Origin of the sequence: Exiguobacterium sp. s168, assembly GCF_018619035.1 — a bacterium.
Lineage (GTDB): Bacteria > Bacillota > Bacilli > Exiguobacteriales > Exiguobacteriaceae > Exiguobacterium_A > Exiguobacterium_A acetylicum.
The window spans coordinates 1-57,220 of the sequence record NZ_JACSNE010000004.1 but is presented as its reverse complement, the minus strand read 5'-3'; the positions used below and the strand labels follow the sequence as shown (position 1 = coordinate 57,220).

Here is a 57,220-nt window from a genome sequence, read left to right as displayed (position 1 = left end):
GCGCACCGTAAAAATCAAAGACATGTCGTAACTCTTTCGCGACGTATCCTGTTTCTTCCTTTAATTCTCGTCCGGCACAATCGAGTGGATCTTCACCCTTTTCGAGTTTTCCTGCTGGGATCTCGATCGATAGACTTTCAAATGCTTTTCGGTACTGTTCCACGACGATTAGATCACCTTGTTCATCAAAAGCAATGATCGCGACGGCACCATTATGATAGACCAGTTCACGGACGGACGTATTGCCGTTCGGTAACGTGACGACGTGTTTCTCGACATCAAAGACTTTTCCTTCATAAATCACTTCACGTTCAATCGTTTTTTCTTCCATCATGTATGCCCCATTTCTATTCTAGTTTCGTTCACTGTCATGATTAGTATGCCGTTTCCGACGTATTGCCGCAAGACTTCGAAACCGTCTTTTTCATCAGATATGATACACTAGAATGCAGAAGTTCCAAACTTACAGTTCATATAAGAAAAGAGGGAATTGAACATGTCATTAGGATTAGGTACGATGACGATCTTAAAGCGCGGCCAGGAAGAAGCAACGGCAATCCTGCGGACGGCACTTGATGCTGGAATCACGCACTTCGATACAGCGGACGTCTATGCGAACGGAGCGGTCGAATCCATCATCGGTCAAACCTTCTCACAAGAGGATCGAAGTCGTTTATTCCTTGCCTCAAAAGGTGGGAATCGGATGAACGCGACCGGAACCGGTTGGACATGGGATCCGAGTTATGACTATTTGAAACAAGCCTGTCTTGAAAGTTTGAATCGTCTTGAAACCCCTTATCTCGACCTGTATTACGTCCACGGCGGCACGATTGATGATGATATCGATGCATCAATCCGCGCAATGGAAGATTTAAAAGCAGAGGGGAAAATCAAGGAATATGGTCTGTCGTCACTGCGGCCGAATGTCATCGAATATTGGCTCGAGCATAGTAATTTCTCTTACTTGATGACGCCTTATTCGTTGCTCGATCGTCGCATCGAAGAGTTGTTACCACGCTTAAAAGAGAAAAACATCCAAGTCGTCGCTCGTGGTCCACTAGCAAAAGGTCTCTTGACACATGAGAGTGCTTCACGCCTGCAGTCGGTTGATCGGTTCGAACAATTCGATAAGGAAACGCTTGAGGCAAGTCTACAAAAACTTCAAGATTTCCCGCTTCCGGCGCTTGCATTGCAAGCCATCGATCAACAGGTCGACATCGTCCTTCCTGGTGCATCGAGCGTGTCACAACTTCAGTCAAACGTCCAAGCGATGAAAGAGTCGATCTCGCAAGCTCAAATCGACCAGGCACTTGCTTCACTACCGATTCATCACTATACCGAACACCGGTGAGGTTTAACTCTTCATTTCTCCGGGAAACTCCTTCTTTGTAACGTTCATACAGAGGAGGAGTTTTATTATGGCTCGTATTTTAATCGTATCAACAAGCGCAGATGACATGAATGGTCACAAAACAGGATTATGGTTCGAGGAGTTCGCAGCACCATACAACCTGTTCAAGGATGCAGGACATGACGTGACAGTCACGTCGATCAAAGGTGGCGACGTCCCGATCGATAAAGCATCGATCGTTAAAGAAATCTTGCCGAAATTCCAAGATGCACGCCGTGCGTTGCACGACACGAAAGCACTCTCGGAAGTCGATCCAGCATCGTTTGATGCCGTTTACTTCCCAGGGGGTCACGGTGCGGTCGTTGATTTCCCGAATAACCCACAAGTGGCGGGTGCCATTGAAGCCGTCATCAAAAAAGATGGCGTCGTCGCTTCAGTTTGTCATGGTCCTGCTGCCTTTGCGCACGTCATGATCGATGGCAAACCATTCGTATCAGGTCGTCAAATCAACGGCTTTACGGATGAAGAGGAAAAATCAACAGGTCTCGAAGATAAAGTACCATTCTTGCTCGAGACGACACTTCGCGGTGAAGGAGCTACTTTCCTGACATCGGATGCAGGTAAAGAATTCGCCGTCATCGACGGCAATGTCGTCACAGGACAAAACCCGGCTTCAAGTGAAGCAGTCGCAAAACTAGTCCTCGCGAAACTCGCGACACAAGCTTAATAGATAGTATTCATACAAAATGGAGCACGCGACATCATGTCGCATGCTCCATTTTTTCATACGTTATAGACGGTGAAGTGAATCCAATCGTTCGAGATCAGCTTCTGTCTCACGTGTTTTTTGTTCGAGTCGCTTTAACTCGTCCTCGAGTTGTTGTTGTTGAGCTTGCAATGCAGATCGTTCTTCCTCTGTATAGGAACGTGATACTTCTTTTTCTTTGAGATACCACCACTTTTTGACCTTTTGAGGTGGCGGTCCGAGTTCAATCTGTTGCTCATGTTGTTGAACTTCCTCCATTTGTTCCGCATGCGCCAATTGAAGCTGCTCTAATTCCGCCTCATAGGCAGTTTGTCTAGCTTCAAGAATCGGTGTCAGGTACGCGAGGATATGCGCAGTAAAGTCTCGCTCGACGACTCGTCGTAATACATCTCGACGAAGGGAGGCTTCCGAATTGCCTATGGCATTCTCCCACACGCTCGGATCCGCTTGTTCTAGAATCTCTTCTTCTTCCGCTTCTCCGAGCCAACGTAGTTTCAGTAACAACGGTTCAAGTAGTGCTTCTTCTACATACGCCGTGAATTGCGAATACGACGTTGCTTCTCGTGTCAACGGTTCCTGATGTAAGCGAAATAAGGCTTCCGCTTCTTCTTCAATCCAGTCTTCGTAATCATTAAAATACATCGTTTAGCTCCTTACTTCATATCATCAAAAACAACACTGGCTCGAATCCGCCACCTACATGACGATCGAGCCAGTGTTGTTAGACGTTTGCTTCGTTTTTTTTGATTTCCGCGATTGCCCAGTCACACCAATCCAAGTAATTCAACATCATACGCAAGCCATACTCACTCGTCAAGGTCTCCCCTAGTGTTGCACCGTTTTCGAGATGGTCGTGACGCCAACTATGCATCATCTCGACGGCAAATTGATGGTGTCGCTTCGACTCTTCCAAATAAGCAACGGCTTCCTCTGGTGGGAGCAGATGCAAAAGCGACACCCGCATCAGGTTCTCATCCTTCATCTTCGGTTTGAATTCATTCGGTGTACGTAACCATTCAACGAGCTCCGTACGCCCTTTATCGGTGATGGAATAGACTTTCTTGTCCGGCAAGTCTTCTTGGACGATATGGACACTCGTCACGAGTTCTGCTTCTTCCATCTTTAACAACTCTCGGTATATTTGTGTATGATGTGCGGTCCAGAAGTGGATCATCTGTTTTTTAAAAGTCGCGCTTAAATCATAACCGGTCGCTTCCCCTTGGGTCAGCAGCCCGAGTAGTGCAAATCGTAATGCCACTGGCTGCACCTTCTTTCCTTCTTTTGTATATATACTTAATTATCTCAAATATATCTTAATTTCGCTACTCTTGCGTCGAACGAATGTACGATTAAAAAAGACCTGCGAGCGAAATCACATTCGATCGTAGGTCTTCATGCGTTATTGCTTTTCGATTGTTTCTATTTACGTAATTGCTCGATTCCTTGTCGTACATGTCTCCAGTAAGAAGAAGGATGCGGAACGAATTGACGACGATCGAACCATTCGCCTGTCGTGTCCTGAATGCGCTCGATGGACTCGTCAGCGATTCGTTCAAACTGCTCGATTGGAAAAGCAATCAATCGCTTCACTTCTGTTTCCTGGAGGACGTATGCGTCTATCGCTTGATCACTTTGAGCAAGAAAGACATGGCATCGCTCACAGTCCCAAAGCGACGCATCCCGAAACTCCTCTTCCTGGATGCCAAGCGGTATCAATTGATCCAATGTACACGTCAAACCAATCTCTTCCTCGAGTTCCCGGACACCATCCTCGATTGTCTCATTCGCAAGCAAATGACCGGCTGCCGTGATATCGATCATTCCTGGAAAGTCCTTCTTTTGTTCAGAACGTTGCTGGAGCAACAAGACGTCCCGCTTTGGATCATAAACGAAACAATGAAACGTTTCGTGCCACAAGCCGTTTGCGTGGACTTCCGAGCGCGGACGAGGTCCGAGCAGGTTGCCCGCTCGATCTACTGTCATGATCATCTCTTGTTCACTCATCGTAACACCTTCGAAGCTTGATGGAATCGCTCTCCGACCGTATAGAGTTCAGCAATCAAAAAGACGATTGCGATCCAAATGATGGCGCTTGGGAACAGAATCATCGCTGTCAGGAATAAAAATCCTTCCGTCCGTTCGACGAGTCCTGGTTGATATTGAAACGACTTGTAGCCGTAATTTTCACTGACCGCTCCGATTGCAAGGAACATCGTCATCCCAATGACGAATGATGCGACGAGCAACAGAATGACGACCTGCGTTTCCGGAAATCGGAGTGCAAGACCAATCAATACTGACAGCTCGACGATTCGGTCGAGAACAAGGTCAAGAATCGTGCCGATCGGAGTCGTCTTCTCTTTTCGTGCCATCGTTCCGTCGATGACATCGAGCATGCCCGAGATCCATAACAAGACAATCGCTGTTCCCATCATGTCGTTATAGACGAAAAAGCCCGTTGCACCACCGATGATACCGGAAATAATCGTCACCTGCGTTGCCGATAATCCGATTTTCTTAAATAAGGTCGCCCCTTGATCAAATAGGGGTTGAACGATTTTACGCGCACGCGTATCTAACATATCACCCCTCCTTTCTAACGATATACCCTTCTTTCACCTGAATCGTCTCGTCTGAAGAGAGCACGAGACGTTCTCCGGACGCCCGTTCTACTTCGTAGAAACGTACACCGTATTGAATGAGTTCTTTTGTAATCGTAACACGTTCATCCGTTTCCTTCGTCGGTCTTGAGACCAAGTTGACTGCCGTCAACGGATGCCATGTTTCTTCAATCTGAATGCCTTCGCCAAAAAACGGACTTGTCTGGCTAAGCGTAATCGGTGTACCATGATCGACGATTCGCCCCTGTTCTAAGACATATACCACATCCGCCATCGCCATTGCCTCTTCCCGGTCGTGTGTGACAAGGAGTGTCGTGACACCTTGTTCCTCGGTCAACTTCCGAATCAATGTCCGAAGTTCCCGTCGTCTCGGTACATCTAGACTCGAGAACGGTTCATCGAGCAACAAGAAGTCCGGTTGACTTGCTAGCGCACGAGCTAAGCTTGCCCGCTGTTGTTCACCCCCTGAGAGTTCGTGGACGGCACTTTTTTCTCTTCCCTCGAGTCCCACGCGATGTAACCAGGATTTGAGCTCGATTGGTGTTAATTGTTTTGCACCGAGACGGATGTTCTGTTCGACGTTCAAATGTGGGAACAATAGAGACCGTTGAAACATCATCGTCACACCACGTTGATTCGGCGAAAGAACAGTGACATCTCGATCCCCGAATTGAATCACTCCACTCGTCACACGTTCAAGACCCGCAATCAGCCGGAGTAGCGTCGTCTTCCCACTACCGCTCGGTCCAACTAATGCCACACATTGTCCAGACGCGATCTTTAAATCGATATCAGATAATACACGCTTCGTTCCAAATCGTTTATTGACTTGTTGTATCGTGACTTCCATTTAAACGCCTCCGTACGATTCGTATCCAACTAGAAAAAATAACGGCTTGCAACGCATAAAAGAGAACGGGCAACCCGATCAACCACAGTGTCGCGAGACGCGCCGCCCCTTGAGAATTACCGGAATACGCCGGGAACACCTCCAGTGCGATCATGCGGACGATCCCACCACCGATTAACGCCACCAGTGCATACTGACTGATCGTGATCACCGTGACGAGCAACGTCACGGATTGTAGCGTCGATCGAAGCATAGGACCCGTCAAATAGAACCAACGTTTGAATCGATTCCCCTCGATCAAAACCATCTGTTCGAGCATCCGTTCCCCGAGCGCCTGAAATCCGTTCGTGTACAAGCGAACTGTATATGGCAAGGTCGGCAGAAGTAACACGAGCAGGACACCGAAAAACCGATCTGCTAGACCAAGACGAATCCATGTCAAATAAAGACCAAAGGACAGCAACAAGACAGGAACAAACAACGGTAAACTGATCAAGAACTCCGCTATACGAACACGTTTCCCCGCTTGAAAGGCAATCGCTTTTCCTGCCATGTATCCGAAGAGATGATTCAACAACACGACGGCACAGATCATCGCGACCGTCGTACCAAGCGTCGCTTCAAGACGCGGATTCCAGTTCCACTTCCCCGGAATCAATCCGATCAAGGGGACGATGAATAGGAGCACGACGAATACAGTAGTACTAATTTTTTTCATTCGCTCCGCCCCCTACTAATCTTCGTTGCCAGTGGGCGTGTCAAACCAGTCATGAGCAACAAGAGGAAGAAAAGTCCTCCCGTCAAAACGACACTCATCGCAAAAGCGAGTGGTTGCTCTGATAAATCGCCTTGTGTATATAAATCGAACGCATAGACTCCGAGTAATTTCGGATAGGTCACACCAAGTAATGCAGGGATTTCATATGCGAACAGGATGAAGGCAAGTAAAATAAAAGCTGCTTCTAGCATCGGTACAAGTAAAAATACACCTCGCGCATGCCAAAAACGGCGCACCGGTGACAAACCGAGCATCGTACCGAGCTCTTGATAACGTGGATCAAGACGCCGGACCACCGGTAAGAGATAAAAAAAGACGAACGGAATTTCTTTATATAGATACGTCAGGATGACACTAAAATAATTCCCTTCGTGCGGTCCAATGACAGGCACATCACTGAGATAGAGGATGGCGAGATACGCCGCTCCTAGATGAGGAATGAATAACGGAATCGCAAGTAACGCGGCTAGTCGTGTTCTGCTCAAGAGCCGAGCGAGCACTACACCAATGATCAGCGCGAGCACCGTACTGACAATCGCCACGTAACTACTGACGGCTAGACTTTCTAAAAAGACATCATCCGTCAGTAGCTCGCGGTAATCAGCAGGTGAAGTCATCGAGACACTTACCCATAATCCATATAAGACCATGCCTGCCATCAAGATGGCGGCGGGATATGCGTTACCGCGCCACACGAGACGGCCATTCCTTACGGATCATCTCAAAGATGGACGGGTCGAGTTCCGTCCGGACCTTTCCTTCAAAGACACTCGGTTTCGGTGTTGACGGTGCAGCCGGTACATCAGCGAACTGTTTTTGTTCTGCCGTATCAAGTGTCGATAAATCAAGACTTGAACCGTCTCCCCAGTAAGTTGCATCATATTTTTTCAACTGCGCCTCTGGTGACAACAAGGTGTTGATCGCAACGAGTGCACCTTTCGGGTTCGGTGCATTGAACGGTACAGAAAGGAAATGTGTCGACGCGATTGAGCCCTCCTTCAAGACGATTGGACGTGTTTGTTTCGGGAACGTACCTGACTTCACTTCTTGTTCTGCCCGTCGTTCGTTGAAGCCCATCGTAAAGTCGACGTCTCCTTTTGCGTATAACTGATCAAGTTGCGCAAGCGTTTTTGGATACGTCTTCCCTTTTTTCCAAAGATATGGCTTGATTTCGTTCAAGTAAGCCCATGTCTTCTTAAAATCTGCTTTTGGATCCTTTAACGTTTCATTCGATTCGACACCATACATGACATGGCGGACGAAGGCATTCCCCGTAAAGTCCGTCACTTCCGGATAAGTGAAGCGCCCTGGATTCTCCTTGACCCAAGACTTCAACGCTTTCAAGTCGGTCGGTGGCGACTTCACATCGGCTGCGTCATAGTGCAACGTGTATTGGACTTTCCCCCACGCGGCTTCCAAACCTTCTGTTTTTGTGCCGCTATCTGAACTTTGCGCGGCAGCATCGACATACTTCATGTTCGGGAGGACTTTCGTGATTTCGCCATACAGTAAATCATCTTTTTTAGCATTTAAAAAATTATCGCCATTGATCCAGACGATATCGATGACACCTTTTTCCTTACCTGCCTGCTTCTCAGCACGCAGTTTTTGAATGATATCCGCCGTCTCGATTGGAACCCGTTCTAAGGTGATGTTGTGTTCCTTCTTCAGACGCGGTGCTACGTACTCATCGATGTAGGCATTGATGCCGTCATCGCCGCCCCACATGTACATCCGAACCGTTGATTTTTCCGCTTCTTTTTCAATCGTCTGATATGAAGTCCCTAAGACATTTTTCGGTTCCGGTGTTGCATCCGGTGTCCCACATCCTGCAAGCAGGGTACTTAAGGCAAGAAAGCTGATTACTTTTGTTTTCATTCGTTGTTCTCCTCCGTCATCACTTTTTGTCGAAACCTGATTTTCCTAACCACTCAATCAGCTGCGGCATAACGCCGTATCCTTTTGCCGAAAGCTCCATCCACCATGGTGCATTGACTTCTCGCTTGCGGCGCCGCATCGCCCGAACGACGGTCTGTGCAAGTTGTTCTTTTGATAAGACGATCGAAGCGACGTTTTTTTCATACTTTCGGCTAATGTCCGCTCTTACGAAAAATTCCGTCGCGATTGGTCCGGGATTAACCGTCATGACATGGATACCTTTTGGACGTAATTCCAGACGCAATGCATTCGAAAACTGTAACATTGCCGCTTTCGTCATGCAGTAGATCGTTGACTTCGGTGTCGGCAACTTGCCCGCCTGACTTGCAACATTGACGATCATGCCACCTTTTTTGAGTAATGGCAGACATGCTTTCGTTAAGCGAACGGGACTTAAGACATTGATTCGGTGCATCGACTCGATCGTTTCAATCGAGGTGTCGTCTAGGAAGCTGAATTCCCCGAAACCTGCGTTGTTAACCAACACATCAATGTATCCATAACGATCAGCCAACATCTGCGCCAGTGCTTCCGGCGCTTCTTCTAAATCATAGACAAAGTAGTGCGCTTGAAGTTCAGATGCTAATACTTGTAATCGCTCCTCGCGTCGTGCGACTAAAATCAAGTTCGCACCTTCTTTGTGTAAAGTACGGGCTAGCGCTTCCCCAAGACCACTCGAAGCTCCTGTGATGACGATTGTCCGGTTCATGAGTTGCATTTAACTTCCTCCATTTTCGAATAGTAGAGGATACCTGATCGTTTCTCAACCGTAATCGCACCACGTGCGACGAGCGTATCAAGGCGTGCCTTCATTTCACTCATGACGAGTGGGAATGATTTTTTTAATCGGTTACCATACGTCACTTGTGCTAATTCGAATAACGTGTGCTCTCCAGAAAAATACTTGAGTAGTTGATCGCCGCGCGCCTTGCGTTGCATCAACCGTTCTTCGACGAGTGCCGCAACATCCCGAATCGGGGCACCGTGTCCGGTATAGGCGATTCGGATTTGTTCACCTTGTAGTTTTTCTAAGGAGTCGAGGTACGCAAGGACAGGTCGTTTGACGAGCGCATCATCTCCTGGTTGCGGTTGTTCGAGCAACGGGTTCGGTTCGACCCGGTCGAGCAAATGATCGGCTGCGAACAACACACCATCATCACTTAGAATTCCGATTTGGTCACTCGCATGTCCTGGTAGTTCGATGACACGGTATCGCCCAGACTGTGTGATGGCGTCACCTTCTTGTAATGTGAAATCGAGCTGACCTTTCCCAAGCCATTTCAAGGCAGATTGATAGCTTGGTAACATTTCTTGAATGGCTGACGGAACACCAAACGATGTCGCCAATCGCTGCAAGAACGCATCTCCATTGTTCAAGAACGTCTCATCCTGTTCCAAGTACGGGCGTAACCGCGCATGTCCGTAAACCGGAATCCCTTTTTCTGAAAAGCGATGCGCCATCCCAGCGTGATCCGCATGGTGATGTGTCACGATGACACGATTGAGATCCTCGACTTGAAGATCATGTCGTGCCAAAATTTGTTGCATCGCTTGCCACGCTTCAAGTGTATCGGGGCCACAATCAATGAGGATGTTCTCCCCTTCTGTTCGTAATACGTAGCAGTTCACGTCTCCTACCGGAAATGGTGTCGGAATCGGAATCGAAATGATTTCGTCTGATACAGTCATGCCTACACGCCTCTTTTCTCTCGTCCATTTTCTTTCATTATAGAGAGAATGAAGCTATAGCGCCAAACTTTGTGCGTCAACGGATGATATTTGTTGTTTAGCATACGTTAGCGCTTCAAAAACGGATGCACAAAAAACCGACCTTTCCGCAGATTGAAAGGTCGGTTAACAACTTATTTTAAGTTAAGAACTGTTAATTTATCACGCGTCATCGAAGCGAGGCTTCGTCCGACACCTTGTACGCCGAGACCCGATGATTTCACACCGATGAATGGGAAGTGGTCAGGACCACGTTCCGTCCGGCCATTGATTTGAACAGAACCAGTTTCAAGCGCATCTGCTACCGCAAACGCTGCATCGATGTTCTCTGTGAAGACACTTGCTTGAAGACCATACTCTGATTCGTTCGAGTACGCGATCATCTCGTCAACCGAGTTAACACGGATGATTGGGAGAACTGGTCCGAACGGCTCTTCCCAAGCAACGCGCATGGCGCGTGTCACATTGTCAAGAAGCGTTGGTTCAATCAAGTTTGCCGTACGTCCACCACCAGTGACGAGCGTTGCACCTTTATCAGTTGCATCCGTGATCAATCCTTCGACGAAATCCGCTGATTTCGTATCGATGAGTGGTACGACGACACTGTCTTGTTCAGGTGAACCGACTGTCAATTTCGCGATTCGTGTCTTGAGTTCTTCAATGAGTGCATCCGCTTGGTGATCAAGAACGAAGACGCGTTTGATTGCTGTACAACGTTGACCTGAGTAAGAGAACGCACCACTAATGATATGGTCTGCCGCAAGTGACAGGTTTGCATCTTCAAGGACGAGTGCTGGGTCTTTTCCGCCAAGTTCGAGGACGAGTGGAATCATTGCCGATTGACGAGACAAATGTTGCCCTGTTCCTGTACCACCAGTGAATGTAATCATGTTGATTCCTGGGTGAGCTGTCAAGTAATCACCGATGACCGATCCACGACCTGTGACGATATTGACGAGTCCAGCCGGAAGACCTGCTGCGACGAGTGCCTCGACCATCAAGATACCGCTGATCGAACCTTGTGTTGCTGGTTTGAAGACAACAGCGTTCCCTGTCATGAGTGCAGGTGCAAGTTTTGCTGCTGCCAAGTTAACTGGGTAGTTGAATGGTGAGATCGCGAGCACAACGCCGAGCGGTGCTTTTTTGATGACTGCGATTTTTTTCGCGCTACCGCCAGGGAACGAATCCCCTTGCATCATCTGACCGTCGAAACGAAGACCTTCTTCCGCTGTGTAGCGAATGATTTCAGCTGTCCGTTTGACTTCTTTGACGCCATCCGCACGTCCTTTACCGACTTCGCGCATGATGACTTCACCGATTTCGTCGGCACGTTTCTCGAGTTCCGTTGCCCACGCATGAAGCAATTCAGCCCGTTTGTTTGCCGGTTGCTTTGCCCATTCTGCTTGTGCCGTTTTCGCTGAAGCGATGGCACGATCGACTTCTGGTTTCGTCATCGCTTGAACACGACCGACAAGATCCTCTTTATATGGTGAAGAGATTTCAATCGTCTCTTTTGATTCACTTTCATGCCATTGCCCATCTAGTAAAAATGTGTAGGTTGTTGCTGTAGTCATTCCACTCTACCTCCATTTATTTTTATCTCTCTCATTTCAGTGTGTGGCTGCATAGCTTATTGTAATCAATTGGTCAGACAAATGCCAAACTTTTTGCTTAACATATTATGAAAGCGATTACAACACTTTTTTTGTCAATTCAGAACTAGAATTTTTAGCGTAGCATGCCGATAACTAGTCAGAAGTGAAGTGAAGGTAATGGAAAGGGGCACAACCATATGTATAATCAGCACGATATTTTATTAGAAGCCGGTACGAATGAACTCGAGATCGTCATCTTCCATTGCGGTCCATATACGTTCGGAATCAACGTCATGAAGGTCCGGGAAATCATCGTTCCGCTCCCAATGACACCACTCCCAGGTACACCGGACGCTGTCAAAGGATTGATTGAACTGCGTGGCGAAGTCATGACAGTCATCGATTTGCCGACGGTCATCGGTGTTCCCCACGACGAAGCAACCGAGGATCGATTGATCATCTGTGAATTTAATGGAGAAAAGAGCGTCCTGCGTGTCGATTCCGTGACGGAAATCCGTCGTATCTCATGGGAGCAGATCGATACACCAAACGAACTCGCTCGTGGCATCGAAGGACTGACGAACGGTGTCGTCAAAACAGGCGACAAGATGATTATCCTGCTCGACTATGAAAAAATCGCACTTGAGCTCTCACGCAAGGATATCTTCGCCCGCGAAGAAGGACGACGCGTGCAGTCCCGTGACCGATCCGACAAAGTCATCTGGATTGCCGAAGACTCGGAAATGCTCCGGACATTGATCATCGAAACACTCGAGGAAGCCGGTTACCACGGACTGAAATGGTTCATCAACGGCAAAGAAGCCTTTGATGCTTTCGAACAAGGAAGTAACTGTGATCTCCTCATCACGGATATCGAGATGCCGAAGATGGATGGACTCCATTTGACAAAACGTCTTCGTGAGGACGATCGCTATGGTGAGTTACCAATCATCGTCTTCTCGTCGTTGATTTCCGACGATTTACGTCATAAAGGCGAGTCCGTTGGTGTCAATGCACAAATCACGAAACCGGAAATCGGTCGTCTGATCGAGACAGTGGATTCTTACGTCTTGTAAATCAAAAAAAGCCGACATGAAGTCGGCTTTTACTATTTATTTCATCCTTAACGTAAAGCGTCAATGTTTTTCCCAGTAAAGACATCGAGCCAGACGACACGGAATTCCACCATGCATTGCTCAATCCGATCGACGATTTCTTGTGTTCCGGTCATCGAACCAGATTCTGCTTCTTTTTCAAGCAGTTCGAAATCATCCGCTAAATCATCAGCAGCAACGGAATAGGAAGCACCTTTTAACAAGTGAGCCAGCTTTTCAGTTTGCTCAGCATCTTGTTTGGCGACGGCATCTTTTAGTTCAGGAAATTTCCGATCGAACTGTGCGATATACGTCTCTCCGATTTTTTGAAGAAACGCATGGTCTCCACCTGCGATCGATTGAAGTTCTTCGAGCTTCTTAGCATTAAAAAAAGGCATGTCTTCCCCTCCTCTGTTTTCATCTTATCACTAATCTTCATAAAAAAAAATCGGAGAATCATTTACACGCCGTCGTATCTATTTCTATAATGAGACAGTGAAGAGCAGGAGGGATAGACAATATGTTGACGATTTATCGAAGCGATGTCACCGGGGCAGTCAACGAGATACAGGAGTTCACGAAAGGTTCCTGGATCCATCTTGTCAATCCGACAAAGGACGAAGCCGACCAAGTCATCGCTGCTACGAAAATTCCAGAGGATTTCATTTATGACCCTTTGGACGTGGAAGAAAAACCACGTTTTGAAAAAGATGAAGAAGGTCTTCTGATGATCGTCGACGTTCCCTACATCGAAGAAGAATCATCAGGACGCCGTTATAATACGATCCCGCTCGGTATCATCGTGACATCCCGTCATTTTATCACCGTTTGTTCGCAACAGCTCGATGTACTGACGTTATTCTCGAGTGGTAAGTTGCGAGGATTCCGGACGAATTATCGATCGCGCTTCGTGTTCCAGATTCTCTATAAAGTCAGTTCTTCGTATCTACGTTTTTTGCGTCAAATCGACCGTCGTATGGACGAACTTGAGGAAGAACTTCAACGTTCGATGCGAAATCAAGAAATCTTTCAATTGATGAACCTTCAAAAATCATTGGTCTATTTCATGACGTCATTGAAATCGAACGATGGTGTCCTCGACCGGATCATCAAGACACCGAGTCTCGAGAAGCACGAGGATGACGAAGACTTACTCGAAGACGTCTTCGTCGAACACCGTCAAGCAATGGAGATGGCACAAATCTATAAAGATATCATCAGTTCGACGATGGATACATTCGGTTCCGTCATCTCGAACAATGTCAACTTCGTCATGAAGTTCCTTGCTTCGATTACGATCGTCATCTCGATCCCGACGATGATTTCCGGAATGTTCGGGATGAACGTTCATGTTCCGTGGGAAGGTGAAGTCATTGGTTTCTGGATCGTCTTCGGAATGATGATTTTCTTCTCAGGCCTTGCCGCATTTATCCTATGGCGGAGAAGGTTCTTTTAGTTCAAGTAGATTCAGAGCTTGTAAGACTCAAAAAAGACTCAGTGACGGTGTTTCCGTCGCTGAGTCTTTTCACTTACAGGTTAATTGATTTCGACCGTCACGAGACACAGGTCATCCGCTTCATCGCTCTGATCCGGTTGAATCAACTGATGGATGCTCGGTCCTTGTTGTTCGATCAGGTTCTGGATAGCGTGGATTCCCTCATCGATACCTTTACTGTACAATTCCATGAAACCATCCGTGTACAGGTAGACACATCCTGGTGAGACGATGTCGATCGTCTTGCTCGAATATGTCGAGTCTTCAAACATACCGACAGGAAGTCCCGTATTCTCAAGCGGAATGATTTGATCATTCATGCGCAACAAACCAGGCGGGTGCCCTGCGTTCGCATAGCTGAGCTTCATCTCATCTAGGTCGATGTAGAGGTAAACGGCAGTGAAATAGATTTCTGTCTCGTCTCCTGGGAACAATCGACTCATCTGCTGATTCAATTCTTCGAGTACTTGTGCTGGATCACCAATCCGGTGCACGAGTTCGAATAAAATCGAGCTCATTCCCATCGTGATCAGCGCAGAAGAGACACCGTGTCCCATGACGTCAAACAAGATGATGCCGTATTTATTCTGAGAGATGCGGTACCAGGCGTACATATCTCCCGCTAGTTTCTTAGACGGGATATACGTCGCCATGATGCGGATCTCATCGTCTTCAATATTCGCACTGAGCACACTCTGTTGCAGTTTTTGCGCCAAATCAAAGTCTTCCTGTAATACTTTTTCATATCGTTTTCGCGCATCGATTGCTTGCTTCAGACCGATCGCGTTACGAACTCGCGCGAGCAATTCCGTTTTACGGATTGGTTTCGTTGTATAATCGGATGCCCCTGCATTCAGTCCATCAACGATATCTTCTTCGTTTGATCGCCCGGAAACAATCAGAATTGGCAATTCATCGAGACCAAACCGTTTTCGAATCAAACGTGTCGCTTCGATTCCGCTGATCCCTGGCATTTCGACGTCGAGGAGAACGACGTCCAACTGTTCAATGAATAACGGATCGTCCATTAATTCGATTGCTTCTTCCCCACTCATTGCTTTGACGACGTCATAGCCTTCATTTTCTAACAAGCGCTCTAAGAGCATTAAATTGGTTAACTCATCATCTACGACCAAAATACTCATCCGCCGTCACCTCGTTCCGTTTAACATGTTTATCTGAAATTAGTTTAGCACACAACCTACAATTTCGTTTAGACGGAAGCTGCGTTTTCCGTCATACTAGAAAGTGAACGAAAGGAGGAGTGGACTATGTGGTTATATGTCGTCTCCATTCTCATCATCGTATTCGTCTTGGTCGCCTCGATTATCGTCATTTCCAAAGGATATGGCTACAAGGGCAACAAAGATGATATCGAAATCGATTATGATGAAATCAACCGAAAACTTCGTCACGAAAAAGATGATGATTCATTCAACAAATGAACCTCTTAGACCATCATATCACGGTGGTCTTTTTTGTTTCATTTCAAATACATGTTTTTTTTAGATGTTTTTGATTCAGTCACAAGGGTATATCCATATCATGGTCAAATATTATCTCAAGGGAGTGTTCATCATGGAACCGAAGCTTCAACATGATCCACACGCAGTACACGCAGAACAACCGAATCGCCAGTTCGATCAGGAAGAATCATCAGGTCGTCAAATCAACCTCGTCACAGGGATGTTGCTCGGTGCCCTTGTTGGCGGTTTATTGACGCTACTTAGTTCTTCGTCCCGCCAAAATACGAAACAGAGTTTACGTGGTGCGAAAGATTCCGTCTCGACCCTCGCCTCTTCCATCAAGGAAGATCCTTCAGGTAAAGCATCACAAGTCATCACTCAAGTGAAGAGTGCTTCAAGCATCATTCAAGAAGTCGCGTCTGATGTTCAGAATGTCTATGATAAAGTGAACAAAGAACTTGAAACGGTGAAGTCAGATGCCTCGACGGTGAAAGAGACAGTAAATGAGACGAAAGGTGACTTAAATGCTATCAGCAATAAAGTCGTCGAAGCGAAGGATGTCGCACTCGGCAAAGAAGAACCACCAGCAGAGCATGATGCTTCCGACAAACAAGCAAATGACTCTCAATCTTCTGAGGAAAAACATAAAGGTGAAGGCATTTAATCATTCAATGCACTTCTTCTTTCTCCCCGACATGTTTAGCGTGTCGGGGATTTTAGCGTAGAAATTGAACAACGATCGCAACGCGTTCGCGCATCCCGAATCGAAGAACTCCTGAAAGTGGCGTTTCAGCCGGAATCGCATCCGTCCGTAAACCGAGTTGCTGTGCTTCTTTACGAGCACGGTATAAGTGGAAATCCGACGTGACGATTGAAACTTGATTAACATCATTTGGCAACAACGCTTTTGAAAACTTTAGATTTTCTGTCGTTGATGTCGAGTCGGCTTCAAGGATCAATCGCTCTTCAGCAATCCCGGACGCCATCATTCCGCGTCGCATCGCTTCTGCTTCTGAAATATCTTCATCCGGACCTTGTCCACCACTTAAGATGAAGCGGACTTCTGAATGTTGTTTCCCATATGCAGCAGCTGCCTGAATCCGATTATGTAGGATTTGCGAAGGTTTTTCTCCTTTGACACCCGCACCGAGGACAATGACATACGGTGACGTCCCATCAGCGAGTGGTCGCTCCCCTTTATTGACGAAAATACCGACACTGTACCAGAAGGCGACACAAGCGACGAGCCCCCCACCAACCATCCATTTGATGTTTCGTTTGTTAAACGTGCGTTTGATCATACCGTACGACCTTTCTACTAAAAAATGGCTTACGGTAAGCACTACGCATGATTCTTCAAAAAGTTTCAAGACCGTGGTGCTTCACAGCATAAAAAATGCGATCTTCTCTTCTCTTGAGAACATCGCATTTTCCTATTGATTGATTCGTCATCAATTTCCCCAAATTGATGTTACGTATTCCGGATGATCGATGAACGGATTCCGGTTTTTTTGCCACTTCTCGAAGATGACATCGTTGCGACGTTTCTCGAAGCTATCGACTGGGTCAAGCTTATTCCATGCTTTCAGCGTCGACAATTTGCCGTGTAACGGATTCGAACCATTATTGACGTTTTCTGAGGCTTCGAGATCGATTTCTCCGCCACCTTCATAACGAACCGCCATGTAGAAGATCATCCGCGCGATATCACCTTTGACACGGTTTGGTGGTTCCCACGAATCGCTATCGCGGTAGCAATCACATCCACTGTACTTCGTACCGCCATTATCGAAATCTAGATTCCCACGTGCGCTGTTGACGACGACATCTTCCGGACGCAAGTGATGCAAGTCTGTTCCAGGACCGTTCGTCGTACCAAAGTCACCGTGTGACTTGGCCCAGACATGTTCACGATTCCACTGACCGACATTCCCACCGTTACTGCTCTTTGAAATCGATTTCCCCGTGTATAACTCGATGACGTTATTCGCATTGTTTGGATCTTGATCCGTTTCTTTCAGTGCTGTCCATACCGTGTCGTATGACACTTGTGTATGGTTGTCAATGATATCGTGCAGCGATGCCTTCAACGCTGCCCCTGTCTTGCCCGCTGCTGGTAAATAATACGCATCGATCGTCGATTGTGACGTGACCATCTGCGGACCTGCTGAAACTTGTTTTGGATCAACTGTTTTTGCTGTAACCGGTGTAAAGACGATTGACCCGAGTGCAAGTGTTGCGGCAAGCGCACCTGTGACCTTTGACTTCCAGTTCATGTGTGTTCCCCCTTGAATGGTATGTATGAAAGCTGGTGTTACACGCTCATTTTCACACCGAATCCATTCCTGGTGGAAGATGGACGATAGACCTGCTTTTTTGAAGATGAGTCGTCGTTCAGAATATTCATCGAAAGGCAACGGTTAGATGGTCCTGATTTTTTTCATTCATGACGTCAATCCCATCAAAATAGTTCTTCAGAAGAAATATTCTAGGGTCAAAAGTCACGAACAAAATAGACTTACAAATAAGAATCCGGGACGATATTCCTCCTGTCTAAAGCTTCCCTATAATAAATAATGCAAGCGCTTTCACAAATCATGAGGAGGTCTTTACGTGAAACAAAAAAGATGGATTTTAGCAACCGTCGCATCCGCTGCTTTTTTAGCGCCACTTGTGCAACCGATTGCAGTCGGCGCAACGGCTGACAACGGAACGATGATGCAGTATTTCGAATGGTATGTGCCAAATGACGGTAACCACTGGAACCGTCTCGGGAGTGACGCAACAAAGCTTGATCAACTCGGAATTACATCGGTCTGGATTCCCCCTGCTTACAAAGGTACCTCGCAAAATGATGTCGGGTACGGTGCCTACGATTTGTACGATTTAGGTGAGTTCAACCAAAAAGGAACGGTCCGTACGAAATACGGCACAAAGGCGCAATTAAAAACGGCAATCGGACAATTGCATACCGCTGGAATCGATGTCTATGGCGATGTCGTCATGAATCATAAAGGTGGCGCCGATTTCACGGAAGCCGTCACGGCAGTCGAAATCAATCCGGGTAACCGTAATCAAGAAATCTCGGGCGATTATCAAATCCAGGCATGGACGGGATTCAATTTTGCAGCACGAAATAACCTATACTCAAACTTCAAATGGAAATGGTACCATTTCGACGGCACGGACTGGGATCAATCGCGTTCAAAAAGCGCCATCTACAAGTTCCGCGGTACCGGTAAAGCGTGGGATACGGATGTCTCAACTGAAAATGGCAACTATGATTACTTGATGTATGCGGATCTCGACTTCGATCATCCAGAAGTCCAGCAAGAAATGAAGAACTGGGGAAAATGGTACGTCAACGAACTTGGTCTTGATGGGTTCCGTCTCGATGCCGTCAAGCATATCAAACACGGTTACTTAGCGGACTGGCTCGCAAACGTTCGTCAGACGACGGGTAAACCATTGTTCACAGTCGCAGAGTATTGGCAGAACGATCTCGGCACGTTGCAAAACTACTTAAGCCGAACGAATTATCAACAATCCGTCTTTGATGCACCGCTTCATTATAAGTTCGAACAGGCAAGTAAAGGCGGCGGGTATTACGACATGCGGACGATCTTTGACGGTACTCTCGTTAAGAGTAATCCAGTCCAGGCCGTCACACTCGTTGAGAACCATGATTCGCAACCTGGACAATCGCTTGAATCAACGGTTCAGTCATGGTTCAAACCGCTTGCTTACGCGATGATCCTGACACGTGAACAAGGTTATCCGTCGGTCTTTTATGGTGACTACTATGGTACAAAGGGCACGTCGAATCGCGAAATTCCAGCACTCGCTTCGAAGATTGATCCGTTACTCAAAGCACGGAAGGACTTCGCGTTCGGGAAACAAAATGATTACCTCGATAACCAAGACATCATCGGTTGGACACGTGAAGGCGTCTCAGACCGGACGAAATCCGGTCTTGCGACAATCCTTTCAGATGGTCCTGGCGGTAGCAAGTGGATGTACGTCGGTCTTCAGAACAAAGGAGAAGTTTGGACAGACATCACCGGTAACAACACGAAGTCGGTTACGATCAACCAAGATGGCTACGGTCAATTCTTCGTTAACGGTGGTTCGGTCTCCGTCTATCGTCAACAATAAGCAATCAAAAAGGACTCTTCCATATATGGGAGAATCCTTTTTTCTTCATTCTGCTAAACCGACACTCGATTTAATATGATCCTCTGTCTCGATTGCCTGTAAGAGAAAATGCGCCACATCTGCGCGATTGATCTGTTTTGCGTCTTCCGGTACACCTGTATCTGCTTGACGATAAAGCCCCGTCAACGGACCGTTCAGTAAACGGAGTGGTCGGGCTACCGTATAGTTCAAATCTGCTTGTTGCAAAAGCGTGATCGCTTGACGGTGATCCTTTAGTGGATTTTTCAGAATCCGCTGAGCGAGCATCCCTTGTACACCCGGTAATTCATCATCAACACCGGCAGACGCAACATAACCGATCCGGTCTACCCCCTGTTTTTTCATCGCTGTCACGATCCGGACGAGACTCCGTTCTAAAAAGCCACTGTATGCAAGACTCTCTGTGCCAAGAGCCGTCAGGACAGCCTCTTGTCCGGCAACAGCAGCCGTCACCGCTTCTTGATCGAGCACGTCGCCTTTAACGACATGTAACCGTTCATCATGTAGTGTCAGTTTTTCCGGACTACGGACGAACGCTGTGACCTCATGCCCGTGATCAATCGCTTGCTTGACCAGTTCTTGCCCCGTTTGACCCGTCGCTCCAAAAATAATCAATTTCATACAAAACACCCTTTCTCTTTCAAGAACCACTGATTCCATCATACCCTCACCACTTGAAAATGAATCGTCTCACATCGTCTTTATTTTCAGAAAATTGTTTTTATTTGTTAAGCGTGTATGCTAAAATCTTCCTAAGTACATATGGATATTTTTTCCTTAAATACAGGAAGGAGAATCGCTTGTGTTACGGCAACGCTTCATCATGTCGCTTGGTGTCATTTTGATTGGTCTGTTCTTGTTTCAAACCGTCACAACATACGTCTATACGCATTACATCATGCCGGGTCCTGTTAAAAATCCATCAGACTGGCGATACGTAGATGGAGACATTGATCGTAAAACTGATCCTGGTCACTCTCATGTTAAAACAAGAGACAAGATGCCATTTAGTCCAATCGCACGAATACCTGGTCCAAAGGAGCTTTGGAAATCCCTTAAAGCGGATGCCTCTGACTCCCCTCTTTCTTATCTACAATATGTCATTTTAATCAGCTTGTTTAGTTTCATGGTCTGGAAACTCGTTCAATCGCGTCGCGTGAAAAAACGGAGCAGTCCTAAAGGAGAGTTGACCGATGACGTTCCACTAGCTCAATCGATCTTTCGTCCTGCTTCTTTAAGAAAATCGCCTTATCTGTATGCATCATATTCATCTTCACGTGTCCGTAATCTCGTCATCCGCTTTGAGCAACACTTACCACGCAGTCAGCAACGTCGTCCGAACGAGACGCTTGAAGACTGGTTACGTCGGATTGAGGTCCCTGTCGACTTTCAGTTATATCGGGATATCCGCTACGGTGACGTGTCAGAAACGATCGTCACGGACGATGAGATTCTGCGCTTTGAACAACAATTAGCACGCTACTCAACCATTTAACCTTGGAGGGATTTCCTATGAAACTACAACAATTAAAAGACCAACTCAATTCGATCTATCTCGGTAAACCGGACGTCATCGATCTCTGTCTGACGGCACTCATCGCTGAAGGACACATCCTCCTTGAAGATGTACCGGGAACAGGGAAAACGATGCTTGCCAAGGCACTCGCTCAGAGCTTTGAGAGTGCCTTCTCGCGGATCCAGTTCACGGCGGACCTTCTCCCGTCAGACGTCATCGGTTCAGACTTCTTCAACTTAAAGACGCAGGAGTTCGAGAATAAACGCGGTCCATTATTCGCGAACGTCGTCTTGATTGATGAGATCAACCGCGCTGTTCCGCGGACACAATCGGCACTGCTCGAAGCGATGGAAGAACGTCAGGTCTCGATCGGTGGAACGACCTATCAGATGCCGGCCCCATTCTTCGTCATTGCGACACAAAACCCGATTGAATCGGCAGGAACGTTCCCACTACCGGACGCCCAACTCGACCGATTCATGGTCGCAATCGAAGTCGGTTATCCGGATTTTGAGAACGAACGCCGGTTATTGTCTGAGATTCTGACGAACGTCCGTCGGTCAGCTGTCGGCATCGCGTCAGGCGGTGACTTGATTTCCTGGCAGGAAGAGGCACGCCGCGTCCATGCATCGCAAGACGTGCTCGATTACTTGCTCCATATCGTCCAAGCGACACGAAACCATGAACTCATTGAAGTCGGCGTCAGTCCGCGTGGAGCGATTGCGTTGCTTCGCGCCTCGCAAAGCTACGCGTTCTTGAATCAACGCGACTTCATCATCCCGGAAGATATCAAATATCTTGCAAAACATGTCCTGTCCCACCGCCTGACACTGACACTTGAAGGTGGAATCAAGACGACGAAAGCGGCTGTCTTGACGCATATTCTGGACGACGTGCCGGTTCCGGTCGAGATGGGGTGATGAATCATGCAGATTGAACATTCCGTCCCGTTTTGGCTTGAACGCCGACTTTTTCCACTGTACGTCACGATGACGTTCATCTTCCTCTTCATTCCGCGTCTTTCCGTCCTCGGTTTCCTGTTCGCAGCTTTGGCGACGATTCATTTCGTCGTCGGGCGAACAGAAAAGCAGCTCCAACGGGACGTCGCAATCGAATGGAAACATTATGAATCCCTGATGTTCAATCAAGAACAGACGTCGCTCCACTTACAAGTCTTCGGCGTCGAAGCCTTGAATCAGCTTGGGCTCGAAGCGACACTTCGTTTGCACACAGATGGCGGAGTCATCTTCCCGGAGATGGACCCACTACACCCGGCAACATTTTATGCAGTGATTGACTCTGAAGACACGGTGACGATTCCGATTCAGACGGTTCGCCGTGGACCGGCCGAGTTCGATGAGATCATCTTGACGATTCGCTTGCCTTGGAAGATGGGCGTCTATCTCTTTACGTTCGATACGTATCCTTCATTTACGGTTTTACCGTCCTTGACAGCGCAAGCGACGCCGCTTCTTTTACAACGTTTACGGATCGGTGATCGACCAGACCGCTACTCACCGCTCAAGAACAAACTCGTTCAACTTGGTGCAAAACCCTATACGGCGGAACCGTCAAAAGAAATCGATTGGTATGCGACGGCGAAGACCGGTCGCCTGCAGGCGAAAGTGTTCGAAACGAGCAATCAGGATACGTTTACGATTGCCTTGAATTTATCAGCCCCGAGCGGTTACGGTCTCCATCAACAATTTGAGACGTTCATTGAACAAGCCGCATTCCTGATCAGTGAATTAATCAAAGAAGGCTGTAAGATCGAACTATTCCTCAATCGACTCGACGGAGCGAACCGAATGACGCATCTCTCATTACAAGAAGGACAACCACAATTAAAACATGTCCTGATGACGCTCTCGACGGTCTCGACGCGTGATTCGTTCATCGCAACGCAACAGTTCGAACGCTACGTACTGCGCCGGAAACATATGAACAGTCAGTTGATCCAAATTGGCAATGACCGGATCCTCGCTATCGGTTGAGGATCCAAAGAAAGGAGTTTTTCCCTTCATGTTTTTTATCGCCCGAAAATCAATTCAGCTCATCGTGGCTTTTTTTGTCTTGATTGCGATCAGCGCCCTTCCGGCGCTCGTTGCGCAAATGAAATTCAACCCAGCAAGCTACTGGGAAGGTCTGAAGCAACAATTTGCTCAATTAACGAAACTTGATGAGATTACCTATTTTAACGTAACCGCTCAAAAGGAGTTCTTATTGCTTCCTACCATCAGTCCCTTTATTAAAGAGACGTTAATCATCTTTACGACAGCTATGCTGGTCTCCGCTGTGTGTGCGATTTTTTATGCTTATTTGTTTTATCGGAGTGGCCGCAAAACACGCATGATGCTGAAACAGACGACACGGACGCTTGAGATGGTTCCGGATCTGTTCTGGATCATTCTTTCACAATTCCTTGTCCTTTATCTGTTTAAAACGACCGGGTATGACAAAATCGAAATTGCGGGATCCTATGCTGAGTACATTCGTTTTTTACCGATTCTTACCCTAACGTTGACAACACTATTCTTCTTCATCAAATGGTTGACGACGCAAGTACTCGAACAGGAAGCTGCTCCTTTCCTTGAACTTGCACGGGCTAAAGGGATTCGTCCTGCCGCTCTTTTCTGGAAACACTTGATTCCGACAATGATCTATCGGTTTTATCTGTTTTTCCGAGCGAATATCATTACGGTCTTATCGAGTCTCGTAATCATTGAATACACATTCGAAGTCCAAGGTATGTTCCGGTTCGTCTTTTATAATGGACAAATGCCGATTTTGATGGTCATCTTGTTCTTAATCTATCTGCCGATCTTTATCATTGATTTACTGGCAGAATGGCTAATTCCGAACGCCTGGAAAGGGGGCATTTGATGCGTCGTACTTTGATGCGAGATCCTATCTTCTGGCTATGTTTAGTTTTACTCGCTGGTTTACTGCTGCTTAGTTTTGGAAATACAATCTTCCGTGATGGTCAAGTCGATCAAATTTCGAACCGGTATGCTGAAGACGGCACGTTCCTTGCGACGTCACCACTAAAACCGTCAAGTGATCAATGGCTCGGTACAGACCGCTCTGGCAATGACCTCTTTCAATTGATGATTGAAGGATTTAAATGGACAGCCGGTATTTGTATGATTGTTGCGCTCGGTCGAATGTTTCTTTCGCTAGTGATTGCGATTCCGCTAGCTTTTAGAAGTGCTCGCGTCAATCGATACTTAAAACTTATTCTTGATGGATTTTTAGTTTTACCGCTCTCTCTTGTCGCGTTACTCATTTTGCTTCCATCACTTACGTTCTTTGATTCGACTGCTATCCCACCGTTGTTCGACCGTGTATCGTTCGAATTAATCGTCTTGATTTTGCTTGGTCTCCCCTCTTTATCGCTTTATCTGATTGCTGAGACCCGTCAGTTGCTTAGTCAAGAATTCATGATTGTCGCTCAGACGCTCGGTGGCAGTCCGTGGCATCGTTTCAGACACCATATTTGGCCACACCTTATTCCGACGTTGACAATCGTCTTTATGCAACAGTTCATTCAAACGTTGATGTTACTCGTTCACTTATCACTTTTCAAAATTTTCTTCGCTGGAACGGTTAATTTACATGTCGGAACTGCCCCAACGATTTTTGAGTGGTCCTCGATGTTCGGTTATTACTTCAACCAGTTTTCAGCGACGTCGTGGCTCAATCATATGTTCCTCGTTCCATTGATTGGACTAGCACTGGTTGTCTTTTTCAGCAATCTATTCATGAGTCGACTCGAACGGGCTTTCCGCTTCCGCCAGCAACTAAAACCAATCAAGCTATCGGTATCTCGTGCTCAAGACGAAGCCGCCGCGACATCGATGGTCGATCCCTTTACACTCGTTGCCCGGAACTCCCGTCACGATTCTGATTGACAATCCATTTTTTTCCTCTTACACTAGAAAAAAACATGAAATGAGGGCGTCCGTTGTAAGTCATTCTGAATTCTCACTCCTAACTAAATACGTACGATATGGAGGTCATTCAGAATGAACCGGTTTACGCTTTTATTGGTCAGTCAATGGATTGCGAATGCGGGAGATGCGCTCTATATCGTCTCCCTGATCGCCATGATCTATCAAACGACAGGGCAAGCGAGTCTCGCTGCCCTGTTTCCCGTTCTCGTCACAGCAGGCATGACAGGAAGCGGCTTCTTATTCGCCCAAGTCGCTCAACGTGTTCCTCATGCCTCCTTGTTGTTCGGCAGTCAACTCCTCAAGACGATCCTCTTAGGCGTCATCTGGGGATTTGATCTACCACTGCCTCTCGTCCTCGCACTCGTTGGGTGTATCGCTTTCTTCGACGGATTTGCTCGTCCGATCGAAAGTGCCTTCATCCCTCGACTGTGTCAGGATGTCCAAAAAGCTAACAGTCTCGTACAAGGTTCGAATCAAGTGATTCAGCTCATCATGTGGCCGCTCGGCGCCATCCTGGTCAGCTTGTTATCCCCTCTTTCCGTCTTGTCCGTCTCGGCTGGTCTGTTTTTAGGTGCCAGTCTCATCAGCTATCTGTTCTATCGAAGCGTCCGCTCTCTACCCGACCCTTCGATGGAAGAGGAAGACGTCTCCTTCCGGTCGAGTATTCGCTACACGCGAACGCATCCTTTCGCGAAAGCCAACACGTATCTCGTCGGAATCGATGCGTTCGTCAGTACGGCTTGGATTTCTGCTCTGTTCCTCGTCTACATCGATACACATTTCCAGCTATCGGAACGCTGGTGGGGTATCTTGAACGCCTTCTATCTGCTGAGCATGATTGCCGGCAGTTACATGATGTTATGTCGACACAGAACACGTTCGTTGCTTTATCGCAGTATCGGTTTATCAATTGGGGCGACCTTCTTGTTTGCCTTCGCTCCAGTCGTCACACTTGCCGTGATCGCCTGTCTGTTCCAAGGGTTTGCGAGTCAAGTCCGGGCAATTGAGCTGAATACGTTGTTGCAAACGACGACACCACTCGAGCGGTTACCATATGTCTACAGCGTACAACAAACCGTTTATGCACTCTGCTTCTGTCTCGGTAGTCTATTGTTCGGATGGCTTGCCGATATGTTTGCGATCGAGCTCGTCTATGCGCTTGCAGGCGTCCTCTCCTTATTGATGTGGCAACCGGCTCGCCAAGTATTAGCACGTTCCTCTCAGGAACAACGACACGTGTCGTAATAAATGACAGTCAAAAGGACAAAGGTCAATGCACCTTTGTCCTTTTTTTGATTCAGTTCTGACGCGTTCACGTCACACCATACAATAGAAGCAACATAAGTGAGACGAGACCGAGCGCGGCATAGGTCATCTGAAGCGAGAAGACACGTTCGACGAAGACGAACAGCGTACCGGTTCCAAGCACAGCTAAACGTTCAATGACCGAGATCATCGACGCAAACGTCGCACGTCCGCTTTCTGGCGCTACTTCTTGAATAACTGTCGTCACATACGGCTCAGCCCAGCCGTAGCACAAGTACAGCATGCCGAGTAACCCGATACTGACAAGCGGGGAGGCAACCGACAATCCCGCAAGACACACGATATAGATTATCGCCCATCCGACAGGTGACCGGAAACGAGATAAGGACGCACCGATCGCCTGCATGATTTGGAATAACACGAAAACGAGACCCATATAGATCATCGGTATCGTTTGATCCCGTAGATAGAGTTGCCAAAACTCATCGACGAAATCAATCGTCGCCCCGTATAACAAGACAAGACAAAGAATTCGGACGTAGACGCGTCGAAACGAAAAACCGTTTAGCAACGTCTTCAACGAACTCGTCTCTCCGTCTTGTTCTCGCGATGCTTCCTTTAAGAAAAACGTCAGGAGTATTGTTCCGAGCAAAACCCACCAGGACACGTAATAGTGCCAGATCAAGTCTACCGATTGTGCGGCGTAACTACCGACGAGTGCTGCGAGTCCGGACGTTAACAAACCACCAATCGAGATCTTTCGCCAGACCGTCTCGAATCGCTCCTCTATCCTATGCATTCGCAATGTTTCATAGACGTGGGCTTCAAGCGCTCCACTAAGTGCTGCGCCACCGATCCCGGCAAGGATCATCGCCAAAAGGAAGGCAGATAGTGAGTAGGCTTCAAGCAACACAGTGAATGACAACCACTCGCATACGAAACCAACCAGAATGAACGGCTTTTTCCCCCACCGGTCGGATAACAAACCAAACGGAACCTCACCAATCAGCATGACCCAAGCAAAGACAATCTCTGCGATGACAACGTCGGCAATACTCATTCCCCGGCCTTCCCAGTAAAAGCGCTCAATCACATACGCTGGAATGAACGAACTACTGGCTTCGATCAGGATCCAAAGAATGAGTGATCGTCGGACTTAACAAGGCCATCTGCTTCGCCGCATCTCCTCACTTCCTTTCAGTTTGATAGTAATCCGTTCCCGTTTTGCAGAGGAAACCAACAAAAAAACGCCCTTTGATTGAAAAAATCAAAGAACGTTTTTGACATTAACATTCATCTGCCGATTCCGTGACCGGTATGACGGACTGGACGATCGGTAGTTCGACGATGAACGCGGAACCGACACCTTCCGTTGATTCGACATGGATCATTCCTTCGTGTGAACGAACGATTTCCTGACAAATCGCAAGACCGAGACCGGTACCGCCGATTTTTCGACTATCCGAATTATCGACTCGGTAGAACTTACTGAACAGTTGTGGTAACGCGTGACGCGGAATGCCGATTCCTTCGTCTTCGATCATCAGCTGGACACGATCTTCGACTTGACGCATCGTAATCGTGATCTGACCACCATCCGGTGAATACTTGATCGCATTGTTGATCAGATTCGTGAACAGCTGGCGCATTTTTTGTTCATCAGCATGAATCCGACCCGTCGTCGTTTCTTCAAAATCAAGGACTAGCTCGTGATCTTTTGCCGAAGCCGTATGGAACTCGACCGTTTCCTGAATGACTTTCGTCAAATCAAGCGGTTTAAAGTCATACTGTTGCTGACTCGATTCCATCCGCTGAACATCGAGGAAGTCGTTGACGAGGTTCGTCAACCGTTCGGTTTCCCCATGAATCGTCTCGAGATACCGCTGACGTTTTGATTCATTGACGTCTCGCGCAAGCATCAATTCTGTATAGCCGTAAATCGAGGCAAGCGGAGTCCGTAACTCATGCGATACGGTCGAGACGAATTCCGATTTCATCCGGTCGATCGCCGTCTCTGCCGTCACGTCACGTAAGACGAGCATCGTACCGCGGAAACAACCACCGTAATGAATTTCCTCTGCATATAACGTGACGAATCGTTCTTCCTTATTGAGGGACAGCGACAAACTCTCTGTCGGAACTTCCTGATTGCATATTTGATCCATGTACGCTAGGAACGCTTCGTGTTGATCAACCTGTACCGCTAGTTCTTCGATTTTGACGTCAAGCGTCATTAGACCTTCATCCGTCACTTGATCGTGCGCCGGGTGATGGAACAAGGCGAGCAATGGTTTATTGGCAAAAATTATCTCCCCTTCGATATAAATGACAGCTTCTCGAATCGAATGTAGGAGTTTTGATGTCTTTTCACGCTCCCGTTCGACTTCTTCAAAAACACGCATCCGGAGCAAGGATAGTGCCAATTGGCGGGAGAACGACCAGATTTCGTCCGTCTGGTCTTCCGTGAAGGCATCCCGGTAACGAACGAGGTAGATACTTGCAATCATCGTATTCGTCGCCGGGTCCATCACTGGTACGACGATCTCATACATTGTGTACGGATAAGGCAACGGATGATGACTCGCCACTTGTTTACTGGAGCGTACAGCACGTTTATTTAAACGTGCGCGTTTGAGTAGTGATGTCGAAGCATGCAACAACTGATGCTCTTGGTCTGCCGTCATCCCGTACGAAACGAGATCCGTATAACGGTCTTGCTCTAAGAAGACGATGGCTCCGAGTTCGGCACCGGTGATTGTAATCAATTTTTCAATGATCGCCGGATACGCCGTCAATGTTTCACGAGAAGCAAGCGTTTCGGTCAACTCATTGCGATAACGCAAATGGGTCTCATTGCGTAACGTGACATCGAGTGCCTCTTCGAGTTCTTCCTGTTGCGATTGAAGCTCTTCTTGCTGGGCAATTAATTCTTCCTGTTGACTTTGTAGTTCGTCGTTACTCGCGACAAGCTGGTGCTTTTGCCCCGAAATGGCGGCTGCCATCTGATTGAACGTCGTCGTCAATTCACCGATCTCATCTTGACGATTCGTGATGACGATTGGTGCCGCATCCTCACCTTTAGCGAGTCGTCCACTTTCCCGGTTCAACTGACGCAACTGACGCGTCAAGCGGCGGACGAATGGTCGGACGAAAACGAGAGTAATCAATAAGAGGATTGCGATATTGACTGCTCCGAGAATTTGCGATGAGTTGACTTGTTTACCAAGCCGCTCTTGCGCTGCCATCTCTTGATCGTTTAAGGAATTACGATATTTCGTAAAGACCGTCTCCATATCAACGATACTTGAACTCATATCAGCCGCACTCTTCGTCTTGATGTTAAACTTCCGCTGTGGATCGAGTGGTTTTGATTTTGTGACCTTTCCAAGCGTCGGCATCTTCAAGAACGGTTCCGTCACTTTGCCGTCTTTTTTCGCCGCGACATAATTGACGAGGCTCGGCATGACGCGTTGGGTATACGCTGTATAGAGTTCCCGTGCGTCCGTTGCATACTGCCGTTCTTCTTTGAAACGTGCATTGCGCTCGAACCACGTCGTTTGTTGATTGATACCATTTTTCTTTGCTTCGATTTCTTTTAACATCTCTTCGTCACCAAGCAAGACGAAGCCACGCATCTCGTACTGCATACTTTGCCATGATTCGTATAAATCCGTCGCTCGTGTCCGATGTTCGTTTAACATCTTTAATTCTTGGCGTGATTCATCCACCTGTTGTTTCGTATATAGGTAGACACCACCTGTCGTTAGCAGCAGTGTCAGAAAAATCACATAAAACGCAGACATGATTTGCCGTCCAATCGTTCGATTCAGCCATGTTTTCATTAAAGGAATTCAACTCCTTTCCCTTTATCTTTCTCCAGCAATAAAGGTATTCCCGTTCATTCATTGTAAACTTTTTTCAATCGATACACAGTATTCTGCTCAAAAAGATTTCAATTTCATACAACTTTAATCTAAATCATTGTATATGACAATTAGATGTCACAATTCAACCGTTTTCAACAAAAAAAGAGCCCTTAGGACTCTTTTTAATGGTGATGGTGATGTCGATGGACCGGCTGTTCATCAGCTAAATGATCCGCATCTAAAATGCCGAGCCGTAAGTACTGGACTTCGATCTGCTTTTTAATCGTTTCAGAGATTAGATCTGTCCCTTGAACGAGCTTTAAGATACCAGTCGCAATCCGGAATGGTTCAAGATTCGTCTTTTCGACCGGAAACCGTGTCAACGTCTTTAAGTATGCGACGTAGTTCAGTGCGTCCGATTCACCCGGACTCACGAGACGCGCCGCATGCTCGCGCAGTTGCTGCGTCAAAGAATTCGTTGAGATCCCCTTTGAGGCTGCAGATATGACTCCGAACAGAATAAAACCGATGATGAGAACGAAAAATCCGACCATAAAAATCGGCATGCCCGAGAAGAAGCCGTCGCCTCCCAATTCGCTTTCCATGAATGCTACTGTGAACATAGTGAACCCTCCAAATGACTAGAATGATGACGATCACTTATCCTACGTCATCCTCTTCAAGGAAGTTTCACTTAGTTAGGTAGTTTTTGCAAATCAGCTTGGAACCAGTCTTCAACGAAGAAGCGTTCCGTCTCCGTCTCGATTTGATACGAATACAACACCTCGAAGTCGCCTTCGGTCAACATCGGTAACGTCAATTCGCGTACGAGTTGGCGTAACTCTTCCGTCAGCTCGGCTTCGTAGCGGATGAAGCCATCTTCCCGGTGCTCGACTTCCGTCAAATATGGAAGCAGGATATGCTTGCCGAATGATTGTGGATCATCGATCACTTCCGCAGTCACACCAAACAGTTCTTCTGCTTCTTCGACGAGTCCTTCTGCCGACTGTACCTCGATATGATCCGGAAACCAGACCGTCAAGCGGCGCCCTTCCTGTAACAGTCGTTCAAAGACAGGACGAAACGTTTGATTTTGAATCAGTTCGTATTGCATCAGTCTTCCCCTTTCGTGAATTCGAATTTTAATTGATCGCGTTCGAGATAGAGCATCGCCTTGAACTGACGCGCATTCTTTTTCATCTCGAGCGGTTTTGTTTTTTGACCAGCGAGTACTTTTTTAACTTCCGTTTGTGTCAGTCGGGCACCTAGAATCGTTTTCGGTAATGTAAAACCACAGTTATTCTTCTGGTATCCACTGCAACCATAAAACTTCCCACGATCAAGCACTGCTGACTGGCATAGTGGACATGGACCGACCGGGCGATTCGTTGCTCCACGCGGTGATTTGCTTTTGACTTGTGTTGGATCAACAGCGAGTTGTTCGATTCGTTGTTTGGCATCGACGACGAGATGCTCCGACAATTTTTTCGCCTGTTCGATGAACTGGGCAGCAGACGCTTCCCCTTTGCCGATCTGCTCTAACCGGCTCTCCCACTTCGCTGTCATCTCTGGCGAAGCAAGAATGCTTCCCGTCACGGCATCGATCAATATCCGACCTTTTGGCGTCGGATGAATCTCTTTTTTGACGAGCTTGATGTACTCCCGTCGTTTTAATCCATCAATGATCCCGGCACGAGTCGCTTCCGTCCCGAGTCCTTCGACTTCCTTCATGATCGCTTGCAGCTCGTCTTCAAGCAACTTACCGGCTGTTTTCATACCGAGGATGAGTGTCCCTTCTGTATAACGTTTCGGTGGCTCCGTTTGTTTCTCGAGCAGACGGCAGCCTTTGATCGGCATCTCTTGTCCTTGTTCGACGGCTGGTAATTCGACTTCCTTTGACTCGATTTGTAAGACCTGTTTAAAGCCCGGATCAATCGTCCGACTGCCACGTGTCAAAAAGCGATCCATCTCGCGTGTCGTCACGATTTCTGTCTTCTCCGAGACGGCGTCCGGTGCAAAGGCGGCAAGGAATCGACGGACAATCAAGTCATAGACTTGCGCGTCCCGACCAGATAACTTGGCGACGGCACCCGCTTCTTCTGTTGGAATGATCGCATAGTGGTCGCTGACCTTCGCCGGATTGACGTAGCGTTTATCGTTGGCCGGATTATTCGTCAAGACATCCTTGATCGGGCTATATTCCGCTTGCTTCAGTAAGCGATCAAGAATGACCGGGAACTGTCCCGCCTCCTCTTTCGTCACGAAGGAAGAGTCCGTTCGCGGATAACTGATCCAACCACGGATATAGAGCTTTTGCGCGATATCGAGTGTCTCTTTTGCACCGAGACCAAACCGTCGGCTCGCTTCTGTTTGTAAGAGCGACAAACTGAACCAAAACGGCGGTCGTTCCGTCTGCCGCTTTTTCTCGATCGATGCGACGACTCCGGTTCCTTTCGTCCGATCGACGATCGCTTGTGCCTGTTCCCGGTCACTCAGCTTCGTCTGTTTCTTTGCATTGAGGTATTTTCCTTTGTATCGCGTAAAATCCGCCTCGACTTCGTAGTACGTCTCCGGTCGGAAATTCTCGATCTGTTTTTCCCGTTCGACGATCAGTGCGAGCGTCGGTGTCTGGACCCGTCCGAGAGAAAAGACGTCGGCGATGCCCTTCTTCTTCAGTAACGTCGTATACGCACGGGACGCATTCATCCCGATCAGCCAATCGGCGCAAGCGCGACTCATCGCCTCGTGAAAAATGTTCTCCGTTTCTTTGCCATCGAGCAGGTTCGCAAACCCATGGTCAACCGCTTGAGGCGTCAGACTCGAAATCCAGAGTCGTTGCAGTGGTTTCGCGTTGTTCGCGAGACGTAAGATCAATCGGACGATTGCCTCTCCCTCTCGCTCGGCATCCGATGCTATAATGATGGAAGTCGTCGTCCGCTCATTCAATAATTTCTTGATGACCTGGTATGGTTTACTCTTGCCTTTTGCCAGTCGGTAATCAAATCGTTCCGGGATGATTGGCAAATGATCGTAGTTCCATCGTTTCCATTTGGCGTCATAATGCGCCGGCTCCTGCAGTTCACATAAGTGCCCGACCGCATAAGCGAGTTTTGCTCCTTGCGGAAACCGGTCACATGGTTTGATTTCAATGTAGCCGTCCCGCTTCACGGACGGATACGGAGCTGCCAGTTTTTCCGCTTGTTTTGGTTTTTCAGCAATGATCAATTGCACACGCTTCACCCTCATTTCCTTACTTCAGACATGTGGAGGTACCCATGCCCTATTTTACGTTATTCATGGCTTTATTCTTTATTTCAACATCGGCAATCTTCGTCAAGTGGGCGGAGACCCCGATCGAGGCTGTCGCCTTTTACCGCATGTTGTTCTCGACCTTGTTGTTGCTCCCACTCATTCGATTGAAGGAACTATTGCAACTCAGTTCGTCGACGATCCGGCATATGCTGTTAAGTGGCATTTTGCTCGCCGGGCATTTTTGGCTGTGGTTCCTCTCTCTTGATTATACGACAGTTGCGAGCTCAACGCTCTTCGTGACCGCGAGTCCGATTTTTGTCCTTGCCGGTAACGCGTTATTCTTCAAACAACACCCGTCGCGCAAGGCACTCCTGTTCGTTGCTGTCGCTTTATTTGGTGGCGGTCTCGTCGCTTACGGAGATATCGCCGTCGGCATGCGCGCCTTGATCGGGGACGGTCTTGCTTTGCTTGCAACGATTTTAGTTGCTGGTTACTGGTTGCTCGGTCAACACGTTCGCACAAGCGTTTCGACGAATCTCTATTCGTTCGGTGTCTACGCCGTCGCGTCGCTCGTCTTGCTCTTGTTATCTTTGATTCAATCAACGAATCTCGTTGCTGCGTTTCAACAGGATTGGTGGCTGTATATTCTTCTGGCGGTCTTCCCGACGTTACTCGGGCACAATTTATTTAACTGGGCGCTCGCTCGTGTCAGTGCCAGCATTGTCAGCATCACGATTCTTGGCGAAGCGGTTTGGGGGATGATCTTCGGATACTATCTGTTTGACGAGAAGCTAACATGGATTCAAATCACCGGTGCCGCTTTACTGTTGATCGGAATCGGATTGTTCCTCCGACGCAATGAACGTGACATCCGTGAACAGCTCGCCCAGCGTGAGAGTGCCACTAGTCAATCTTCTTAACAACAAAAGCGAACCAAGATGATCATCATCCTGGTTCGCTTTTTCATTACGATCGTGGATCGTCAGGTCGAACTTTCGGTAAACGCCAGGTCATCGCAAACGCAAGAATGGCACAAACGACCCCACCAATGAAGATGTAACGTAATCCATGTGATAACGCGATTTCTGCCGCATACTGCACGTCCTGTCCGAACGTTTTTGCCGTACTCGATTGGAAGAATGGATCAATCGCGTACCCTGACAGCGTGTCCGACGCTGCAAACGAACGAAGGATTGATAGGTTGAAGATCGTACCAAAGATTGCAACACCGAGCGTCTGCCCCGTCGTACTCAAGAACGAGTTGACGGCGGTCGCTGAGCCACGAAGTGACCAATCGACGGAAGTCTGCAAGACGACCATAAAGACCGGTTGTGAGAGACCAAAACCAATTCCGATCAGCGAAACGGCAAGATAGATGAAGACATCACTTGATTCGCGCGTGATCAACGATAAAATCGTCGTACCAACGATCAGCAGTCCCATTCCGGTCATCGTCCGGTACCGGGGTGAAGCCACACCAATCGTCCGTCCACCGATGATGGCGGTCAGCGTCCAAAAAAGCGACAGTGGCATCAACATGAAACCGGCTTCGGTCGGACTCTTCCCGAGTACCCCTTGGGCGAAGATCGGAATATACGCTGACATCGAGACGAGCACCCATGCGGAAAAGAAGACCGCTAAGTTGATCACGAGAATGACCGGATGGCGAATGACTGCTGGCGGTAAGAGTGGATCGCTCGCCTTTTTCTCGACCCGATAAAATGTGAACAATAAAACGAAACTGATGAAAAAGCTCGCTAGAATGATCGGACGCAAGAACGTCTCCGACTCACTCCCCGACAATAAGCCGTACAGAAACGCACTCATCCCGAGCGCAAACAACAAGGCACCCCGGTAATCGATTTTCCGCTCCGTTTCACGGACTGTCTCTTTGTAGTAAACGACGATCATGAAGAACGACAATAACGCAAACGGTACGTTTAGTAAGAAAATATACCGCCACGAGAGCGATTCGACGAGGAATCCACCGACGAGTGGTCCAGCGACACCCGAGATTCCCCAAACCGCGCTCAGAACCCCTTGAATCTTACCTCGTTCCTCATATGTATACAAATCACCAATGATCGTCATCGCAATCGGCAATACGGCTCCTGCCCCGATGCCTTGGACGGCGCGAAAGACGATCAACATCTCCATCGATTGAGCAAGTCCACAGGCTAGTGACGCGACGGTGAAGACACCAATCCCGAATAATAGAACCCGTTTTCTCCCATATAAATCTGCCATCTTTCCGTAAATCGGCGTCGAGACCGCCATGAACAATAAGAACCCGGCAAAGATCCAACTGACTAATTTCGCCCCGTTCAGTTCACTCGCCATGACAGGCGTAGCTGTTGCGACGATCGTCCCCTCGATCGCAGCTAAAAACGTCGCGAGCAACAAGGCGACGGTTACTTTTTTCCTCATCTGTTCCACTTCCCCTCTACTGTTCTATCATACTGGTTGAACCAGTGATAAGAAAAGTAAATGCTTACGAAACAGGATTCGCGGGAACGGTATGGAATGGTATACACTAGACTCAGATTCACGATTTCGAATGGAGGAATGTCCTATGTTACGAAAAACGGCACTGATTACCGGTGCATCGGGTGGAATCGGACTCGATCTCGCTGTCCTTGCGGCGCGAGACGGTTTCGATTGTGTCCTCGTTGCCCGCAATGAGAAGAAACTCAAGGAACTGCAACAGGTCCTTGAAAAACGCTATCAGATTAAAGTCTATGTATTCGCTGCTGATTTATCACTAAGCGACAGCGTTGATCGTCTCGTGCAGTACTTAGAGGAGCAAGAATTGACAGTCGATCTATTGTTCAATAACGCTGGCTTCGCTACGTCGGGACGCTTTGCGGAAATCGATCCAACAGAAGACATCAACTCAATCCAGGTCAACGTCGTCGCCTTGACGGATTTGACGAAACGTCTTTTACCAGGAATGGTTGAGCGCGGCTTCGGACGCATCCTGAATGTCGCATCCGTTGCCGCCTTCATGCCAGGACCGTACATGAGCGTCTACTACGCGACAAAAGCCTATGTCCTGTCGTTCTCGGAAGCACTGGCAACGGAAGTCGACGGCTCTGGCGTCAGCGTAACCTGCCTCTGTCCGGGACCGACTGATACGAACTTCTTCGACCGGGCGAACATCACGCTACCGTTCAAGAGTATGCCGTCACACCTCGTCGCCTTCGCTGGGTATCGCGGTATGCTCAAAGGGCGTCGCGTCGTTGTTCCAGGTGCGAGCAACCGCGCCATGGTTTCCTTGTCTCGTCTCTTGCCACGCCGCCTGTTAACAGAAGTGACAGGTCGAATCCAAGATCCTGCTCGCCAGCAAGAATCGTCGACAGAAGAAGAACTCCTGTACGCGAATTCATGAAAAAAACGGAAGGACCAGCTAGCTGGTTCTTCCGTTTTTGTATTTATGCCTCGTGATGACGAAAACGCCGCGTCGCATAACGTTTGACGCGATCGAACGTCGTCGTATAGCGATACAGATAACGAATGACGAGCGCACCCGTGATCGAGACGATATAGCCCGTCGATAAGACGAGTAACCAGGAGACAATCGCGAGGAACCATGAACTCTCGAATCGTAAATGTTGCCAAAGTAATCCTTCTGACGAGGTAATGAGCATGGCGCTTGGAAAGATGGCGGCAGCAAGTAAGTAACAAGCAGCGTAACGTCCTCTAATCGTACCTTTCATCAACAGAATACTGCCAAACACTAAGCCGACACTCGAGACGATGAGCAACATGACGACATAAGCAAGCGAAATCGACGATCCCAGCATATGCCTTCCCTCCTGTTCGGTATGTTACTATTCTGTACCCCTCTTTTCATCGAATGAATGCATAATTCGTAAAAAAATCGGAAACAATATCCAAATGAAGATCGCGTTACTGAATCCGTGAAGCATATCAAACGTTCCCCCGGTCACAAGCAAGGTGAAGAAAGCCTGCCACGAAAATCCGGTCAATACCAAGAAACCGAGATTACTTACCCAGCCATACAGAAAACCAGCGAAAAAGGCATACCCGGTCAACACGAGCCGGTAACGAAGAAACGGAACGAATCCCAGACTGGCAATTGTCGCATACGCCAGCGCTTGAAAGAGGACGAACGGACCGCTTCCGAGAAACAAGCTCGTTAACACGACGACAAGCATCCCAGAAATGGCACCGACGATCGGATGGATGAAGACGGCTACTAATAAGATGAGTGCCGTTGCCGGCTGGACGTTCGGCAAACTGGAGAACAACAATCGTCCAACGATTGCCGCTGCCGTGATGATAGCGATGAACCGTAATCGTTGATCCGTCATCGGTAGTTTTTCGAAGATGATCAAGAACAGACCCATAATCAGAATCGTTGCGACGATCATACAAATAGCCGGCTTTCACGTAAAAATTGCTCCGTTGGTCCGTCAAACGCTACTTCTCCGTGCACGAGATAGATGATGCGCTGTGCTGCTCGAATCAGAGCTGAGTCATGCGTCGCCATGACAATGAGCGTTGTCGGGTTCGTATTCCACGAATTGATGAAAGTCGTTCGATCCATGTCATCGAGACCCGCTGTCGGCTCATCAAAGTAATAGCTGTCTTTACTCCAATCGATACCGTCCAAGAGACGTTTTTTTTGTGTCGTAAAACTACCGCTTCGATCGTCTAATGGCGCAAGCATCGGATGCGCTGGTACATAATGCGTCTCCCCCCACCGCCGGACTTTTCCGTACAGCGGTCGCTCGACACCGAGCGCGAGTCGTAGTAACGTCGATTTCCCACTACCATTCGCACCAATGATCGCAATGCGTTCACCTTGATGAAACGACAATTTTTCTGTTGCGAGTGCATAGCTTGTCTGTAACGGATAACGGTGTTGGACGTTTTCGATCCGATTCAGGGTACGACCTGTCAATTCAGTAGCGCGACTCGTAATTGACAAGTCGGATTGTATCGTCATCGAGCAATGAATCTGACAACCAAACCGTCGTTCGATTTCTTCAAGCAATCCCATCAATCGCTTTCGCCTGACATGATCAAGAAAGAGAAACGGTTCCGACAAGAACAGCGTCTTTGGTGACGAAGACAACGCATGACCGAGTCCGACGAGCTGTTGTTCTCCGGATGAGAGTTCACTCGACTCCGCTTCAAAAAAAGCTTCTAGTCCAAGCAAGGTCGCGAGTTCTCCTGCCCGAAACAAGGAATCCGTCGCCAGAAGATCTCGGACACGTCCATGTAGTAAGTGCTCCGGTGTCAAGACGGGTTGTTCATGTTCGCTCGCCTGTTGACGTAGTCGCTCTTCGCGATTGGTGTCGGTATACATGATAGGCATCCCGGATTCCTCCTTTTGTAAATAATAGCACTATGGGCAAAATCATCGCCGGAATGATTGCCCATGGTGTCAGACAAAGAACCAGTCCTGTCGCAAGTAATAAGCCTGTCTGAACATCACGTCGCGTGATCGGCCTTAAACGAGACGGTACCGCTTCAATTGGTAGGATATGATAGGCTGCCATCCGCTCTAGTCGAACAGCAAGTGACGCATCCGGATGACTCATCTTGACTTCGGGCCAGGTTCGTAAGAAAGACGGAATCAGCGCCAGCACCATACCTGTCAATCGCGTCAGTCGTGGTAAGAAGCGAAACAACGGTCCCATCTGATCGAGTCGAACCAACGTAAAAATCCACTGACTCGAGGTGATGAATAGCGTCACTTGGACCGTCGTTTCATAAATCGCTATTGTGTCGATACTTGCACCATAAAGAAGCGGGACACACATCATGACGGCATAGAGGGCTGGAAGTAACAGATATCGAAAAATAGTCCGTTCTTGAACGAATAAAAACAACAGCAGATGATAGACGACGATCACTGATTGATTGTGTGTGAGGACGAATGGGATCGTAATCATCCCGATGAAAAAGAGAGCGACGTTCACTGGGTGAAGTCGCTCCCGTTCTGGTTTACTCAAAATAAGCCATTGCATCTTTTTCAAATCGCCATTCGAGACGATCTCCTTTTTTCAGTTCATAACTTCCGGCACCGACTTCGCCTGGTTTGCCGTTGACTCCGAAGACCCAGCCACTACCTGCTCCAGCTGATTTCTCTCGAATCCCATCGACTGCCGTGACATATGCCATCTCACCTTTGCCTGTTTTGACGACATCGAGCGTCGTATCTTCAAGTGCATCCAGTGCTGTATCTTTTTCGTTCAAGCATACGTCTTTATCAAACAACGTCTTATCCTTAACGTGATCTACGACCGATACCTTGACTTCCGCCTCACAAGACGCTGTTTGTTGTTCCTCTTTTGCTTCCGCGCAACCGGCAAGTAACACGATACTTGCAGCAAATAACCATTTTTTCATCGTACGACTCCTTTTCGCCTTGATGTCTCAAAGCTGTAATTGTATAACAGAATAGTTTTATCACGTAAGGATTGACCGTCAGAACGGTAATAGGTCAGACGGACTGCATTCGCTAAGACATCGTCCCCTGTATTGACGTACGGAATCAGTTTTCCTTCGTCATCAATCAAGAAGACCGTTGCATCCTGCAGACTAAACGTTTCATAGAGCCCATCGAGATCCATCTCGACGTAGGGTGTTTTGGAATCATGTAAGATTTCATGAATCGACAGTTTTCGTAACGTCTCAAATGATTGATTCGCATCAATCAGTTTCTGGTAATACGACGTCAACGATTTCGTCGTTAACTCTTCACGTGGTCGATAGGAAATCGTTCCTGTCAGCTCCTGGTAACTCACATCGTAACGAATGAAGCGTTTCGGTGTTTCGACGAGCATCTCAAACGATGCGTTCCTAAGATTCCCACCACGATCGAACATCAACTGACTTTGTTCCATCCGCAGTCCCTCTTCACCGACACGTCGTTCGATTTGAGAAAGGAAATTGTCGAATGAGTCATCCGTGATCGTCACACGACCAATCTGTTGTGTTTCTTCCCGCAACATTCCAGCATCAAACGGACCGAGAAATAGTTGGAACAGGAAGAATAAGAACCCAAAGAGTGCCATGTACCGTTTATAACGCGAGTTCTTTTTAGGGTGCAGGACGATCAGGAAAATGATGATGCCGAGCGGTAACTGAATATCATAGACTGGAAACGACACGGCACCGAGGCACGCATAAAAAATGAACTTCATGTACAAGTATTTTTCTTTTTCCGTCCGACGTTCGAGCAAAAAACCTAATCCGCTAGCAGCCAGTAAAAAGAGTGCCCATAGAATGAGAAAGTCCATCGTCTACCCTTTGACCGGGACGACCCGGTGATCAAACATGAGATGGCTGTTCGCGAATACTTCTCGTGCCTCTTGTTCCAGTACTTCTTCCTGATCGACATAACGAGCAGATACATGCGTCAATAGAAGCTTTTTCGCCTGGGCCGTTTCTGCAATGACAGCTGCCTGTCGAGCGGTCGAGTGACCGAAGCGCCCCGCATGTTCGACTTCCCGATCAGCAAACGTCGCTTCATGGACTAATACATCAACATCTCGCGCCAGTTCGACCGAGGCCGCGCATGGCATCGTATCGCCAAGAACCGCTAGCTTGATCCCTGGTTTTGGTGATTCTAAAAAGTCGGACGACGTATAGACTGTTCCTTCGAATTCGAAGGTATCTTCCAATGTGATTCGGCGATAGATCGGGCCAGATGGCACTCCAAGTGTCTTCAGTGCATCAACGCGCAAGGCACCCCGCTCTTCTGGTCCTTCGAGTCGGTACCCGAACGCCGGGAAACGATGCTCAAGCGACCGCGCCGTCACGCGGAATCCGTCCTGTTCATAGGTTTGACCGTCTTCGACTTCAACGATCCGGAGTGGATAACGTAGATATGTTCCTGTGATGCGTAATGTCGCGTCCATCCATTCCTTGATCCCGGTCGGTCCATAGATCGTTAGCGGTGTCGTGCCTTCAAGCGCTGCTCTTGTGCTAATGAATCCTGGTAAACCAAAGATATGATCCCCATGTAAATGGGTAATGAAGATTGCGTTGACTTTTCGTGGTTTGATCGGGCTGTGTAAGATTTGATGTTGCGTTGCTTCTCCACAATCGAACAACCAGGTCATTTTGGGGTGTAACAAGGCAATCGATGTGACGTTTCGTTGTTTCGACGGCATACCGGCTCCTGTCCCTAAAAAATAAAATTCCATCTTTTTCCCCTTTTCGTAAAATTAGCATTTTTTATACACAAAATACACCTTTCTTCTAGTGAAGCATGGTAAACTGTACCTATTCAGATTTGGAAGGTGGTTTTTTCCATGACTAAGATTGAACGGACCTATGCCCGCATCGTCCGGGAAGCCCGCAAACTGAACGAGAGTTATCGGCAAAAATACGGAAAGTCGATTCAAATTGATGAAATCGCTTCGACCTTATTATGTACAGAAGAACTCGTTCTAGAGTCTATGGAATATGTTGATCGTCCTCAAGTAGTTTAATCGTACAATGATAAAGAGTGTACCGCAATGTTGCGGTACACTCTTTTTTGTGTTTCATCAGCTTATTTGTTCGTGATGTAATCAACTAACGTCACGCACAGTTCCGCTGTTTTGACGAGTTCTTCGATTGGCATCTTCTCATTCGTCGTGTGGATATCTTCATATCCGACAGCCAAGTTGACCGTTGGGATACCAAAACCAGCAATGACGTTGGCATCTGATCCACCACCAGAATGTAAGAGGCGTGGCGTGCGTCCGAGTTGTGTGATCGCTGCTTTCGCGACTTCGACGACTTGATCTCCATCCTCGAACTTGAAGCCCGGGTACATGACTTTGACTTCAACTTCAGCACGACCACCAAGCTCTGCTGCAGCTTCTTCGAACGCCGCTTTCATCTTCTCTGTCTGTGCTTCCATCTTCGGAGCGACAAGTGACCGTGCTTCCGCGAAGATTTCGACATAATCACAAACGATGTTCGTTGATGGACCACCACCGCTGAACCGTCCGATGTTCGCTGTCGTCTCTTCATCAATCCGACCGAGCGGCATTTTCGCGATTGCTTTTGACGCAATCGTAATCGCCGAGACACCTTTTTCCGGTGCGACACCAGCGTGAGCTGTTTTCCCGAAAATCTTCGCATTGACTTTTGCTTGCGTTGGAGCAGCTGTAATGATGTCTCCGACTTTTCCATCTGAATCGAGTGCAAAACCGTAATCGGCATCGATTTTTGATGGGTCAAGAACCATCGCACCGACAAGTCCAGATTCTTCACCGACTGTGATGACGAACTGAATTTTCCCGTGAGGTTGTTTCGTTTCATTCAATACATGCACGAGTTCGATCAGAGATGCGAGACCTGTTTTATCATCTGCCCCAAGAATCGTTGTGCCGTCCGTCTTGACGTAACCGTCCTCGATGATTGGTTTAATGCCTTGCCCCGGAAATACCGTGTCCATATGGGAAGTGAAATAAATTTTGTCGACCCCTTCTTTTGTTGCTGGAAGTGTGACGATCAAGTTATTTCCTTTATGTTCGGTCTTAGACGAAGCGTCATCCTCAAACACATCACATCCGAGATCCTCGAACGTTTTTTTCAAGTGAGCACAAATCCGTGCCTCCTCTTTTGATTCCGAATCAATCTGGACAAGTTCTAAAAACGTATCTAATACGCGTTGTTCATTGACCATGACAAAACCCTCCTCCTAATATGTTTCAATCCATTAGCGCTTTTTTAGTATACCATCCCCATCGTCATTTGCACTTCTGAAAGGTTGTTTGTACAATGGCATTAATCAGTTGATGTAAGAGAGGAGTAGTGGATATGGCAAAACCATCGAAACAACAACGCATCATTAAATGGACAACAATCGGGATTTTAGCAATCTTCCTGATCGGTACGTTCGCTTCGACGATGTTTTATTTCTTTTGATTAACGTAGCGTTGTTTTAAACGTAAATATTGCTCCGCTTCTTGTAGCATGTGCAGTAAGGCAGAGCGGACCTCGAATTCCTCCCGCGTGACGGGTAAGGCAGAGGCACGAAAACGTGTCAATAATGCCTCTAGTTCTGAAATGTACACCATTGCGTCGGCTTCAGGTCGGACATTGTCACCAATCGTCCGAAAGAAGTCGGCGACTTTTTTTCCTTCTTCGACGACGAGGACGAGTTCCTCGGCATGATGGACGATACCGCGTAGTAACTCGAATTGTTGTTCGCGCATCCGGAAGTAGGCATAATCTTCATCATCGTTCCGACGACCGATCGCGTTTCCCATTCGTTTTAAGGCGGCATCCTTCCCTTCACGTAACAGACGTTCTGTCTCGTCAAGCGTCAACGCATGATGATTGACCCGCCCTGTCTCGATCGCAGCGGCAACTTCGAAGAATAAGGCGGCGATTCGTTGGTCGATCTTTTCTCGCCGGTCGTCAATCAATAAATCAAGACTTGGCATGTACATGTTGACAAGTAATCCGACACCAACACCAATGCCAAGCAATAAGGATTCGTTCAATAAGATGTGCGCGTTAAGCTGACGTTCCGTATACAAATGGGTCAAAATGACGACACTCGTGATGAAACCGTCCTGAAGTCGGAGGCGTTGCACGGATGGAAGGAATAAAATGAAATAGATCAATAACGTCACCGGACGATAGCCGATGACTTCGAATAGAATAAATCCGAGCACGATGGCAAGTAATGATGCCATGATGCGCTCGTAAGAAGACCGGAACGTCTTCTTTCGTGTCGACTGGATGCTCAAGATGGCGATGATGGCAGCGAAGACGTAATAGTCGAGCTTGAGTTGTTCTGCGATCCACATCGCGAGCGCAGCAGCGACCGCTGTCTTCAGCGTGCGATAACCGATTTGCAACAGGTTCACCCCCTTTTGTTTTTCTTTGTTAGACTACCTACGTTGGACAGGAATGTCCATTGCTTTTTAAAGGACGTGATTTACTTTGACGACACGCACTATCCGCCCCGGTCGTCCCGTGCGCCGGACCGGTTCGATAAAAGGATTACTTTTTTTCTTCCTCATCGGAGTTCTCTTGTTCTTTTGGCTCCGCGAGGAACCGAAGACTGTCTTAACCCCACCAGCGCCTTATACGGCTGAGCGCTATGAAAAAGGCAAAATCAACGAGCAAGACTTCCAGACGTTCGCCGAAGCGAAGCAGTACGCGGGACAGCGTGGTGCTGTCAAGCGTTCATCGGACGACCGCTACGTCTACCTCGGTGGACCAGGTACTGGGATCGTCGATGATCGTGGTATTCTATCGATTCATCGTGATCCTGAGTTAACGAAGCGACTCACGTACGTCGCTTCCGGCACACGTGTCCAGTTGCTTGAGTTCGGTGAACAGACAAGTCGTGTCAGCATCGCCGGCGTGACGGGTCATGTCCCAACGGACCGCTTACGTCCGTTCCCGGCAGAACGAGTCTCGAATGCATCGTATTATCAGACGAAAGGAGATCGTCTCCTTCACTACATCGTTGCGGACAGCGGACTTGGTGGACTGATCGTTGCCGGTGAAGCGACGAAAACGACGCCTTGGACGACAAAATATGTTGAATCGAAGACATTAACACGTGATTTAACGAAGCCGACGCGCCTCAGTGCCAAACAACTCGATGCGTTCATCAAGGAGCAAGCACCGGACAGCCCCTTGATCGGTAAAGGAAAAGTCTTTAAGTCCGTTGAAAAGAAATACCGTGTCAACGCGGCCTATCTACTCGCACACGCCATCCACGAATCCGATTATGGACGGTCGGAGATTGCCCGCGAGAAAAATAACTTGTTCGGCGTCAATGCGACCGATTCCGCGCCGGGAGAAGATGCGACAGTCTATAAATCCTTGACGGACTCGATTCAGCAGACCGGTCGTTTCATTGCAAAGGATTATCTCGATCGGGACGGTCGCTATTACCGTGGTGCGTACCTCGGAAACAAACAAAAAGGGATGAACGTCTTTTACGCGTCAGACCCTTTCTGGAGTGAAAAAATCGCTGGTATCATGGTGAAAATGAACGCTTTCTAAATCCGAGATATGATACACTATAGGGCGAGACAACAATCATTGAGGAGTGAACACGTCATGGAAAAAGTTTTAGTATTTGGTCACAAGAATCCTGATACCGATACGATCACATCGGCAATCGCTTATGCAGAATTAAAGAAAGCACTCGGTGTCAATGCCGAAGCCATCCGCCTTGGTGAAATGAATGATGAAACGTTATTCGCACTCGATACGTTCAAAGTGACAGCACCACGTCTAGTGACAGAAGTCGCAACGGAAGCATCACACGTCATTTTAGTCGACCACAACGAACGTCAGCAAAGTGCGAACGATATCGATGCTGTGACTGTCACAGAAGTCATTGACCATCACCGAATCGCAAACTTTGAGACATCAGATCCTGTTTACTATCGGGCTGAACCGGTCGGCTGTACAGCAACGATCCTGAACAAGCTCTACAAAGAGCATGGTGTTGCAATCAAACCAGAAATCGCTGGTTTGATGCTGTCCGCAATCATTTCCGACTCGCTTCTGTTCAAATCACCGACTTGCACGGAGCAAGATATCATCGCAGCGCGTGAACTCGCAGAAATCGCTGGTGTCGATGCGAACGTCTACGGTCTTGAGATGCTCAAAGCTGGAGCTGATCTCTCGAAGAAATCGGTCCCTGAATTGATCTCACTTGATGCAAAAGAATTCACGATGGGAACACTCAAAGTCGAAATCGCTCAAGTCAACACGGTCGATACAGCAGAAGTCTTGCTTCGCCAAGAAGAACTCGAAACAGCAATCAACGAAGTCATCCTTGCAAAAGGTCTTGATCTATTCGTCTTCATCGTCACGGACATCTTGACGAACAACTCAGTCGGACTCGTCCTCGGGAAAGAAGCGAACCTCGTTGAACGTGCTTACGGTCTTGAAGCGACGAACAACCTTGTTTACCTCGAAGGTGTCGTTTCACGTAAGAAACAAGTCGTTCCTGTCTTAACAGATACAGCTCTTGCAACACAATAAGTTCAAAAAAGAAGGAGTTCGCTCCTTCTTTTTTGAATAAAGAATATGAATGGCTGTTCATTCATTACATAAAGGAGGAATCTATATGACACAAACGATCATGGTGACGGGTGGAACAAACGGAATGGGGAAAGCGATGGCGCTCGCCTTAAAGGAAGCCGGCTGGAACGTCGTCGTTACAGGACGCGACGCGGAACGCTTGCAACTGATGGATGAAGCCTTGGATCAGATTCAAGGCGAACATCTGACGATTCAGATGGATGTCCGTGACGCAGACGCTTGTCTGGCTGCTGTCAATCAAGCACGCGAACGGTTCGGTCGTCTCGAGGCATTGATCAACAATGCTGCCGGGAACTTCATTTGCCCGACCGACGAGTTATCACCAAATGGCTGGAAGACGGTCATCGATATCGTCCTCAACGGGACATTCAACTGCTGTCACGCTCTGGTCAAAGGATGGCAGGAAGATCAAGTCGTTGGCGGACAAATCGTCAACATCGTCGCGTCTTATGCGTGGCAGGCTGGCGCTGGTGTCGCTCCGAGCGCCGCTGCGAAAGCCGGTGTCCTGAACTTGACGCGGACGCTTGCCGTCGAATGGGGCTATAAATATCAAGCCCGTATCAACGCGATCAGTCCAGGACCGATCGAACGGACAGGTGGTGCTGACAAACTCGCATTATCACCAGAACACGCGGAACGAATTCGCCGCAACGTCCCGCTCGGTCGGTTCGGGACACCGGAAGAGATCGCAACACTTGCAACGTGGATGGTGTCAGATCAAGCTCGCTACTTAAACGGAGAATGTATCGCTCTTGATGGTGGACATTGGTTAAATAAACAACCGTTCTAATGATTGAGATGTAATGGCTCAAGAAGTCGGTCTCCACAAAGATAAGAATGACGCATTTCACGTCACTCCTACAGGAAAAAGCGCATCTTTGCACTGTCAGAGACGAACAAGCTAGTTTTCTTGCTTGTGTCTCGCCTGAGGAAAGGACGTGAAAAGACGCGTCATTCTTTTTTTGAGTCAGCCCCTTGTATGCGTCTCGAACTATTTTTCTTTCTTTTCGCTATGTTTATGATTTATCTAGAACAGGTAGAAAGGACAAGAAGGAGGCGATCGTATGTGGGAAGCGTTCGGTTGGGGAGCGTTAGCAGGTGGTGCCGTCGTCATCGGTGCCCTGTTTGGATTGTACTTACCCTTAAAACAACGACTGATCGGCTATATCATGTCGTTTGGGACCGGCATCTTGATTGGAGCAGCGACGTTTGAGTTACTCGATGAAGCATTAAAGAAGTCAACAACACTCGTTGTCGCGATTTCCTTCATCGTCGGAGCACTCGTCTTTACAGGATTCGACCTATTCGTTTCGTCACGCGGCGCGAGTAAACGAAAACGCTCATCTGGTGGGAACGAAGGCACGGGAACGGCGATTTTCTTCGGGACGATCCTTGATGCGATCCCTGAATCAATCATGATCGGTGCCAGTCTGTTATCCGGAAATGTCAGCGCGGCACTCGTCGCGGCCATTTTCGTCAGTAACATTCCGGAAGGTTTATCGAGTACGACCGGTTTGCGAAAAGATGGCTTCTCGAAGAATAAAGTATTGCTGATGTGGGGAGTCGTCTGGTTGATCTCCGCTCTCGCTTCTCTCGCTGGCTATACGATTCTTGCAGAACTCCCGGACATGCAGTTTGCCATGATTGGTGGCTTCGCAAGCGGTGGGATCATCGCGATGCTCGCTTCGACGATGATGCCGGAAGCTCACGAGGAAGGTGGTGCGATCGTTGGTCTGTTCGCAGCACTTGGGTTGATTACAGCAATTATCCTCAGTTAATAACAAAAACAATGCGCATTTTCCGTAAGCTTAGTCGGAAACGCGCATTGTTTTTTAGTCATTTCGAAAATCAGTCTTCAGCTGTCTGTCGTACCGTCCCACTCTTGCTTGAACCGAGCAACAAACTCTTCCATATAGCGATGCCGCTCCTCTGCTAAATGAAGTGCTGCTTTCGTATTCATTAAATCTTTTAGTCGGAATAACTTTTCTTCAAAATGATTCAGGGCACTCGTCTCTCCCGTTCGGTCACCGGGCTCTCGTGGTGCTAGTCCAGGCACATGCATCGGCTCTCCGAACCGACCAGCGAACTGAAACGTTCGTGCAATTCCAATTGCACCAATCGCGTCGAGACGATCAGCATCCTGGACGATTTTCCCTTCGATTGTCCGCATTGGTGGGCGTGTACCGTCTTTATAGGACAAGCTCGTGATGATGGCTAGAATCTGTTCCTGTTCTTCTTCCGTCACCTTTCCTTGCAAGAAGGTCGCGACCTTCTCTGCCGTTCCCCCGAGTTTGCTATCTGCTACGTCATGAAGTAAGGCAGATAGTTCGATGATTTTGACGTTTCCGCCTTCTTGTTTGGCAATATGTAACGCTAAACGACGAACCCGTTCGATATGGGCATAATCATGACCTGAAAAGTCCGTCGCGTGAAACGACCGGACGAAGATTTCCGTTTCTTGAATCATTGTCGATTCCTCCATTCTGGTTCGAGTAATCCATAAAGTAACATGTCATGCCGCTCTCCGTCTCGTCGTAAAAAGGCACGGTATCTTCCTTCCTGTACGAATCCAAGGCGTTCGTACAGCTTAACCGCACGTGTATTATACTCAAAGACCGTCAATTGAATCCGGTACAGGTTCAGCTCTAAGAAGGCGTATTCGAGGATTGTCTGTAGCGCATCCGTCGCAGACCCTTGCCCTTCACAATCCGGATCGATCCCGATCATCAGCCATGCCGTTCCGTGTGTAAATAGAATATCTTCCAGTGCAACGACGCCAATCATCCGTTCATCTTCAAAATTGCGAATGGCAAAACGGAATGTTTCCGGTGCATCTGTCGCCATCATCTGTTCGACCTTGTCCATCGATAAATGGCGGTATGGCGTCGCACTAAAATGACGGGCAAACGTTACATCGTCAAGCAGACGTTGCATCACTTCGGTATCTTCCCGTTGAAAACGCGTCAGCCGGATGTGGTGACCTTCCAGTAGTTTTTTCAATTTTATCCCCCTCTATACTAAAAAACCGAAAAACGCTAACCCTTTTCAGAGTTAGCGTACTGTGATCATAAAACTTTTTCGAGGAATTTTTTCGCCCGGTCCGTCTTCGGATTGTCGAAGAGTTCAACCGGTGAACCTTCTTCCATCAAAATTCCTTCGTCGAGGAACAGGACACGATCCGCAACTTCTTTCGCGAAGCCCATCTCGTGTGTGACGATGACCATCGTCATCCCACTCTCAGCCAGCTGCTTCATGACGTCAAGAACTTCGTTGACCATCTCCGGGTCAAGAGCGGACGTCGGTTCATCAAACAGCATGACGTTCGGTTCCATCGCAAGCGCACGGGCGATCGCGACCCGTTGTTTTTGCCCACCTGACAACTGGTTCGGATAATTATCGCGTTTTTCCGCTAGACCGACACGCTCAAGTAACGTCTCCGCCCGTTTAACTGCCTCATCCTTTGAGATACCAAGGACGTTGATCGGTGCGTACGTCAAGTTATCTAGAACGGACTTATGCGGGAACAAGTTGAACTGTTGGAAAACCATTCCGATGTTCTGACGTGCTTTTGAGATATTTGCTTTTGGTTTCGTCAATTCGAAACCATCGACGATGATTGTTCCACTCGTTGGTTGCTCCAGTAAGTTGATACACCGCAGAAATGTTGATTTACCGGATCCCGACGGTCCGATGACAGCGACGACTTCACCGCGTGTAACCGTCGTCGAGATACCTTTTAATACTTCTAATTTTCCGAACTGCTTATGCAAATCGGTGACTTGGATCATAGGTTCCATCTGATTACCCACTCTTTCTCATAGCTTTTTCGACTTGTTGGCCTATCAAGCTCAATCCCATGACGAGAACAAAATATACGAATCCGGCAAACAATAACGGTTCGAAATAAATCGCCTTTTCTCCTCCGACGATTTGCGCACGACGCATGACATCAAGCACACCGACCGTCGAGACGAGTGCTGATTCCTTCGTCAACGTGATCAATTCGTTCATGATCGCAGGAAGGATATTTTTAAAGGCTTGCGGTAAAATGATCGAACGGAGTTGTTTGAAATACGAAATACCGAGCGCATCCGCCGCTTCCCACTGTCCACGATCAACAGCCTGAATCCCTGCCCGGATGATTTCCGAGATATACGCTCCAGAGTTTAGGGAGAAGGCAATGATTGCCGATTGATATCCTGTTGTGACATACCCTGTCAGTTGCGGTAATCCGAAGTGGACGATCGCCAGTTGCAAGATCAGCGGTGTTCCCCGGAAGATCGCCGTGTAGGCATGACCGATGAAACGGAGAACCCGACTCTTCGTGATTTTCAGTGCCGCGACGACGATTCCGATCAGCATCCCGGCAATGGCCGCCACGATGACGACTTGGAACAGGACCGGAATCCCCTCGAGAATATATGGAATTGAATCTTGAATCTTTGTAAAGTCTATCATAATCAATCTCCTAACGTCGCACAAAAGGGATGAGGTTACCCCCACCCCCATGCACTTGACTTATTTTGCTTCTTTTTGGAACCATTCTTCTGCCAATTTATCGATTTCACCACTGTCGATCATCTTCTTCAACTCTTTGTTGAAATCGTCACGCATCTTGTCCCCTTTTTTGAAGGCGATCGCTGAACCAGCTGGACCATCTTCTTCAATCTGGTACGTTTTCAGGGATGCATCTTGATCCATGTATTTGACGGCTACTGCATCCTCGATGATGAGGGCATCAATCCGACCTGTATTTAATTCTTGAATGATTTCTGGGATTTTGTTTAAAGGAACCGCTTCGCTGTCTTTAAAGCGATCTTTTGCGAGTCCCTCTTGGATGGAACCAAGCTGGACACCGATTTTTTTGCCTTTGAGTTCGTCTTCCGAACTAATGGCTTTATCTTTCGTCATGACTAAGTTTTTTGATTCGAAGTAGATATCCGTGAAGTCAGCGTTTTTCTTCCGCTCTTCTGTTGGTGTCATGCCCGCCATGACGAAGTCGACACGACCTGAGCTGAGGGCACCAAGTAAGCTACCGAACTCCATGTCTTCGATTTTTAAGTCATACCCGAGATTTTTCGTGACTTCTTTGGCGATCGCAACGTCGAATCCGACGATGTCCTCTCCTTTTTTCGTATCGATGTATTCAAATGGGAAGTAATCCGCTGACGTTCCCATCGTCAATACTTTATCACTTTTACTTGATCCACCTGTTGATTCTTCCGACGCGCCACATGCTGCCATCGTGACTGCCAGAATGCCTGCCATTGCCGTTGCTAATAATTTTTTCATTCGAGTTTTCCCCTTCCAACGCTCAATTGTCAGAACTTTAACAATAGTATGGCTTATGTGTATGTCCAATTCAATACCGAAAAGCCTGACCTGTTCTATTGCTTTTAGGATATACGAATATTTATTCACTGTAAAGCATAAATATATAAATTTTTTTGACTTTCTATTCATAATTCATGCATAAATGACTTTTTATACAGTTTTGCAAACGCTTTCAAATTTCAAATTTATTATTTTAATCTCATGAATGCGCAAAAAAAAAGACCCCTTTATCAGGAGCCTTCTTTGTTTATGCGTAGATTTCAATCAATGATTCAAGTTTCTCGACGACCTCTTCTGCCGTGAACGATTCGATGTCGAACCGCTCAACCATCGAGAGGATGTTTCCGTCTTGCATTAATGCAAATGATGGAGATGAAGGTGGATAACCTTCGAAGTATTCACGTGCACGGTCTGTCGCTTCGCGATCTTGTCCAGCGAATACCGTAACGAAATGATCGGGCTTGATGCCCTCTTTCCGATTGACATACGCTGCAGCAGGACGGGCGATCCCGCCAGCACATCCACAAACAGAATTGACAAGGACAAGTGTTAACCCTTCGCGTTTCATTGCTTCATCCACGCTCTCTGGCGTCGTTAATTCTTCAAATCCAGCAGCTTGCGCTTCTTTGCGGGCTGTTTGGACAACATCTTCAAAATACATTTGGAAATCCATCGTATTGCCTCCTTTGATTCGTTCTCCATCTTATTGTACGAGTTTCGGTGAAATCTGTCCAAGTCTGCCGCTTAATTCACTTTCTAAAAATGGACGGGCATGCAACAAATCACGGAAAGCGATATAACGATCAATCTTTTCTTCTGTTGGTCGTTTATTTTGTTTATAGGCGCGAATCAAGATGTTCTTCGGTGTGTGCTCGAGGTCGATGAATTCGAGAAGTTGCGCTTCATAACCGACGAGCGTCAGTAACTCGGCACGAATCGAATCTGTCGCAAGTGATGCGAATTTTTCTTTAATCAGTCCGTGCTGGAGCATGACATCGAGTGGCGAACAGTCGAGTTGACGGTTCAATTCCTTTTGACAACACGGTACGCTCAGAATGACTGATGCATCCCAGTCGACAGCTCGCGCGAGTGCGACATCGGTTGCGACATCACAAGCATGGAGTGTCACCATCAGGTCGACTTCCGTCTCCCCTGTGTAATCATGAACGTCCCCGACGCGGAACGTTAGATCGGTATAATCCAGATCACGCGCAATTTGTGTACATTCTTCGATGACTTCTTTCTTTAAATCAAGACCTGTCACTTCGAGGTCGAATCCTTTGACGACTTTTAGATAATGATAGAGAGCGAACGTCAAATACGATTTCCCGCAACCGAAGTCTAGGATCCGGAGTTTTTTTCCTTTTGGCAAGGCAGCAATGCTATCCTCGACGAATTCAAGGAAGCGATTGATTTGTTTAAACTTATCGTACTTTTGCTTTTTGACCTGTCCCGCTTCCGTCATGACGCCAAGGCGAATCAGAAACGGAACCGGCACACCGTCTTCTAATAGATAGGTTTTTTTTCGGTCATGCGACAAGAGAGCTTTCATCGGTTCCTTTTTGGATGTCTTGAGCGCGACTTTCATCTTTTTCGAGAGCTGGAACTGCCATTCTTCTTCTTCAAAACGGAATAAGAATTGGCGGAATTCCGTGAACCAGTCATCGAGTCGCCCGACGAAATCGTCCATTAAAATATTTTCATGCTTCATAACGCGTTCAAATTGAAACTCAACCTGCATCATCACCGTATCTCTTAATAGAATCGGTTTTACCTTGATTCGTCGGAGATCATTTGATTTTTGACGCGGATTACTTATCGTTGCATGGATCAGTGTTCCTTGCGTGATTTGCGAGGCAAGGCTCGCTTTTAATTCATGTAGTTCCACTAGTCGTCCCGTCCTTTTCTGATGTTCTTTCGAAACTGTAGCAAATTCGTACCTGTTCGACAAGTTTACACGCTTCATCATTCGCACATAATCAAAAGGAGGAATTCATCATGTTCAAAAAAATTCTCTCACAAATCGGAATCGGTGCCGCAACGGTCGACACACGGTTGACGGATGATCGCTGTGAACCAGGCGGTCAAATCCACGGTGTCGTCCATATCAAGGGCGGAAACGTCGATCAAGAAATTGACCGGATTTATCTTGAATTCAACACGCAGTACAAACAAGAAGTCAATGATAGCACGACATTTACGACCTTCACGCTCGACCGGTTTGCTTTAAATGAAGCAAAGTTCACGATCGAAGCGGGTGTCGAGCGGGAAATTCCCTTTACACTACGCGTGCCACTGAATACGCCACTCTCGGTCAGCCAATCGAAATCGTGGATCGAGACGGGTCTCGACATCGCTCAAGCCGTCGATCCATCGGACCGTGACGCCGTCATCGTCGAAGCAAACCGTTACCAAGCAAAAGTCTTAGATGCCATGGAGTCACTTGGCTTCCGATTGAAAAAAGCCGACACGGAAAAATTACCTGGACGATTCCGGAAAGATTTACCGATTGCTCAGGAGCTTGAGTATTCAGCTCGCAATACACACTACGCTCATAAACTGGATGAGATCGAAATCATCATGCTTCAAGACGGATCTGGGATTGATTTAATCGTCCAAGTCGACCGTCGTGCGCACAGTCTCGGATCATTATTCAGTGAAATGGCTGGTGCGGATGAGTCGATGATCAAATTGCGTCTGTCCAATAGTGAATTGCAAGATCAATCGTTCGTCGAACGTCAGCTGACAAACATCATGGAACGCTATAGCTAATCAATCGATCGAATTTACTTGAAAGTGATTCCTCTTCAGGGGAATCACTTTTTCATTGAATTTTATTTCAATTTGAAATCGTTTACAAATAAAATATTGTTTTAAAATATTCCCCTTGCTATACTGTCCGTATTGAAAAGAATTCCAGTCACGGTTTGACTAAAGGAGGACATACATCATGAAAAAAATCGGACAGTTCACGTTAACAGCAGGACTCGCAGCAGTACTTGTCTCAAGTAGTTTGCCTGTCATGGCAGAGGCAGGGTCTTCAGCCGATCGGATCAGTCAAAAAATCGACACGATGACACTCGAACAAAAAATCGGACAAATGATCATGCCCGACTTCCGGAAGTGGAATGGTAGCAATCATACGTCGCTTGCCCCAGAAGTCGCGAACATCATCGACCGCTATGATTTAGGTGGCGTCATCTTGTTTGCTGAGAACGTCAGCGAAACCGAACAGACGACAAAACTCATTCATGATCTGCAAGAAGTCGTCAAACAGGACGTTAGCAACGATATTCCGCTTTTCGTCACGATCGACCAAGAAGGTGGAATCGTCACTCGGCTCGGGACAGGAACGAACTTACCTGGCAATATGGCGTTAGGTGCGACCCGTAATAGTGCATATGCGAATGATGCCGGTCATATCATCGGTTCCGAACTGCATGCACTCGGCATCAATGTCAACTTCGGTCCGGATCTTGATGTCAACAGCAACCCTGGAAATCCCGTTATCGGTGTCCGCTCGTTCTCGAGTGATCCGGAGCTCGTCGGAACGCTCGGTTCTGCTTTGATGAATGGAATTCAGGATGAAGGCGTTGCAGCGACCGCCAAGCACTTCCCGGGTCACGGCGATACGGCGACCGATTCCCATTATGGCTTGCCGATCGTTGACCGCTCCCTGCAGGAGCTAGAACAAGTCGAGCTCGTTCCATTCAAACGAGCCATTGCTGAAGATATCGATATGATCATGACAGGACACATCGGAATGCCACAAATCGAACCTGAAGTCGTCACGTCGAAAAGCGGTACCTTCCCTTTACCTGCTACGTTGTCGGATGACGTCATCACCCGTGTGCTACGCGAAAAACTCGGTTACGATGGCATCGTCATCACGGACGCGTTGAACATGCAGGCGATCGTCGATAACTTCACAGAATCAGAAGCCGTCTTAAAAACTTTTGATGCCGGTGTCGACATCGCCCTCATGCCGACGATTCTTCGTTCCGAACAGGATGTCGAAAAGCTCGACCAGATTTTCGAGGACGTGATTGCAGCGGTCAAAGACGGTCGCCTTTCAGAGGAACGAATTGATCAATCGGTCGAGCGGATCCTGACGCTGAAGGCTGAACGCGGAATTTGGAACGGTACGACTGACACGACATCACTAGCTGAAAAAATCGCGCAGGCGAACCAAATCGTCGGTAGTCCCGAGCATAAAGCAAAAGAACGTACGATGACGGAAGCCGCCGTCACACTCGTGAAAAATGATCAGCGGACATTACCATTCAAACCGAAAAAGAATGCCAACGTCCTTGTGATCGCCCCTGCGGCGGATCAAACGGACAGCATGAAAAAGACGATTGCTTCCCTACCGAAGAATCGGAACTGGCATGTGACGACAGCGAATTACTCGGCTGCTGCGCTACCACTTGAACAAAATCCAACCCTTCGAGCGCAACTCGATGCAGCGGACTATATCATTGTCGGCTCAAACGTCAATACGAGTGCTAAACTACTGCCTACCGCACCAGAACAAGCGATTCCGGCTTCGATCTTCCGCTATGCGAAACAAACAGACACACCATCCGTCCTACTCAGTCTCCGTAATCCATATGATGTCGCCGTTCAACCGGATGCACCGGCACACGTCCTCGTCTATGGTTTTAAAGGGGATCCGAACGGTCCAGACTCTGAAGCAGGCAATCTAAAATCAGCGGGACCGAACCTTCCGGCAGGTATCCGAGCGATCTTCGGAACGTTCAAACCGCAAGGCACTTTACCCGTTGATGTACCGGTCTTTCAGAACGGTGTCTTTACCGATCAACTGCATCTTAAGTTCGGTGACGGCTTTAAAAACTGGAAGAAATGATGACATGATACAAAAAAGACCGAAGCTCCTTAAAGGATGTGGGCTAACCTAAAATTTTGAGACAATATAAAACACCTTCGGAGTGGTACACTTTTAAAAAGTACTAACATCGGAGGTGTTTTTGCATGGGCAAAAACGTATATTCAAGTGAAGTGAAATGGGCAGTAGTCAAAGATAAGCTGAGTGGTAAGTTAACGACGAGAGAAATCATGGAGAAGTACGGAATCAAAAATG

61 protein-coding genes (1 of these 61 cut by a window edge) are annotated in these 57,220 nt (G+C 47.7%); 22 read left to right on the top strand and 39 right to left on the bottom strand.

Going from position 1 to position 57,220, the window contains the following annotated elements; translation table 11 throughout:
- Positions 1–331, bottom strand: the 5' portion of a protein-coding gene (locus KNQ15_RS04085; protein ID WP_023467674.1) for an NUDIX domain-containing protein. 200 nt of this gene lie to the left of the window's left edge; only the first 331 of its 531 coding nucleotides appear in the window; its start codon is at positions 329–331; its stop codon lies off the left edge, out of view.
- 165 nt (positions 332–496) lie between these two features.
- Here KNQ15_RS04085 and KNQ15_RS04080 point away from each other — a divergent pair, with 165 nt between their 5' ends.
- Together KNQ15_RS04080 and KNQ15_RS04075 are read left to right on the top strand one after the other, a co-directional pair.
- A complete protein-coding gene (locus tag KNQ15_RS04080; protein ID WP_029341177.1) occupies positions 497–1,351 on the top strand; it encodes an aldo/keto reductase in 855 nt (284 codons plus the stop codon).
- Positions 1,352–1,418: 67 nt separating this feature from the next.
- Positions 1,419–2,078 (top strand): type 1 glutamine amidotransferase domain-containing protein, encoded by a 660-nt coding sequence (locus KNQ15_RS04075; protein WP_023467672.1) that lies wholly within the window; start codon positions 1,419–1,421, stop codon positions 2,076–2,078.
- A gap of 63 nt (positions 2,079–2,141) precedes the next feature.
- Here KNQ15_RS04075 and KNQ15_RS04070 read toward each other — a convergent pair whose 3' ends face one another.
- From KNQ15_RS04070 to KNQ15_RS04020, 11 genes are all read right to left on the bottom strand, one after another.
- On the bottom strand, positions 2,142–2,759 hold the full coding sequence (locus KNQ15_RS04070; protein WP_029341176.1) for a hypothetical protein: 618 nt from the start codon (positions 2,757–2,759) through the stop codon (positions 2,142–2,144).
- 79 nt (positions 2,760–2,838) lie between these two features.
- Entirely contained in the window at positions 2,839–3,375 is a 537-nt protein-coding gene (locus KNQ15_RS04065) for a PadR family transcriptional regulator (RefSeq protein ID WP_023467670.1), read from the bottom strand.
- 161 nt (positions 3,376–3,536) lie between these two features.
- Positions 3,537–4,121, bottom strand: coding sequence for an NUDIX hydrolase (locus KNQ15_RS04060; protein WP_214727914.1), 585 nt, complete (start codon positions 4,119–4,121; stop codon positions 3,537–3,539).
- Positions 4,118–4,699 (bottom strand): CDP-alcohol phosphatidyltransferase family protein, encoded by a 582-nt coding sequence (locus tag KNQ15_RS04055; protein WP_023467668.1) that lies wholly within the window; start codon positions 4,697–4,699, stop codon positions 4,118–4,120. Before KNQ15_RS04055 ends, KNQ15_RS04060 begins: the two co-directional genes overlap by 4 nt.
- A gap of 1 nt (position 4,700) precedes the next feature.
- On the bottom strand, positions 4,701–5,588 hold the full coding sequence (locus KNQ15_RS04050; RefSeq protein ID WP_029341173.1) for an ABC transporter ATP-binding protein: 888 nt from the start codon (positions 5,586–5,588) through the stop codon (positions 4,701–4,703).
- Positions 5,560–6,306 carry an ABC transporter permease subunit gene (locus tag KNQ15_RS04045; protein WP_029341172.1) on the bottom strand — a complete coding sequence of 249 codons (747 nt, stop codon included), beginning with the start codon at positions 6,304–6,306 and terminating at the stop codon, positions 5,560–5,562. The genes KNQ15_RS04050 and KNQ15_RS04045 overlap by 29 nt, the downstream gene beginning before the upstream one ends.
- Positions 6,303–7,061 (bottom strand): ABC transporter permease family protein, encoded by a 759-nt coding sequence (locus KNQ15_RS04040; RefSeq protein WP_029341171.1) that lies wholly within the window; start codon positions 7,059–7,061, stop codon positions 6,303–6,305. The genes KNQ15_RS04045 and KNQ15_RS04040 overlap by 4 nt, the downstream gene beginning before the upstream one ends.
- Entirely contained in the window at positions 7,048–8,244 is a 1,197-nt protein-coding gene (locus tag KNQ15_RS04035) for an ABC transporter substrate-binding protein (protein WP_214727912.1), read from the bottom strand. Before KNQ15_RS04035 ends, KNQ15_RS04040 begins: the two co-directional genes overlap by 14 nt.
- 19 nt (positions 8,245–8,263) lie before the next feature.
- A complete protein-coding gene (locus KNQ15_RS04030; protein ID WP_029341169.1) occupies positions 8,264–9,022 on the bottom strand; it encodes an SDR family NAD(P)-dependent oxidoreductase in 759 nt (252 codons plus the stop codon).
- Entirely contained in the window at positions 9,010–9,993 is a 984-nt protein-coding gene (locus KNQ15_RS04025) for an MBL fold metallo-hydrolase (RefSeq protein ID WP_214727910.1), read from the bottom strand. The genes KNQ15_RS04030 and KNQ15_RS04025 overlap by 13 nt, the downstream gene beginning before the upstream one ends.
- Before the next feature lie 173 nt (positions 9,994–10,166).
- Positions 10,167–11,606 (bottom strand): NADP-dependent glyceraldehyde-3-phosphate dehydrogenase, encoded by a 1,440-nt coding sequence (locus tag KNQ15_RS04020; protein ID WP_214727908.1) that lies wholly within the window; start codon positions 11,604–11,606, stop codon positions 10,167–10,169.
- A gap of 218 nt (positions 11,607–11,824) precedes the next feature.
- Between KNQ15_RS04020 and KNQ15_RS04015 the strand changes: the two genes are divergently transcribed.
- Positions 11,825–12,703 carry a chemotaxis protein CheV gene (locus KNQ15_RS04015; protein ID WP_029341166.1) on the top strand — a complete coding sequence of 293 codons (879 nt, stop codon included), beginning with the start codon at positions 11,825–11,827 and terminating at the stop codon, positions 12,701–12,703.
- Positions 12,704–12,750: 47 nt separating this feature from the next.
- Here KNQ15_RS04015 and KNQ15_RS04010 read toward each other — a convergent pair whose 3' ends face one another.
- Positions 12,751–13,119, bottom strand: a complete 369-nt coding sequence (locus tag KNQ15_RS04010) for an Hpt domain-containing protein (protein WP_064300248.1) — start codon at positions 13,117–13,119, stop codon at positions 12,751–12,753.
- Between the two features lie 122 nt (positions 13,120–13,241).
- Here KNQ15_RS04010 and KNQ15_RS04005 point away from each other — a divergent pair, with 122 nt between their 5' ends.
- On the top strand, positions 13,242–14,177 hold the full coding sequence (locus KNQ15_RS04005) for a magnesium transporter CorA family protein (protein WP_029341164.1): 936 nt from the start codon (positions 13,242–13,244) through the stop codon (positions 14,175–14,177).
- Between the two features lie 80 nt (positions 14,178–14,257).
- Here KNQ15_RS04005 and KNQ15_RS04000 read toward each other — a convergent pair whose 3' ends face one another.
- Positions 14,258–15,361, bottom strand: a complete 1,104-nt coding sequence (locus KNQ15_RS04000; RefSeq protein ID WP_214727905.1) for a PP2C family protein-serine/threonine phosphatase — start codon at positions 15,359–15,361, stop codon at positions 14,258–14,260.
- Positions 15,362–15,487: 126 nt separating this feature from the next.
- Between KNQ15_RS04000 and ytzI the strand changes: the two genes are divergently transcribed.
- Both ytzI and KNQ15_RS03990 read left to right on the top strand, forming a co-directional pair.
- Positions 15,488–15,661 (top strand): YtzI protein, encoded by a 174-nt coding sequence (gene ytzI, locus KNQ15_RS03995; RefSeq protein WP_143404442.1) that lies wholly within the window; start codon positions 15,488–15,490, stop codon positions 15,659–15,661.
- Between the two features lie 133 nt (positions 15,662–15,794).
- On the top strand, positions 15,795–16,346 hold the full coding sequence (locus tag KNQ15_RS03990) for a hypothetical protein (RefSeq protein WP_214727903.1): 552 nt from the start codon (positions 15,795–15,797) through the stop codon (positions 16,344–16,346).
- 52 nt (positions 16,347–16,398) lie between these two features.
- On the opposite strand, the gene KNQ15_RS03985 is transcribed toward KNQ15_RS03990, so the two are convergent.
- Positions 16,399–16,983, bottom strand: a complete 585-nt coding sequence (locus KNQ15_RS03985) for a YdcF family protein (protein ID WP_214727901.1) — start codon at positions 16,981–16,983, stop codon at positions 16,399–16,401.
- A gap of 150 nt (positions 16,984–17,133) precedes the next feature.
- Positions 17,134–17,958 carry an endonuclease I family protein gene (locus KNQ15_RS03980; RefSeq protein WP_029341161.1) on the bottom strand — a complete coding sequence of 275 codons (825 nt, stop codon included), beginning with the start codon at positions 17,956–17,958 and terminating at the stop codon, positions 17,134–17,136.
- Between the two features lie 337 nt (positions 17,959–18,295).
- Here KNQ15_RS03980 and amyS point away from each other — a divergent pair, with 337 nt between their 5' ends.
- Positions 18,296–19,837 carry an alpha-amylase gene (amyS, locus tag KNQ15_RS03975; RefSeq protein WP_214727899.1) on the top strand — a complete coding sequence of 514 codons (1,542 nt, stop codon included), beginning with the start codon at positions 18,296–18,298 and terminating at the stop codon, positions 19,835–19,837.
- Positions 19,838–19,882: 45 nt separating this feature from the next.
- On the opposite strand, the gene KNQ15_RS03970 is transcribed toward amyS, so the two are convergent.
- Complete coding sequence (locus tag KNQ15_RS03970; protein ID WP_214727897.1) at positions 19,883–20,497, bottom strand: NAD(P)-dependent oxidoreductase; 615 nt, start codon at positions 20,495–20,497, stop codon at positions 19,883–19,885.
- A gap of 181 nt (positions 20,498–20,678) precedes the next feature.
- On the opposite strand from KNQ15_RS03970, the gene KNQ15_RS03965 reads away from it, so the two are divergent.
- From KNQ15_RS03965 to KNQ15_RS03940, 6 genes are all read left to right on the top strand, one after another.
- Complete coding sequence (locus tag KNQ15_RS03965) at positions 20,679–21,371, top strand: hypothetical protein (protein ID WP_214727895.1); 693 nt, start codon at positions 20,679–20,681, stop codon at positions 21,369–21,371.
- Positions 21,372–21,388: 17 nt separating this feature from the next.
- Positions 21,389–22,312, top strand: a complete 924-nt coding sequence (locus KNQ15_RS03960) for an AAA family ATPase (RefSeq protein ID WP_029341157.1) — start codon at positions 21,389–21,391, stop codon at positions 22,310–22,312.
- 6 nt (positions 22,313–22,318) lie between these two features.
- The gene (locus KNQ15_RS03955) at positions 22,319–23,386 is read left to right on the top strand and encodes a DUF58 domain-containing protein (protein WP_214727893.1); all 1,068 of its coding nucleotides are present in this window, start codon (positions 22,319–22,321) and stop codon (positions 23,384–23,386) included.
- 28 nt (positions 23,387–23,414) lie between these two features.
- The gene (locus KNQ15_RS03950) at positions 23,415–24,275 is read left to right on the top strand and encodes an ABC transporter permease subunit (RefSeq protein WP_047390994.1); all 861 of its coding nucleotides are present in this window, start codon (positions 23,415–23,417) and stop codon (positions 24,273–24,275) included.
- Positions 24,275–25,303 carry an ABC transporter permease subunit gene (locus KNQ15_RS03945; protein ID WP_214727891.1) on the top strand — a complete coding sequence of 343 codons (1,029 nt, stop codon included), beginning with the start codon at positions 24,275–24,277 and terminating at the stop codon, positions 25,301–25,303. Before KNQ15_RS03950 ends, KNQ15_RS03945 begins: the two co-directional genes overlap by 1 nt.
- 114 nt (positions 25,304–25,417) lie before the next feature.
- Positions 25,418–26,590, top strand: a complete 1,173-nt coding sequence (locus tag KNQ15_RS03940; RefSeq protein ID WP_214727888.1) for an MFS transporter — start codon at positions 25,418–25,420, stop codon at positions 26,588–26,590.
- Positions 26,591–26,657: 67 nt separating this feature from the next.
- Here the strand turns inward: KNQ15_RS03940 and KNQ15_RS03935 are convergent, their stop codons facing one another.
- From KNQ15_RS03935 to KNQ15_RS03915, 5 genes are all read right to left on the bottom strand, one after another.
- A complete protein-coding gene (locus KNQ15_RS03935) occupies positions 26,658–27,716 on the bottom strand; it encodes an MFS transporter (RefSeq protein WP_353048888.1) in 1,059 nt (352 codons plus the stop codon).
- A 181-nt stretch (positions 27,717–27,897) separates the two neighbouring features.
- Positions 27,898–30,453 carry a sensor histidine kinase gene (locus tag KNQ15_RS03930; RefSeq protein WP_214727883.1) on the bottom strand — a complete coding sequence of 852 codons (2,556 nt, stop codon included), beginning with the start codon at positions 30,451–30,453 and terminating at the stop codon, positions 27,898–27,900.
- A gap of 206 nt (positions 30,454–30,659) precedes the next feature.
- Positions 30,660–31,100 (bottom strand): hypothetical protein, encoded by a 441-nt coding sequence (locus KNQ15_RS03925; protein ID WP_214727881.1) that lies wholly within the window; start codon positions 31,098–31,100, stop codon positions 30,660–30,662.
- 71 nt (positions 31,101–31,171) lie between these two features.
- A complete protein-coding gene (locus tag KNQ15_RS03920; protein ID WP_023467641.1) occupies positions 31,172–31,591 on the bottom strand; it encodes a hypothetical protein in 420 nt (139 codons plus the stop codon).
- Positions 31,591–33,708 carry a DNA topoisomerase III gene (locus KNQ15_RS03915; RefSeq protein WP_214727879.1) on the bottom strand — a complete coding sequence of 706 codons (2,118 nt, stop codon included), beginning with the start codon at positions 33,706–33,708 and terminating at the stop codon, positions 31,591–31,593. The genes KNQ15_RS03920 and KNQ15_RS03915 overlap by 1 nt, the downstream gene beginning before the upstream one ends.
- Positions 33,709–33,752: 44 nt before the next feature.
- Here KNQ15_RS03915 and KNQ15_RS03910 point away from each other — a divergent pair, with 44 nt between their 5' ends.
- Positions 33,753–34,649: a DMT family transporter gene (locus KNQ15_RS03910; RefSeq protein WP_023467639.1), complete on the top strand. Its 897-nt coding sequence runs from the start codon at positions 33,753–33,755 to the stop codon at positions 34,647–34,649.
- A gap of 46 nt (positions 34,650–34,695) precedes the next feature.
- Here the strand turns inward: KNQ15_RS03910 and KNQ15_RS03905 are convergent, their stop codons facing one another.
- Entirely contained in the window at positions 34,696–36,156 is a 1,461-nt protein-coding gene (locus tag KNQ15_RS03905; RefSeq protein WP_214727877.1) for an MDR family MFS transporter, read from the bottom strand.
- A gap of 145 nt (positions 36,157–36,301) precedes the next feature.
- Here KNQ15_RS03905 and KNQ15_RS03900 point away from each other — a divergent pair, with 145 nt between their 5' ends.
- Complete coding sequence (locus KNQ15_RS03900; protein ID WP_023467637.1) at positions 36,302–37,117, top strand: SDR family NAD(P)-dependent oxidoreductase; 816 nt, start codon at positions 36,302–36,304, stop codon at positions 37,115–37,117.
- 43 nt (positions 37,118–37,160) lie between these two features.
- Here KNQ15_RS03900 and KNQ15_RS03895 read toward each other — a convergent pair whose 3' ends face one another.
- The 7 genes from KNQ15_RS03895 to rnz are packed head-to-tail and all read right to left on the bottom strand — an operon-like array spanning position 37,161 to position 41,912.
- Complete coding sequence (locus KNQ15_RS03895) at positions 37,161–37,532, bottom strand: hypothetical protein (RefSeq protein WP_023467636.1); 372 nt, start codon at positions 37,530–37,532, stop codon at positions 37,161–37,163.
- Positions 37,533–37,559: 27 nt separating this feature from the next.
- Positions 37,560–38,123: an ECF transporter S component gene (locus KNQ15_RS03890; RefSeq protein ID WP_251137580.1), complete on the bottom strand. Its 564-nt coding sequence runs from the start codon at positions 38,121–38,123 to the stop codon at positions 37,560–37,562.
- Positions 38,120–39,073: an ATP-binding cassette domain-containing protein gene (locus KNQ15_RS03885; protein WP_069940391.1), complete on the bottom strand. Its 954-nt coding sequence runs from the start codon at positions 39,071–39,073 to the stop codon at positions 38,120–38,122. Before KNQ15_RS03885 ends, KNQ15_RS03890 begins: the two co-directional genes overlap by 4 nt.
- Positions 39,009–39,728 (bottom strand): hypothetical protein, encoded by a 720-nt coding sequence (locus KNQ15_RS03880; RefSeq protein WP_214727875.1) that lies wholly within the window; start codon positions 39,726–39,728, stop codon positions 39,009–39,011. The genes KNQ15_RS03885 and KNQ15_RS03880 overlap by 65 nt, the downstream gene beginning before the upstream one ends.
- Positions 39,706–40,110, bottom strand: a complete 405-nt coding sequence (locus tag KNQ15_RS03875) for a DUF4430 domain-containing protein (protein ID WP_029341142.1) — start codon at positions 40,108–40,110, stop codon at positions 39,706–39,708. The genes KNQ15_RS03880 and KNQ15_RS03875 overlap by 23 nt, the downstream gene beginning before the upstream one ends.
- Positions 40,107–41,003: a hypothetical protein gene (locus KNQ15_RS03870; protein WP_058265134.1), complete on the bottom strand. Its 897-nt coding sequence runs from the start codon at positions 41,001–41,003 to the stop codon at positions 40,107–40,109. The genes KNQ15_RS03875 and KNQ15_RS03870 overlap by 4 nt, the downstream gene beginning before the upstream one ends.
- 3 nt (positions 41,004–41,006) lie before the next feature.
- Positions 41,007–41,912, bottom strand: coding sequence for a ribonuclease Z (gene rnz, locus KNQ15_RS03865; protein WP_214727873.1), 906 nt, complete (start codon positions 41,910–41,912; stop codon positions 41,007–41,009).
- 108 nt (positions 41,913–42,020) lie between these two features.
- Between rnz and KNQ15_RS03860 the strand changes: the two genes are divergently transcribed.
- Positions 42,021–42,200, top strand: a complete 180-nt coding sequence (locus tag KNQ15_RS03860) for a hypothetical protein (RefSeq protein WP_023467629.1) — start codon at positions 42,021–42,023, stop codon at positions 42,198–42,200.
- Between the two features lie 62 nt (positions 42,201–42,262).
- Here the strand turns inward: KNQ15_RS03860 and KNQ15_RS03855 are convergent, their stop codons facing one another.
- Together KNQ15_RS03855 and KNQ15_RS03850 are read right to left on the bottom strand one after the other, a co-directional pair.
- Positions 42,263–43,387 carry a M20/M25/M40 family metallo-hydrolase gene (locus KNQ15_RS03855; protein ID WP_029341139.1) on the bottom strand — a complete coding sequence of 375 codons (1,125 nt, stop codon included), beginning with the start codon at positions 43,385–43,387 and terminating at the stop codon, positions 42,263–42,265.
- Between the two features lie 229 nt (positions 43,388–43,616).
- Positions 43,617–44,579, bottom strand: a complete 963-nt coding sequence (locus KNQ15_RS03850) for an aromatic acid exporter family protein (protein ID WP_235147627.1) — start codon at positions 44,577–44,579, stop codon at positions 43,617–43,619.
- Positions 44,580–44,655: 76 nt separating this feature from the next.
- On the opposite strand from KNQ15_RS03850, the gene KNQ15_RS03845 reads away from it, so the two are divergent.
- The 4 genes from KNQ15_RS03845 (at position 44,656) to KNQ15_RS03830 (ending at position 48,563) form a co-directional block, all read left to right on the top strand.
- The gene (locus tag KNQ15_RS03845; RefSeq protein ID WP_214727871.1) at positions 44,656–45,732 is read left to right on the top strand and encodes an N-acetylglucosaminidase; all 1,077 of its coding nucleotides are present in this window, start codon (positions 44,656–44,658) and stop codon (positions 45,730–45,732) included.
- 57 nt (positions 45,733–45,789) lie between these two features.
- Positions 45,790–46,725, top strand: a complete 936-nt coding sequence (locus tag KNQ15_RS03840; protein ID WP_029341137.1) for a manganese-dependent inorganic pyrophosphatase — start codon at positions 45,790–45,792, stop codon at positions 46,723–46,725.
- Between the two features lie 85 nt (positions 46,726–46,810).
- Positions 46,811–47,575, top strand: coding sequence for a 2,4-dienoyl-CoA reductase (gene fadH / locus KNQ15_RS03835; RefSeq protein ID WP_214727869.1), 765 nt, complete (start codon positions 46,811–46,813; stop codon positions 47,573–47,575).
- A gap of 274 nt (positions 47,576–47,849) precedes the next feature.
- Entirely contained in the window at positions 47,850–48,563 is a 714-nt protein-coding gene (locus KNQ15_RS03830) for a ZIP family metal transporter (RefSeq protein ID WP_047390876.1), read from the top strand.
- 77 nt (positions 48,564–48,640) lie between these two features.
- Here KNQ15_RS03830 and KNQ15_RS03825 read toward each other — a convergent pair whose 3' ends face one another.
- The 7 genes from KNQ15_RS03825 to KNQ15_RS03795 all read right to left on the bottom strand — a co-directional run bounded on the left by KNQ15_RS03825 (position 48,641) and on the right by KNQ15_RS03795 (position 54,007).
- Positions 48,641–49,267: an HD domain-containing protein gene (locus KNQ15_RS03825; RefSeq protein WP_029341134.1), complete on the bottom strand. Its 627-nt coding sequence runs from the start codon at positions 49,265–49,267 to the stop codon at positions 48,641–48,643.
- On the bottom strand, positions 49,249–49,785 hold the full coding sequence (locus KNQ15_RS03820; protein WP_214727867.1) for a GNAT family N-acetyltransferase: 537 nt from the start codon (positions 49,783–49,785) through the stop codon (positions 49,249–49,251). Before KNQ15_RS03820 ends, KNQ15_RS03825 begins: the two co-directional genes overlap by 19 nt.
- Before the next feature lie 65 nt (positions 49,786–49,850).
- Positions 49,851–50,573, bottom strand: a complete 723-nt coding sequence (locus KNQ15_RS03815; protein ID WP_041255311.1) for an amino acid ABC transporter ATP-binding protein — start codon at positions 50,571–50,573, stop codon at positions 49,851–49,853.
- Between the two features lie 13 nt (positions 50,574–50,586).
- On the bottom strand, positions 50,587–51,246 hold the full coding sequence (locus KNQ15_RS03810; RefSeq protein WP_029341131.1) for an amino acid ABC transporter permease: 660 nt from the start codon (positions 51,244–51,246) through the stop codon (positions 50,587–50,589).
- A gap of 57 nt (positions 51,247–51,303) precedes the next feature.
- Complete coding sequence (locus KNQ15_RS03805; protein ID WP_029341130.1) at positions 51,304–52,077, bottom strand: transporter substrate-binding domain-containing protein; 774 nt, start codon at positions 52,075–52,077, stop codon at positions 51,304–51,306.
- 289 nt (positions 52,078–52,366) lie between these two features.
- A complete protein-coding gene (locus KNQ15_RS03800; RefSeq protein ID WP_023467616.1) occupies positions 52,367–52,792 on the bottom strand; it encodes a BrxA/BrxB family bacilliredoxin in 426 nt (141 codons plus the stop codon).
- A gap of 30 nt (positions 52,793–52,822) precedes the next feature.
- Complete coding sequence (locus KNQ15_RS03795; protein WP_214727865.1) at positions 52,823–54,007, bottom strand: class I SAM-dependent methyltransferase; 1,185 nt, start codon at positions 54,005–54,007, stop codon at positions 52,823–52,825.
- Between the two features lie 110 nt (positions 54,008–54,117).
- Here KNQ15_RS03795 and KNQ15_RS03790 point away from each other — a divergent pair, with 110 nt between their 5' ends.
- On the top strand, positions 54,118–54,891 hold the full coding sequence (locus KNQ15_RS03790) for a sporulation protein (protein WP_214727863.1): 774 nt from the start codon (positions 54,118–54,120) through the stop codon (positions 54,889–54,891).
- A gap of 178 nt (positions 54,892–55,069) precedes the next feature.
- Positions 55,070–56,986, top strand: coding sequence for a glycoside hydrolase family 3 protein (locus KNQ15_RS03785; protein ID WP_214727862.1), 1,917 nt, complete (start codon positions 55,070–55,072; stop codon positions 56,984–56,986).
- Positions 56,987–57,220 lie beyond the last annotated feature (234 nt).

Excerpts from the sequence above, each read along its gene's own strand:
- KNQ15_RS04080 (WP_029341177.1), top strand. The coding sequence starts at position 497 with ATGTCATTAGGATTAGGTACGATGACGATCTTAAAGCGCGGCCAGGAA.
- KNQ15_RS04075 (WP_023467672.1), top strand. The coding sequence starts at position 1,419 with ATGGCTCGTATTTTAATCGTATCAACAAGCGCAGATGACATGAATGGT.
- KNQ15_RS04070 (WP_029341176.1), bottom strand. The coding sequence starts at position 2,759 with ATGTATTTTAATGATTACGAAGACTGGATTGAAGAAGAAGCGGAAGCC.
- KNQ15_RS04060 (WP_214727914.1), bottom strand. The coding sequence starts at position 4,121 with ATGAGTGAACAAGAGATGATCATGACAGTAGATCGAGCGGGCAACCTG.
- KNQ15_RS04055 (WP_023467668.1), bottom strand. The coding sequence starts at position 4,699 with ATGTTAGATACGCGTGCGCGTAAAATCGTTCAACCCCTATTTGATCAA.
- KNQ15_RS04050 (WP_029341173.1), bottom strand. The coding sequence starts at position 5,588 with ATGGAAGTCACGATACAACAAGTCAATAAACGATTTGGAACGAAGCGT.
- KNQ15_RS04045 (WP_029341172.1), bottom strand. The coding sequence starts at position 6,306 with ATGAAAAAAATTAGTACTACTGTATTCGTCGTGCTCCTATTCATCGTC.
- KNQ15_RS04035 (WP_214727912.1), bottom strand. The coding sequence starts at position 8,244 with ATGAAAACAAAAGTAATCAGCTTTCTTGCCTTAAGTACCCTGCTTGCA.
- KNQ15_RS04030 (WP_029341169.1), bottom strand. The coding sequence starts at position 9,022 with ATGCAACTCATGAACCGGACAATCGTCATCACAGGAGCTTCGAGTGGT.
- KNQ15_RS04025 (WP_214727910.1), bottom strand. The coding sequence starts at position 9,993 with ATGACTGTATCAGACGAAATCATTTCGATTCCGATTCCGACACCATTT.
- KNQ15_RS04020 (WP_214727908.1), bottom strand. The coding sequence starts at position 11,606 with ATGACTACAGCAACAACCTACACATTTTTACTAGATGGGCAATGGCAT.
- KNQ15_RS04015 (WP_029341166.1), top strand. The coding sequence starts at position 11,825 with ATGTATAATCAGCACGATATTTTATTAGAAGCCGGTACGAATGAACTC.
- KNQ15_RS04010 (WP_064300248.1), bottom strand. The coding sequence starts at position 13,119 with ATGCCTTTTTTTAATGCTAAGAAGCTCGAAGAACTTCAATCGATCGCA.
- KNQ15_RS04005 (WP_029341164.1), top strand. The coding sequence starts at position 13,242 with ATGTTGACGATTTATCGAAGCGATGTCACCGGGGCAGTCAACGAGATA.
- KNQ15_RS04000 (WP_214727905.1), bottom strand. The coding sequence starts at position 15,361 with ATGAGTATTTTGGTCGTAGATGATGAGTTAACCAATTTAATGCTCTTA.
- ytzI (WP_143404442.1), top strand. The coding sequence starts at position 15,488 with ATGTGGTTATATGTCGTCTCCATTCTCATCATCGTATTCGTCTTGGTC.
- KNQ15_RS03990 (WP_214727903.1), top strand. The coding sequence starts at position 15,795 with ATGGAACCGAAGCTTCAACATGATCCACACGCAGTACACGCAGAACAA.
- KNQ15_RS03985 (WP_214727901.1), bottom strand. The coding sequence starts at position 16,983 with ATGATCAAACGCACGTTTAACAAACGAAACATCAAATGGATGGTTGGT.
- KNQ15_RS03980 (WP_029341161.1), bottom strand. The coding sequence starts at position 17,958 with ATGAACTGGAAGTCAAAGGTCACAGGTGCGCTTGCCGCAACACTTGCA.
- KNQ15_RS03970 (WP_214727897.1), bottom strand. The coding sequence starts at position 20,497 with ATGAAATTGATTATTTTTGGAGCGACGGGTCAAACGGGGCAAGAACTG.
- KNQ15_RS03960 (WP_029341157.1), top strand. The coding sequence starts at position 21,389 with ATGAAACTACAACAATTAAAAGACCAACTCAATTCGATCTATCTCGGT.
- KNQ15_RS03955 (WP_214727893.1), top strand. The coding sequence starts at position 22,319 with ATGCAGATTGAACATTCCGTCCCGTTTTGGCTTGAACGCCGACTTTTT.
- KNQ15_RS03950 (WP_047390994.1), top strand. The coding sequence starts at position 23,415 with ATGTTTTTTATCGCCCGAAAATCAATTCAGCTCATCGTGGCTTTTTTT.
- KNQ15_RS03945 (WP_214727891.1), top strand. The coding sequence starts at position 24,275 with ATGCGTCGTACTTTGATGCGAGATCCTATCTTCTGGCTATGTTTAGTT.
- KNQ15_RS03940 (WP_214727888.1), top strand. The coding sequence starts at position 25,418 with ATGAACCGGTTTACGCTTTTATTGGTCAGTCAATGGATTGCGAATGCG.
- KNQ15_RS03930 (WP_214727883.1), bottom strand. The coding sequence starts at position 30,453 with ATGAAAACATGGCTGAATCGAACGATTGGACGGCAAATCATGTCTGCG.
- KNQ15_RS03925 (WP_214727881.1), bottom strand. The coding sequence starts at position 31,100 with ATGTTCACAGTAGCATTCATGGAAAGCGAATTGGGAGGCGACGGCTTC.
- KNQ15_RS03920 (WP_023467641.1), bottom strand. The coding sequence starts at position 31,591 with ATGCAATACGAACTGATTCAAAATCAAACGTTTCGTCCTGTCTTTGAA.
- KNQ15_RS03910 (WP_023467639.1), top strand. The coding sequence starts at position 33,753 with ATGCCCTATTTTACGTTATTCATGGCTTTATTCTTTATTTCAACATCG.
- KNQ15_RS03905 (WP_214727877.1), bottom strand. The coding sequence starts at position 36,156 with ATGAGGAAAAAAGTAACCGTCGCCTTGTTGCTCGCGACGTTTTTAGCT.
- KNQ15_RS03900 (WP_023467637.1), top strand. The coding sequence starts at position 36,302 with ATGTTACGAAAAACGGCACTGATTACCGGTGCATCGGGTGGAATCGGA.
- KNQ15_RS03895 (WP_023467636.1), bottom strand. The coding sequence starts at position 37,532 with ATGCTGGGATCGTCGATTTCGCTTGCTTATGTCGTCATGTTGCTCATC.
- KNQ15_RS03890 (WP_251137580.1), bottom strand. The coding sequence starts at position 38,123 with ATGATCGTCGCAACGATTCTGATTATGGGTCTGTTCTTGATCATCTTC.
- KNQ15_RS03885 (WP_069940391.1), bottom strand. The coding sequence starts at position 39,073 with ATGCCTATCATGTATACCGACACCAATCGCGAAGAGCGACTACGTCAA.
- KNQ15_RS03880 (WP_214727875.1), bottom strand. The coding sequence starts at position 39,728 with ATGCAATGGCTTATTTTGAGTAAACCAGAACGGGAGCGACTTCACCCA.
- KNQ15_RS03875 (WP_029341142.1), bottom strand. The coding sequence starts at position 40,110 with ATGAAAAAATGGTTATTTGCTGCAAGTATCGTGTTACTTGCCGGTTGC.
- KNQ15_RS03870 (WP_058265134.1), bottom strand. The coding sequence starts at position 41,003 with ATGGACTTTCTCATTCTATGGGCACTCTTTTTACTGGCTGCTAGCGGA.
- rnz (WP_214727873.1), bottom strand. The coding sequence starts at position 41,912 with ATGGAATTTTATTTTTTAGGGACAGGAGCCGGTATGCCGTCGAAACAA.
- KNQ15_RS03860 (WP_023467629.1), top strand. The coding sequence starts at position 42,021 with ATGACTAAGATTGAACGGACCTATGCCCGCATCGTCCGGGAAGCCCGC.
- KNQ15_RS03855 (WP_029341139.1), bottom strand. The coding sequence starts at position 43,387 with ATGGTCAATGAACAACGCGTATTAGATACGTTTTTAGAACTTGTCCAG.
- KNQ15_RS03840 (WP_029341137.1), top strand. The coding sequence starts at position 45,790 with ATGGAAAAAGTTTTAGTATTTGGTCACAAGAATCCTGATACCGATACG.
- fadH (WP_214727869.1), top strand. The coding sequence starts at position 46,811 with ATGACACAAACGATCATGGTGACGGGTGGAACAAACGGAATGGGGAAA.
- KNQ15_RS03830 (WP_047390876.1), top strand. The coding sequence starts at position 47,850 with ATGTGGGAAGCGTTCGGTTGGGGAGCGTTAGCAGGTGGTGCCGTCGTC.
- KNQ15_RS03825 (WP_029341134.1), bottom strand. The coding sequence starts at position 49,267 with ATGGAGGAATCGACAATGATTCAAGAAACGGAAATCTTCGTCCGGTCG.
- KNQ15_RS03815 (WP_041255311.1), bottom strand. The coding sequence starts at position 50,573 with ATGATCCAAGTCACCGATTTGCATAAGCAGTTCGGAAAATTAGAAGTA.
- KNQ15_RS03805 (WP_029341130.1), bottom strand. The coding sequence starts at position 52,077 with ATGAAAAAATTATTAGCAACGGCAATGGCAGGCATTCTGGCAGTCACG.
- KNQ15_RS03800 (WP_023467616.1), bottom strand. The coding sequence starts at position 52,792 with ATGGATTTCCAAATGTATTTTGAAGATGTTGTCCAAACAGCCCGCAAA.
- KNQ15_RS03790 (WP_214727863.1), top strand. The coding sequence starts at position 54,118 with ATGTTCAAAAAAATTCTCTCACAAATCGGAATCGGTGCCGCAACGGTC.
- KNQ15_RS03785 (WP_214727862.1), top strand. The coding sequence starts at position 55,070 with ATGAAAAAAATCGGACAGTTCACGTTAACAGCAGGACTCGCAGCAGTA.